Raw genomic sequence first — 51,458 nt, forward strand, 5'->3', positions numbered from 1 at the left:
CGTTGGGTCAATAATCACCCCCTTACCATTTTTCTCAACTTGAGGAGTTGCTAAAAATAGCTTTTCTTCTTGATTCTTGACGCCATGACCAGAAAAATACATTAAAACAACGTCATCTGGCCTCTTGTCCGCAAAGAGATTGTAGATCCCCCGTTCTAGCACCTGTCGTTCTGGATTTGCTAATACAGTGACTGAATCAAAGTTGCAGAGTTCTTCGTTTTCTAGAACTTCCTTAACACGCTGAATATCGTTTATGACACTAGGGAGTGCAGGAAAAGCATCATTCTCGTAGGTACCTACGCCAACAAGCAATGCATATTTAGCCATAGTTAGATCACCCGTTGATAAAGCGTTCTACTTCTGGCATCACCTGCTGTAGGTCCTCAGGCGTTCGAATTTTTATTTTTAGTTCTCTACCATTGCCTTTAGCTTCAACTTCTATTGAAGAACCAAAGAGGTTTTGACCTAAAACCCCCACCATTTTTTTCAAAGCATCTAAATTTAGGAGGGCTTTAAGTTTACCTAATACAAAACCGCCAATCCCTTTAGCACCAGGCAATGCTTCAGAGACAGGGAGTAGCATTACATCTTGTAGCTCTTCCAATTCGGCCAGTTGATTTCTTAGTGTGCGAACAGATACTTGAATTTCTTCATCAGAAAGCTCAGGATTTTCAAGAGTAACGATAACTTCAATAGATGAACCAGCCATAGAAATTCACTGACAATTGATTCTGTAGCCCCAAATGTATAGGAGAATACATGAAGATCGGGTATCTAAGTATCTTATCAGGTGAACAGTAGGATTAACGAACGTTTGTGTGATTTTTAGGCACCTTCAAATGTGTTTTTTTAGGGTATTTAACATCCCTTGGTTCCGGGATCAGGCATAAATTCACTTTTGTTTAGCTAAAGTACGGAAAGCCTATTCAAATTATGCGTAATTTACTGAGTTTGTAGTTTCCCAAAAGATTTTTTTAACTAATTGCTTATGTGATGACTCTTTGAAACTGAATTTAAGCTTTTTGGAAGATATCAAGATTCAACAGAATGAAAGGCTACATTGCTTGAGCACATTTTGATCACCTTTTAGAGTTCTGATCGATATTGTCATATGGCCGAATTGTCTATTAAACAAAAGTCTTTATTTATAGAGAAGATATTCCCGGTGAAGCTGCTGGATCAGCAGGTGTACTACGAGCAGAGAAAACCCGTTGGTACAGGGAAACAAACTTTACCCCCTAAAGCCAAAGTCCTTCTCCCAGCAGCACCCCACCGTGAATCGGTCCTCATCACCCTCATCGGCTCAAACATTACCATGGACCTGATCATCAAACACCTCCATAAGCTTGGTTTTGCTGATCCCAATGCCTGGAGCAAAGAGCAAACCGAACCGAAAAGCGGTCAGCCCATGCGAGTCCTGAAAAAATGGATGCGCGTATGAGTCAAACCTGTCTTCAAGTGTTTACTAGAAGCTTCGCTATAGTTAAAGTGCTTTCTGTATTTCAGAGCCTTAGGTTAAAAGGTAAATTCAATGGCTAAACCACCAATCCTAGATCCTGAGCGTTCATATACCTTTCGGTCATATTTTGAAATGACCTATGATCCAGAGGATATCCTGGCTGAGTTTGGCTATCGCCTACAAAGGGCACGAATTACTTTACCTCAGGGAAAACGCACCTTTCCTCAGCTTGCTGAATTAGAACAGCGCATTGAACGTACATTGCCAGTCGTGAGTTTGACTAGCGAAACTGCTCGTCGGGAGACCTTGGTAGCTCCTATCCTGATAGAAATAGCTGCTTTCTGCAATTGTCAGCTCAAAATTGAATATCCCCTCAATGTTAGTCAATGGCTTAAAGGTAATCTGGATTATCTCCTACGATCTGATCACGAGTTTTTAATTATTGAGGCAAAAAACGACGATCTGTCGCGAGGCTTTACACAGTTAGCCGTAGAACTCATTGCCCTGGCAAAACAACAAGAATCCTTAGACCCCTTATTTGGTGCCGTAACCATTGGTGAAGTGTGGCGATTTGGTCAGCTCGATCCGCAGAAACAACAAATCACTCAAGACTTAGAACTGTTTAAACTACCAGGAGATTTAGACAGTTTAGTCTCCGTACTCATTGGCATTATGGAAGAACAAACTGCTTTTGCAGTGTAGTCTCTAAACACTCAACAACTGACAAAGTTTATACAGCAGTGGTGTCAACAATAGCGCTGGTAAAAATGAGGCCACTCGGATAGTCGCCACTTTTAACAAATTCAAACCTAACCCTAGAATAATGACCCCACCCACACCGGTCACCAACAACACACTGGGGGAAGATGCCGGATCACCAATCCCACTGGCCAACAATCCAGCCAACAAAGACATACCACCCTGATAGACCACCACGGGCAGCACCGAAAACCCAACACCAGCACCATAACTACCGGTCAACGCGATCGACACCAGGCCATCCATAGTGCCCTTGATAATTAAAATTGTGCCATCACCGCTAAGACCGTTGTTGAGACTGCCCAAAATTGCCATGGGGCCAATGCAAAACAACAAACTCGCAGCAACAAACCCTTCAGTAAACTGACCGCCGCCGCCAAATCTGGCTTTTAAAGCATCCCCAATAGCGATGAGTCGTCGTTCTATCTGCCACCACTCGCCCAGCAGACCACCGACAACCAAGGCCACCAAACCAACAATCACACCAGCAATGTTGCCAGCATCTACCTCAGTCAATGGCTGAGCCATTTGCATTCCGATAAATAGAGTGATCAGCCCCACCGCCTGGGTAATCACATCCTGCATCGCCCGAGGTAATCGTCCCCTGACAATTAGCCCACTCGTGGTACCCAATAGCACCAGCACCACGTTAATCCAGGTCCCACTTGTCTTTGCCCACAGGCTCAGCATTATTTTCTTATCTTCTATAGCATCCTGAGGGCATCATCGTCCCCTTGGACACCCTACAATCTTAAGCCCACCTTTTGTCGTCAATACTCTACTTGCGCATCAGGATCAACCAGGCATTTCTTCATGTAGGGTCGTTCCATGGAACGACCCTACATCAGATATTGGATTGCACTTTAGGGCCACCAGATTCACAATAAATAATGAAATTGACCATTTTCTTGAATAATCTATGGTTTCCGTCAGTCTGCTCAAAGCCACCAGCTACGATGTCGACATCCTAGAGCAGCAGCTTCGTGACCTGCTGGCTCCTTTAGGTGGCATGGCAGCCTATGTCAAACCAGGTCAACGAGTTCTTTTAAAACCTAATTTACTCACAGGCGCACGTCCTACCAAGGAATGCACTACGCGGGCAGAGTTGGTTTATTGTGTGGCTAAACTGGTTCAAGAAGTTGGCGGCCAACCGTTTTTGGGTGATAGCCCAGCCTTTGGTAGCGCCTACGGTGTTGCTAAGGCCAATGGTCTACTGCAGTGGGCAAAGAAACTTGACTTACCCATTGTGGAACTCCACGGTAAACGCTATCAGTTTCAGCAAGAGGGTAATTTTGATAACCTGCTGCTCTCGAAAGAAGCAATGGAAGCCGATGTGGTGATCAATTTACCTAAGGTTAAATCCCACGTTCAGCTCACGCTAACATTGGGTGTCAAAAATCTCTTCGGCTGCGTGCCAGGAAAAATGAAAGCCTGGTGGCATATGGAATCAGGTAAGGACTGTCAGAAATTTGCTCAAATGTTGGTGGAAACTGCCCAAGCTATTGACCCAGACCTGACAATTTTAGATGGCATCATTGGTCATGAAGGTAACGGACCTAGCGGCGGTGAACCACGACGCCTTGGGGTATTAGGAGCATCACAGAATGTCTATGCTCTAGATCGGGCCATGGTAGATGTTCTTCAGATCAAGCCATCTCAAGTGCCAACCGTTGCAGCCTCTCAACGCCTTGGACTATGCCCCAATAACATTGATTTTGTTCTACAGTCACCGGCTGAGTTGTACATCGATAACTGGCAACTACCCGAGAAGCTAATGCCCATTGATTTCGGCATGCCACGGGTGATGAAATCTACCTTTAAGCACCTGTATATTCGATTTATCAAGGAACCGATCGCTGCCTATGCCCAGCGCTAGGTGGCATCAACCGCATGTTCCTATACACCCAAAGGTCGAGCTTGATAGATTAGCCCGACCTTTGGGTATAGAATTGATTCGCCACCGGGCGCTATCAGCAGGGATGTTGTATCCAGCCTTTACTAGAAACCAGCGGTAGTTCTCCTCATCGCTTTGGCCATGGACTTAAACGACGACATGCTGGGGCCTGGGCGACGACGACTTGCCTTAGCAACGGGGGTTGTGTAATCAAATGTGGGAGCTGGCTCTGGTTCAGGTGCTGGCGGTTGATTAGCTGAAGCTGCCAGTGCTGTACGAATTAGTTCTATAGGATCTGAAATAGAGGCAGTTGGAGTGGCCACTGGGGCAGCTGTTTCGGATGCTTTGTTATCAGTATTCTTGACCTTTTTAGCCGCAGGAGCTTTGGCTGTCGCTGCAGCGGGCTTTGGCGCTGGTGCAGCAGCAGGTGCTGGCGTAGCAGTGGGCTCAGAAATAGCCGCGATTTCTTCTTCGGGTAATTCTAAATAGTATCCAGACTTTTTACCTAAAAGTTTGTCCAGCACTCTAACTAAGCTCCTAATCAAACAGCAATGTTGTTGCTAATTTAAGGAAATATTTTTAGCTGCGTTGCCAAGAATTCCAAGAATTATTTAGCAACTTACAGATTAAGTTATTCCAAAAAACAGCAACGTTCAGCAATAAATACGCCGAATCCCATCGGCAATCATAACCTTGCAACGAAGTCGCTGCGAGGTAAAACCATTATCAAATCTGACGCCTGTGGGAAGCAAGGAAGCATCAGACCTGTTTACAATAGTTAATAACTTACTTATTTAAGCGATTATTTAAGCGATATCGTTTCCTCAATCTGGCCCAAGCATGGCCATTAAAAATGACTTCTCGGAACTTTTCCAAGAAGTCATTTGTGAAATGAACTGAGACTAGGGCAGCTTAATCGGCACCTTGGGTAAGTAGCTCACGCTTCTCCTTAGGTGCGATAACGACCTTACCTTTCTCATCCACATCGACGACGGCTGTATCTCCATCCTGTAGACGGCTGGATAGAATCTCCTCTGCTAAGGTGTCCTCTAGCAGACGCATGATGGCGCGACGCAACGGTCGAGCACCGTAGCTGGGGTTGTAGCCCTCTTCCACCAAACGCTCTTTGAACTTGTCCGTTACCTCTAGGGTGATTCCCTGTTCGGTTAACCGACCAAAGACTTCTTTGAGCAGAATATCGGAGATTTCTTTAACCTCAGGCTTAGTAAGCTGACGGAAGACGATGATTTCGTCCAAACGGTTCAAGAACTCAGGACGGAAGTACTGCTTCAGCTCTTCATTAACTAGAGAACGAATGCGGTTGTACTGAGACTCAGCTGCATCTTCCTCTAGCTCAAAGCCAAGGCCACCGCCACCTTTCTCAATAACCTTAGAACCGATGTTGGAGGTCAAAATCAACAAGGTGTTCTTGAAGTCAACTGTACGGCCTTTGGCATCGGTGAGACGGCCATCTTCCAAAATCTGCAACAGCATGTTGAAGACATCAGGGTGGGCCTTTTCAATCTCATCAAAGAGAACGACTGTATAAGGACGACGACGTACAGCCTCAGTCAGCTGACCGCCTTCGCTATAGCCGACATAGCCCGGAGGAGAACCAATCAGCTTAGAAACTGTGTGGCGTTCCATAAACTCGGACATGTCAAGGCGAATCATCGCTTCTTCCGAGCCGAAGAAGTAAGCGGCCAATGCCTTGGTTAACTCGGTCTTACCAACACCGGTAGGACCAGAGAAGACAAAGCTCGCAATGGGCCGGTTGGGATTCTTTAAACCCACACGGGCTCGACGAATTGCCCGAGAAATTGCTTTCACAGCTTCATCTTGGCCGATAACGCGCTGATGCAGCGTATCTTCCATGTGAAGCAGCTTCTCAGACTCAGTTTCGGTCAGTTTATTAACCGGTACGCCAGTCCAAGATGCCACGATGTGGGCAATGTCCTCTTCGGTAACCTCAGGAGAATCAGAACTACCAGCTTCATCAGTGCGCTTACTTTGAGCGATCGCACGAATTTCAGCCTTAATTTCCATTTCGCGATCGCGAAGCTCACCCGCTTTGTCAAAATCCTGAGAACGTACCGCATTGTCCTTATCTTTTAGAACACTGCGAAGCTCTCGGTCTAGCTCCTTAGCAGCCGGGGGAAGCTGGGAATTAATCAGTCGTACCCGAGAGCCTGCCTCGTCAATTAGGTCAATGGCTTTATCGGGAAGGAAACGGTCAGAGATATAACGATCCGCCAGCTTGGCCGCAGCTTCCAAGGACTCATCAAGAATCTTGAGCTTATGATGCTGTTCGTAGCGATCGCGTAGACCGTGCAGAATTTCGATGGTTTCCTCAACGCTAGGCTCACCCACCATCACAGGCTGAAAACGACGCTCTAGGGCAGCATCTCGCTCAATGTGCTTACGATACTCATCCAGGGTGGTGGCACCGATGCACTGTAACTCACCCCGAGCCAGGGCAGGTTTGAGGATGTTAGCAGCATCAATAGCGCCCTCAGCAGCACCCGCACCGATCAGGGTATGAACCTCATCGATTACTAGGATGACATTCGCAGCTGAGCGAATTTCATCCATGATTTTTTTCAGGCGCTCTTCAAATTCACCGCGATACTTGGTTCCTGCCACTAACAGACCAATATCCAGGGTGACAACCCGCTTTTCTTCAAGGATATCGGGGACATCACCGTTGGCAATGCGTTGGGCCAAGCCCTCGGCAATTGCAGTTTTACCCACACCTGGCTCACCAATGAGGACAGGGTTATTTTTGGTACGACGGCCTAGAATCTGAATAACACGTTCAATTTCTTTTTGACGGCCAACCACAGGGTCAAGCTTGCCCTCTGAGGCCATCTGAGTCAGGTTAGAGCCAAATTCATCCAGGGTGGGCGTCTTCGTTCGACCTTGACTACCACCAGTGGAGACCTCAGCGGTCTCACCTAACATACGAATCACTTGGGTACGAACCTTAGACAGGTCGACACCAAGGTTTTCTAGTACACGGGCAGCCACGCCTTCGCCTTCGCGAATTAGGCCAAGGAGCAGATGCTCAGTACCAATATAGTTATGGCCTAGCTGACGGGCCTCTTCCAGGGACAGCTCTAACACCCGCTTAGCACGTGGTGTGAAGGGAATTTCTACGGCGACGAACCCGGAACCGCGACCGATAATCTTTTCGACCTCGATCCGAGCATCTTTGAGATTTACCCCCATGGACTTCAGAACTTTGGCGGCCACACCGGTACCTTCACCGATGAGACCGAGGAGGATTTGCTCAGTTCCCACAAAGTTATGGCCCAGTCGGCGAGCCTCTTCCTGGGCGAGCATGATCACCTTAATGGCTTTTTCTGTAAAGCGTTCAAACATGGCGGCTTTTCATCACCTGGCTTGTGCGGAGTTGCCATGATTCTAGCACAGCCATTTTTGCTGAAACTGTGCCGGTATTCACGACTTGCAATGGATCTAGCGCTAAAAAAAGACTCACTTAAACAATTTTTGGGTAGATCTGGGAGTGAAGTCAGGCGGCATTGTCCTTGGTCGCGCTCGTTACATCGTGTACCACCGATTACTGACATCCTTAACCAAGATTTAAGCCTGACAGGGCCTTTGTTTAGGGGGCAAACGCCTTGAATTTAGAGATTTTACTCCACAGATTTTCCGTGGCATTACGCACATAAATATTTAATACGTATTAATTAGTGATTGTTACATGGGTGCCATTGGTATTGATGCTGACGAAATGTTTCTGTGCATTCAAGTTCTAAATGCTTTAGCTGTTGTAGAAACTCAGGGTTTTGCAAATGGCTGCGCCATAAAATGAGGGCATTTTCGCCGTCCTGGTAATATCGCTTACGTTGTCCGGCTGTGCGAAAGCCAAATTTTTGATACAGACTCAGGGCTTTTTGATTAGACGCTCGCACTTCTAACGTGGCATGGGTGAGTTCGCGTTGACGTGCCAGCTGTAGCAGCTGAATGAGCAAGAGCTGTCCTAAGTATTGGCGGTGATAATCGGGATGAATGGCTAATGTAGTGATATGGGCTTCATCTAGAATGGCCCATAGACAGCCTAGACCAATTACATCTTGATTGGCCAAAAGTACAAGTAGATCGCTATTGGGACTGTCAATTTCGCGTCGGTAGCCAGCTTCAGTCCACAGCCCCCCCAGACAAACCTGATCGAGCCGCAATACAGCAGGCAGCAACTCATCGGTCAAAACTTGGTAGGTCAGTGTTGTCATCACGCGTATGAAAAGGTCCAGGTAAATAGATACTTTCTCAGAAGAAGCCAGAGGGTGATCGGTGACGAATTGTACACTGGAAGCTTGCATTGGGTGATTTCACCCGCTGACAACCTCTGACAATAGCTATGGTTTCCACACTTCCTTCTGCAAATCAAACCACTCGTTCTAGCCTTGACTACCTGGAGACTAACGGGTCTGACTCACCCAATCAGCGGCTTTTACCCCTCAGTGTTCAGGTGAATGAACAGGATCATCTGCAAGTTGGCGGGTGTGATGTCGTCGATCTAGTTAAGGAGTTTGGCTCTCCGTTATACATTCTTGATGAAGTGACGCTGCGAACGGCATGTCAGCAGTATCGTCAGGCATTTGACCAATACTATCCGGGAGAGGCTCTAGTGATGTACGCCTCAAAGGCATGGAACTGTTTGGCGGTGTGTGCGATCGCAACCCAAGAGGGCCTAGCCGTGGATGTGGTATCAGGGGGGGAACTCCTAACGGCACTAACGGCTGGCGTTAATCCAGATAAGCTTTACTTTCACGGTAACAACAAATCCCACGGTGAGCTGCAACGAGGCATTGACGCAGGCTGCCGCATTGTTGTCGATAACTGGCATGAGCTTAAAACCCTCAGCGCGCTAGCCAGTCCGCAAACCCCCGCAACTATTCTGCTACGAATCACACCAGGCATTGAATGCCACACCCACGACTATATTCGCACCGGACACATCGATAGCAAGTTTGGCTTTGATCCCGATCAATTAGAAGAAGTCTTTACCTTCGTAGCTCAGCAGTCATCATTAGTTTGTGTTGGTCTGCATGCCCATATCGGCTCTCAAATTTTTGAGCTACAGCCCCATGAAGATTTATCTGCTGTCCTTGTAACTTGGATGGAAGCAGCAAAACGCCATGGTTTACCTATTAGCGAACTCGATGTGGGGGGTGGCCTTGGCATTCGCTACACCGAAACCGACGATCCACCCAGCATTACTGATTGGGCACAGGTCGTTTGCGAAAACATGGTCAAAGCTTGCCAAGAGGCCAATGTGGCTTTACCCAAATTAATCTGCGAGCCAGGACGTTCTCTCATTGGCACAGCTTGTATCACCGCTTATACCATCGGCGGCCAGAAGACTGTCCCCGGTATTCGTGCCTATGCTGCGGTAGATGGCGGTATGTCTGACAATCCTCGTCCGATTACTTATCAGTCGCTTTACCGAGTGTTAGCGGCTAACAAAATGTCAGCCCCCCTCAGTGAAACCGTTACCTTGGCAGGTAAACACTGCGAATCGGGAGATGTGCTGATTCACGATGCCCAGCTGCCTGTTTTAGTGGCGGGCGACATCGTCGCTATTCCCGCCACTGGAGCTTACAACTACAGCATGGCTTCCAACTACAATCGCGTTCCTCGACCGGCAGCCGTATTGGTGAAAAACGGTGAGGCCTCATTAATAGTAGAGCGAGAAACCGATGCAGACTTAATCCGCTACGACCGTCTCCCCAGCTATTTAAGGAGCTGAGCTTGGCTATCTGGCGGTCAATGGAGCTGTTGCCTAGAATAGAAGCCAAGATACATGCTGCGGGCCATCTTGGGTAGTCTTTACAGTAGCCGCCGCTTTAGCAATGAATCGTCCACAGTTATTAACGCTATCTGTGGCGTCTTATCCTGTAAATCCTGATTTTTGAACTGGGTGCATCCTGAGATCTGCCGTGGCATCTCGTAAATGCAATTAGAGGAAGCGTTGGTTACCTTGGCAGGCCAACAACCAGGGTCCTTCTCAAAGCGATATGCAGGATACGTAGCCCCCGCTACCGTGATTAGAAGAACGGTTTGAATGCTAAAGCCGAGCGTCTAACGCAATGTCTAACGCACTATTTAGATCCTTATATTGAAAACCCAGGTTGGGGCTGACATTTGCTAGGTCTGTTCATCCATATCATCGATATTGCCCTTGTTCTCGTTCTCATCTACCTAATGTTGGTGGTTATTGGCGAGCGCCGTAACCTATGGATGATTCGAGGACTTATTGTGCTGATGCTGGCAGCCGTTCTTAGCCATGCGCTAAAGCTATCGCTGCTTGGTTTTGTGCTGACTAATTTATCCTTTGGGGCCGCTGTGGCCATGGCCCTGATGCTACAAGCAGAAATTCGTCGATTTTTAGAACTTTTGGGACGGGGCGAACTTATTCAGCTGTTTTCTCCCACCAGTCGCCCCACATCCAGACCAGATGGTGTGATTGATGAACTGGTGGATGCCGTTCGGGAACTCTCTCAAAAACGTACGGGAGCGCTAATGATTTTAGAACTTGGCCCCCCCATTGATGAAAATGATTTCTCGGTTCCTGGAGTACGGCTGAACGCCGATCTATCCAAGGAACTGATTCAGACTATTTTCCAAACCAGTACCTTGCTCCATGACGGTGCCATTCTCATCCGTGCGTCTCGGATTGTAGCCGCCGGGGTCATTCTGCCCATTTCAGAAAGAATTGCCTCAAGACAGTTGGGGACTCGCCACAGGGCAGCCATGGGGATTACTGAACGCATTGAAAATTGCCTGTGTATAGTCGTTTCTGAAGAAACGGGTTCTATTTCCATTGCCCAACGGGGTCGCCTGAATCGCCCCCTGACTAGCAACCGATTGAGGGAGCTACTACAGGAACAATTCACACCGCTGGTGGAAAGCGACACTGTTGCCCCTGAATTGCTCAATCTCGGTCGTCGGTTGACCGGGCTATGGAAATGGGCTGGGCAATTACTGGATAGACGTTAGATATCTGGATGTCTAGAGTTTTCCAGGTTTATTTTAGATCTCTGCTCAGGCCGTTACAAATGGGGCAGATTAAGTAAAAAAGCTAACAAACACGCCTCATCTTAAAAATGGTTATGATGTAATAAGCACTAAGCATATATACGCAGTGAGTGAAGGGTACTTCCATGTCAGCCAGCCAATCTTCCCAGGAAAAAGAGCAAACTCCCTTGTCAGAACGGGAATTGCAGATTGTTGAGCTGGTTGCCGCTGGCTTAACTAATCAAGAAATCTCAACTGAGCTTGATATTAGTAAGCGCACCGTTGATAACCACATCAGTAATGTTCTAAATAAAACAGCCACCGGTAATCGGGTGGCATTGGTCCGTTGGGCTCTGAAATGGGGCAAGGTCTGTATCGATGACGTTAACTGTTGCAACCTGCCCACTACTAATGGTCATAATGATCAGCATCTCTCCAATGGCCAGCAGGAGCTAGTGTCTTAAACCAAAGTTGCCATCTGTGGTCTTTTCTGCACAAAAATCTAATTCTGGTTGTGGATAAAGTTTAAGCTGGCGATCATTTGATAGGGTGGGCAATGCCCACTGCAAATTTTTAACAGTTCACTAATGAGCAATATCCAGGCACTGCGAGGTACCCGTGACATTCTGCCCGATGAGGTAACGGTGTGGCAGCATGTGGAATCAGTAGCTCGTGATATTCTCAATCGCGCTGCCTATCGAGAAATTCGCCCACCCATGTTTGAGCAAACAGAGTTGTTTGCTCGGGGCATTGGTGAGGCCACCGATGTCGTTGGTAAGGAAATGTACTCCTTTGAAGATCGGGGGGGACGTTCCATTACACTGCGGCCAGAAATTACTGCTGGTCTTGTGCGGGCCTTTATTGGTAATAAGTTGTACGCGAGCGGCGGTGTACAGCGTCTATGGCATACGGGGCCAGCCTTTCGTTATGAGCGTCCTCAAAAAGGGCGGCAGCGACAGTTTCATCAGCTAGATGTAGAAATTTTGGGTAGTCGCGATCCACGGGCGGATGTGGAGGTAATTGCGATCGCAACCGACATCCTCCAAAGTCTGGGTTTAAAGTCTCTGACCTTGGATCTCAACTCAGTCGGTAGCGGAGCCGATCGCCAAGTCTATCGCGATGCTTTAGTGAACTACCTCACCCCTTACAGAGATGAACTTGACGGTGATTCCCAAGCTCGCCTAACGCGAAACCCCCTGCGTATTCTGGATAGTAAAGACAGTCGCACCCAGGAAATTGTCAACGATGCCCCCAGTTTGCTGGATCATCTGAGTGATGATTCCCAGCGTCACTTTAACCAGGTGCAACAGCAGCTCAGTGCCCTGGGCATTGACTTCACTATTAATCCTCGGTTAGTGCGAGGTCTCGACTACTATACCCACACTGCCTTTGAAATTATGTCAGCGGATCTTGGAGCCCAGGCTACAGTCTGCGGTGGTGGTCGCTATGATGGTTTAGTCCAACAATTGGGCGGCCCAGACGTTCCAGCCATTGGCTTTGCCATTGGTTTAGAACGACTCACCATTTTACTTCAGCAACTGCAAAGTACACCGGTCCCTGCCTTAGATTTCTACATCGTTTCCCGAGGTGAAAAAGCAGAGCCTGCGACTACAGTGCTTGCTCAGAAGCTTCGCCATGCAGGATTTTCGGTAGAAATCGACTTGAGTGCTAGTGCCTTTGGTAAACAGTTTAAGCGGGCTGATCGCAGCGGCGCTATTGGCTGTTTGATTCTGGGGGACGCCGAAGCTGAAGCGAACACTGTACAGCTAAAGTGGCTGAGTTCGGGAGACCAGTCAGAACTGTCTCAAACTGATTTAATTAGACAGGCTGACAGTCTAAAAAACAAACTTGCAACCTTGCGCCAGTAATAAAATTAGATCTATTAGCCCATGTATAGACGTTGCAGGCAACGTCTCTTCACCCATTTATGTCAAGACTAGAGGTCACCACCACCTATCTAGAAATGCTGTCCGTGAGTCAGATTAACCCTGCCTCGCCCACGCACATCACCCTGACAGAAGCTGTTGTCCCATGTCCAGAATTCCAACGATTCCTTTACACCGCAGTGGGAGGATCATGGTACTGGATGGACCGCCTGCGTTGGACCTACCAACAGTGGGCCGATTATCTCAACCAAGAGTCCGTTTGTGTCTGGGTTGGCTATGTCAACGGTGTACCAGCAGGCTACTTTGAGCTGTCAAAACAACCCGATCTCAGTGCCAAAATTGAGTATTTTGGTCTCTTGCCTCAATTTATTGGTCAAGGCCACGGGGGCTATCTTCTAACCCTGGCTCTCAAAACAGCCTGGGAACTCACCTCAACACGGGTCTGGGTGCATACCAACTCCATTGATGGTCCCCATGCCCTAAAAAATTATCAGGCGCGGGGGTTGGTCATTTATGACCAACAGCAACATATTTTTGACTTGCCCCAAAGCTCACCAGGGCCATGGCCTGGAGCCCGTAGCCCTCACCAAAAGCACTAGGCACAATTCCTTCAGAGACAATTACTCCAGAGACAATTACTAAGAAATATCCTCACTTCCGTCACAGGCTCCAATGGCGATGCTAGCGTAAACGGAATCAAAGGCTAATTTAGAGTGTCCATGGCCCAAGATCCATCTAACGATATATCCGATAACTCTCCTCAGACCCCATTAAACCAGCCTAAAAATCGTTCAGAGCTGGTAAATTTTATCGCAGCCGCTCGCAGTCGGGGAGCCTCCGATGAGTTTATTAGTAGCCTACTACGCAATTTTGGTTGGCCCCAAAGAGAGATTGAGCGTGCCTATTTTGTCGTCTATGAAGAATTCGTGGGCATGCCCATTCCTGCGCCCTCGGGTGGTCAAGGGGAAGCAGCGCGAGATGCCTTTATCTATCTGCTTTCGTTTGTCACGTTAGGAATTTGGACCCAAGCACTGGGAGAAATTGGGTTTATCTTGATCAATCACGTCATCCCAGATCCCTTAAGCCGTTCCTATGGCGACTCATCGTTTCAGGTGGCCTTTTGTCTAGCCCGTCTGTTGGTGGCCTATCCGGTATATCTGCTATTGATGCGCAGAATTCTCAAGGACCTGTCTGTATATCGCGAAAAAACCTACTCCGGTGTCCGCAAATGGCTCACCTATATTGCCCTACTCATCGTTGCATTGGTGGGCATCGGTACCTTAATGGCGTTTCTCACTTCGTTTTTGCGCGGCGAATTAACTCCACGGTTTTTGCTCAAAGTGCTGATTATTTTAGTCATTGACGGCAGCGTCTTAGCATATTACTACCAATGGGTTCAACGACGTCCAGCTCAGATTTAACTCAACGTCTACCGTCAGATGGGCTATGCCCACCTCGCTTTGCAAACTATGAACCATTCAGCATTTGATCGTACCTTTGCCACCCTCGCTACTGTGGCTGTCGCTGCTGGTGCAGCGGCTGGTTTTTGGGTGTTGGGCACACCAGGTCAGCAGCGTCTGATCATGAGTGACCGACAGCGATTGGAAGATTTGAATGCGATCGCAAATACCCTTTATTGGCAAAATCAAGACCAGGAAGAATACGTCCTACCCGACACCCTAAACCCGGATGATCAGCGTCAAGATCCCATTACTCAAGAGCCCTATGGCTATAGCAAAGTTGACGAGAGTCTATACCAGCTCTGCGCTAATTTTGCCACCGATAGCAGCACCCACAAGTTAGCCAATGCCAATAACGAAAACTGGCAACACCCTGAAGGATTTCACTGCTTCGAATTAGAAATTAGTCAACAGCCCCCCTCTCTCTATTAACCATTTCAAGATTAGAGAAATTAGACAATCTATGGCATGATCCAAAGCCATCACGACAGGTTCAGCCGATTTTCAGGAGATTTTCAGCTGTGTAGGCGTTAATAACAGCAGCCTAACCGCCTAAAATCAGACCTCTATCTCACCCCTTCGTTTTCTTCTAGGAGAATTACATGAGCTACCTTGAAACCACAGCTAAGTTCTATAGTGACGTGGCCGAAGACCCCATGGTAGGACTGTGCTGTGTTCAGAGCACCCCATTGCAGCTACCGGACTTAAATGTTCCTACCCTGATGCAGGAAATGAACTACGGTTGCGGTACAACCGTCCATCCGTCCGAATTATCCGGTGACCCTACCGTGCTCTATGTTGGCGTTGGTGGTGGCATTGAAGCCTTACAATTTGCCTACTTTTCACGGCGGCCCCAGGGGGTCATTGCTGTGGATCCTGTAGATGCGATGAGGGATGCAGCCCAGCGCAACCTAGCCATCGCTGCCGAAGAAAACGACTGGTTTGACCCCAGCTTTGTCGACATTCGTAAAGGTGATGCATTCGATTTGCCCATCCCCGACAATTCCGTCGATGTGATGGCACAGAACTGTCTGTTCAACATTTTTGAACCGGCGGATCTAGTGCGGGCTCTAAAAGAAGCCTATCGAGTGATTAAACCTGGCGGTCGTTTGGTCATGAGTGATCCCATTGCCACCCGCCCAATCCCCCCCCACTTGCAAGCAGACGAACGGTTGCGGGCTCTATGCCTGTCGGGAGCCCTCACCTATAACGAGTATATTCAGGCTTTAATTGACACGGGGTTTGGCCAGGTGGAAATCCGAGCCCGTCGCCCCTACCGTCTACTGGGTAAAGAAACCTACAACCTAGATCAACCCCTATTGCTAGAAAGCTTAGACTCAGTTGCGTTCAAGGTTCCCCTTCCTCCTGATGGAGCCTGTGTCTTTACTGGCAAAACAGCTGTCTATGCTGGCACAGAAGAGTACCTTGACGATCAGTCCGGACATATCATGCAGCCAGGCATTCCCCTGGCAGTATGCGATAAAACTGCAGCTAACCTGGCCAGCAAGTTCCCTAATGAGATTGTTTTAACCCCATCCACCTGGTTCTATGACGGAGGGGGGTGTTGCTAACCTAGACGGCGCGTTAGCCAGCAGCCACAGCCCACTGTGGCAAAGCCTAACCAAACAGACGGCTCTGGCACCGACTGCCTATTTGGACTAGTCGAGTTGGGGGGCAATGCATGATTAACAGTATCTCCTCGGTAAAGATTTGCCCCCACAACATATCCAAATTCATTGTTGTCAATCGCAAATCCATCCACTGCGACATCGTTAATAAGCGGAATTTCCGCAGGGTTATTACCTAAACGAGAAACGATATAGGTGATACCCATAAACTGGCCATCTTGAAAGTTGACTTTTGGAGAGTTGGCATCAATATCTAAAACATCATTGTCATCAGTAAATATGATGCCACCAAAATCAAAGATAATTGACGTAGGCCGAACCGTTTCGTAACTCTCTTTCAGTAAATTCGTGACATCAACGGATGTTAACCCTATATAGCGCTCTCCTGCGAGGGGGCCGGATGTAACATCTACAGTGAAGTCATAGGAAACAGTGTGAGCAAAAGCTACTTGTGCCTTAAAGAATGTCAATATGGCAGTTGTTGCCGCCATCAAACAAACGCGATTCATCATGACAAGATTACCTTAGCTCAGTCAATTTATGGTCTCTAAACATCTTTAAATCCTGTATGTATACCCTAAAGGAGAGTCATAACAAAAACGCCAGTAACAACAAGGAAATTTGATGAGTGTTTACTTAAACTTGTAGTCAACTATTCTGAAAAATTGCGGACTTGAAAAACAAGAGGTAGTCCAACAAAAGATATTAAGTACTATTTTTTTCAGCCTAATGTCGGATTACATAATAGTTGTGGCAGTCATGAAGCCCTGGGCGTACTATTGAACTGTTGGCAAACAAATCTGCCTTGTGTCTAGCAACAGCTATGTGCGCCAAGCTATAAGTTCTGAGCGGCACCGTAGATCTCAGGGCTATGTATTCCATCGATAAAACAATGACGAACAATGCAGCTAAAGCTTAAGGTTTGGCGACAGGCAGCTCCTGATCAATCAGGGCATCTAGAGGACTATCGCCTTTCAGGCGTATCTCCCGATATGTCCTTTCTAGAATTACTTGATTTACTCAATGAACAGCTCACAGCCTCGGGGCAAGAGCCGGTGGAGTTTGATCACGATTGTAGAGAGGGAATTTGTGGCTCTTGTGACCTGATGATCAATGGTCAGGCCCATGGACCAGAGCTGCGTACGGCTACTTGCCAACTGTATATGCGTAACTTCAAAGATGGGGATACCATCGTCATCGAGCCTTGGAGGGCTCAGGCATTCCCAGTTGTTAAAGACTTAGTGGTAGATCGCAGTGCGTTGGACCGGATCATGGCAGCCGGGGGCTTTGTATCTGTAAAAACCGGGTCTGCGCCTGAAGCTAATAGTCTTCCTGTTGCCCCTGGTAAAGCGCAAACTGCCTTTGATTATGCCACTTGTATTGGCTGTGGAGCCTGTGTAGCGGCTTGCCCCAATGCGTCTGCCGCCCTATTTACTGCGGCGAAGGTGGCTCATCTGTCTTTACTTCCCCAGGGACATCCCGAACGCCGTCAGCGTGTCATCAACATGACTGAACAAATGACAGCCGAAGGCTTTGGTGATTGCTCTAACCACGGAGAATGTCAGGCGGTCTGTCCTAAGGGAATTTCGATTGATGCGATCGCAACCATGCGCCGCGAATACCTCAAGACCATTTTTTAAGGCCTATCACCCAATCGTGGGTTGTCCAAATCGTAAAGCCATACCCCAAATCGTGTGGGGACGTTCCATGGAACGTCCCCACACGATTATTAGGCCTGGAGTTCGTCCAATCGGGCCAGGACTTCTTGGCTATGAATTGCCGGGCGCACACCGAGAAAACGCTCGCGCATGGTCCCATCTGGAGCAATTAGATAAGTATGGCGCATCGACATGGGTTTCATCCAAGACCCATAGGCACGGCTCACCGCACCATCAGTATCTGCCAGTAAGGGAAACTTTAAGCCTTCGGAATCACAAAATTCAGCATGGCTATCCACATCGTCAGCACTGACACCAATAACCTGGGTCTTGCGCTCAATAAACTCTGGTAAATCTCGCTGAAAGCGTTGTGCTTCCAACGTGCAACCAGGGGTAAAGTCCTTGGGGTAGAAATAAAGAACAACCCACTGTCCCAAGTAATCTGTTAGGGAAATTTCCCCATCGCCTACATTTGTGGGGAGCGTAAAGGCAGGAGCAGGCTCCCCCAACGGTACTTGTTCACCACCGAGAGCTTGGGCCGGTAATGATGGCCCTAAAATCAGCACCCCTACCAAGAGCACCGACAAAGCCAGACGGTAAATACAACGACGGACAAACGAAAGGGTCATAACAAACAACAGCAAAGCAAATACTTTACTTAAGTTAACATTTCTGGCCAAGCCCACAGGTTGTCTCAAACACTAAGGAAATTAGATGAGATACACAAAAAAATAAGGTTCGAAGTTAAACTTCGAACCTTATTTTTTCTTAAGTGGCGGGGGCCGGATTTGAACCAACGACCTTCGGGTTATGAGCCCGACGAGCTACCAGACTGCTCTACCCCGCGTCAGCGCTTTACTACTATAGCTATGGGTTGTGTAAAGTGCAATACTTTTTTGCCATTAATTTTTGATCCCCAGATTTTTTCATATCTAATTCTGCCAAAAGCCCATGACAGTAGGCTTTTCAAGAAACTAAACAAGGTCAATTTCACCAACCATATCGAGCCGCTTGTAGTCGCTCAAATTTAAATAGGTTTCGGCCATCGTGTCGGCAATATCTGGAGAAATCCATCCCAACTGTCGTAAAACATGGAGAGCCGCTGCATATTTAGCCCGCTTAGAGCCATCCACGACCTTCAGGGCTACCCCCAAGCCTTCCCCTACTCGACTCATACATTGAATCCCTTCTGCCCCAGACTTACTGAGAATTTCGCCATGGGTCAAGCACATTAATTCCGTATCAAATCCGCCGGGGCCTGATACCATCTCCGGATGGTGTGTCATGGCTCGCACAACTCGCTCCATCTCCAGGTTTTCTCCTGACGCCAATTTGGCATACAGCGTTGCCATTTGTCGCAGCTGCATGAAATAGGTGGGAGCACCACAGTCATCGTGGGCGCAAATAAACTCGTCAGATGGCATTCCCAATAAACTGGCAAAGCGATTGAGAATCAGCTGTTGCAAAGGATGATTGCGGTTCAGATAGGTATTGAGTTCCCATCCTTGCTGTTTACAGCATGCCAGCATGCCAGCATGCTTACCTGAACAGTTGTGTTCCAACGGGCTCTTCTTGCCATCGGGCACCGGACATCGTAAACACGTAGGTTCTAAATCAGCACGCCACAAAATGCCAAATACTTGCCGGGCCTGGTGGGTCAGGCCTTGGTGAGAACCACAGATAATGGCCAAATCTTTGTCAGTAAGCTTAAACGCATCCAAAGCCCCTGTAGATGCAATAGCCATCGCTTGGAAGGGCTTCAGGGCAGAACGTATAAAGCTGGCATTATCTGCATCACCAGCTCCTGATAGTAGTCTCCCGCGACTATCAGCCACTGCCGCGTGGACCTGATGAACAGACTCGACAATCCCTTCTCTCAACAGTTGGACTGCCAATGGAGTAGTGGAGATACGGCTTGGCCTAGGCATAAATTTTGATTGAAACAGCTAGAAAATGACGATATATAAGATATACAAAGATACCGGACCATCTGAACCGAGATCAGAATACACCGATAAAAACTGAATACCTGACTTATCTTGGCAAAACAGGAAAATAGTTAGAGGAGCGACCACCCCAGAATACTGGTTGCCAGGCAGCTGGCTATGATACCAAAGGTTTTTCTCAGGCGACTTAAGATTGGTTTCACCTGGTAATCCACGATCAGGCAATCGCGATTGAATACATCATCAGGCTTAGTCCATATCTGACCGTCATACCAACCCGACTCTTCGTAGGGCAGGTCCCTGATTTGCAAGCGATGACCCACATGGGACCAACCCACATAAAGCTGTAGCAACGTTAGCGTTGGTATCACCAAAGCTCCCAATGAGGCACTCACCAAAAACTGAGTCAAAAATTTGGTTGGAGCAAAACTGGCAGCGGCAATCGGTGCGGAGACTAACCAACTGAGCCCCCAAACCACTAGAACAGGGACGGTGTAACCACGCAAACTACGGGCACCCCAGCTATAAAACCAGGACTCCCGCATTTCCTCATATTCTCGAATAGGCAGCTGCTCAGCAGGAACAGGACAGCGTGGTGCAGAGCGTTTCATGGCCAATGGTTACGTTTTAATAACTTCATCATAGGATAAGCACTCGCTTTGGCCTATTGCCCCATGCCAGGGGAGGGCGTAGGAATAAACTCAATGCGCTTAACGTGGCCCCAGAATGCCTCAAGATCGTAATATTCGCGCTCACGTGGCTGAAAAATGTGGGCAATGACGTCACCGTAGTCATAAATCACCCATTTCCCTTCTTCAACGCCCTCTGTACGTAGAGGAGAGCGGCCATGGTCCGTTTCGATGGTGGACTCAATGGAGCGGGCAATCGCACGAACCTGGACATTGGTAAACCCAGTGGCAATTACAAAGTAATCAGCTAGATAGGACGCATCGCCCACCTGTAGGATAGAAATATCCTCTGCTTTCCGGTCATCGGCGGCATTGGCAATGGCTGTCGCCAGCTCTAATGCCTTTTCGTCTATTTGTTCCGTTGCGATCGCATCTACACTATTTCCTGATGTATCCAATCTAAGTGCCTCAGTCAAAGATAATAAGCTCCCTCATCAAATCAACAATATCTACACGGTAATGCAAATTATTTGAAGCAGAACACATTCAGCAATTCTGCAGTCAATAGTGTAACGAGGTGTAATACATTACCAGTGGGTGTACCTAATGGCCATTACCGATGTCAAACTTTGGCATCATAGGGGATAATCCATCTGATTTTAGGGGATAATCCATCTGATTTAGAAAGTGAACCTACATGAGGAAGCGCTGTTATGGCGACGCAAGCAGGGATAGGCGTATTAATTGGATTGGGGATCGGTTCGGGTGTAACCGCCTTCTTAATGCAACGCATTATTCGTCGCCAGGATAATGCCTTACAGCAATCCATTAATCGCTTGAACCGCATCCAGGAAGATCATGCCCAAGATTTAAATGCAGCCCTGGAAAAAATGGCCGCTGACTACGAACAGCAATTGGCCGCCAAAATTGAGCGTTACCAAGACACCCATGAAGAACAACTCACCGAGCTAGACGCCGAATACGAAGCGCGTATTGCAGCATTGACCGGCATTGGCTTTCAAGAAGAAACCAATGCAGTGCCAGAAACGACGGCAGATGCAGTCAACGAGGTTTCAGCGCCCCCAATTGAAGCCACTCAACCCATTCCAGAACAAACCTTTACACCCATTCCAGATCCCTGGGCAGAGAGCAACAATCCACCTGGAGCCACATCTGAACCCGCTACCCCCCCAGAGACAGTGGCCACAACCTCGGTTGAGACAACGACTGCACCTGGCCAGCCCAACGCCAGCCAGAATACCCAACTGACTCAAACCGCAGCTGAACTAGGTAAAACCGCCGCCCTCAATCGTAAGGAAGCTATTCGCGCTGTCCCCCAGCTTGGCAAGCTCACCAAAGATGTCGATGCTGATGTTCGTCTAGCAGCCATTACAGCCCTTCAAGAATCTGGTTCCATCAAGGCAATTCCCTTTCTGCGGCAGGCACTTAGAGATACTGACAGCCGTGTTGTAGCTGCTGCCAGTGCCGCCCTCAATCGCTTTAAAGGCAGCAAGAAACCTGCGCCAAAAGCTAAAAAAACTAACAAAACCAAACGTCGTCGATAAGATATCTGCAACTCAGCTTGAGCCAAACTACGCTTGCTGCCATCATAGGCAAAGGTTTTAACCCGCTTTGCTATACGAGGATGCCTGCATGACTAAAGCAATCATGGAAACCGCGAAGGGAACTATCAATATCGACTTTTTCGATAACGATGCTCCCAATACAGTTGCAAACTTTGTCAAACTTGCCAAAGACGGATTCTACGACGGGCTCAATTTCCACCGCGTCATCCCCAACTTTATGATTCAGGGCGGTTGTCCCAATGGTACTGGGACTGGTGGCCCTGGCTATAAAATCAAGTGTGAAATCAACCCTAACAAGCACGAGGCAGGCAGTCTATCCATGGCCCATGCCGGTCGTGATACAGGAGGTAGTCAGTTCTTCATATGCCATTCTCCTCAACCTCACCTGGATGGAGTTCACACAGTCTTTGGTAAAACCACAGATATGGATGTTGTTAATGCCATTAAGGGTGGCGATAAGATAGTGTCCGTGACCATTCAAGACTAAAACTATTGCTTTGGTGGCCCAGCCGCTAATGATTAATAGCTTTAAACTACAGCCCTGTCTCTTCATTGGTCATGAAAAGACAGGGCTAGTTTTTTAGAGGCCCATTCATGTCATACCAAATCCGAATTTATTCACCCTGATTAAAAATGGACAATCCTGTAGGGGCAATGCCTTAGGGATGCCCTTCGGTATCGGGCGTTACTAGTCAGAATTTCGTATAAGTCAATAGATAAGTCAATGCATTTAAAATAAACTCCATAAGTTTCCGTTCAACTAATTGAACGGTTCAATAGAACACATCTGAATAGAGTGTTCGGGAGTAAGATAGCTAACCAAGCCCCACAGAATTTACCAACAATAGAGAGAGTAATCTCACACTCCTGTTGTGCAGTATGCTATCTCTTCATTTTTGGCCGATATGTTATTTAGATCTCTGTTTTTAAATAATTTCATTCCCTCTCATTCTTCTCATTAAACGCAGTCTTTTTTCTTATATTTCTCATCTTTAGAGAGATATCTAAATACCGAGTGATTTGACCCTGTTTTTGTCTTGCATTATCAGGATTTCTACGATTAGTATAGCTGTAAGATTCGTAATCTTTAAAACAGCGTATTCCTATGGCTAACATCAAAAAATCACTCAGTATTGTATTGAGGATGGTAAAAACTATCGGAGTCGCTTTTGGTGATTGGAAAACGAGTTTTTCCTTATAGTTTTTTGATGAATAGTCATGGTTGAGATACCCTGTGATTCCCCGCCAGCTTCAGAAAAACTGAATATTGACCTACTTAAAATTTGGCTGATCCGCTATCTACCCAAGCTGGGATTAATCTCTTTGCAAGCACATAGCCAGGTGAAGGCACGTCTTGCTGTTGCCGTGTCAGCAGAAGCCCGTCAAGAAACCCGTAGAAAAGTTTTGGGAAACCTAACAGCCCACTGCACAATGTCAGGGTTAAGGGCGCAACATCTGATGATGGATAGCCATATGCCATTGCAAATTCTTGAAGCTCAAAAAATCACTCATCAGATAGTGGCTATCTATCAATACTTAATGGAAGCCTATGTGAGAGATTTTGTATTTGCCCCGGTCTTGCACCATTTGCACACTACTGATAGTAAACAGGTAGTTGCACTTCAGATACTGCCCAAGTTTCATCAATTGATGCAAGGATTAGCGCCGTTGCTCAAGGGGTTACAATCTCTGATTTCAACATCTACCAATCTTCGTGCCATTGGCTTTTTAAGTACACAGATTCATCTATCTCGACAACGGATCTTAAGTCGTTTAGATGTTTATGAGCGCATCTGGCTCTCTCCATATTTGCAACTGACTGAAGAATTGCTGTGTATGCCTTGGCAGCGCGTATGCATAGCAGCAGGTAACCATTCATCCAACAGCCCGGCAGCGGCACTTGTGACCAAAATGTTGCCCCTGACGGAACCTATTGCCAGTGCGGTTTATCATCGAGCATTACGCACTTTTCCAAATCATGTTAGTCGTCAGGGTTGCATCCAGTCAGATCCGGTGCAAACCTCCAGTGTTCGCGATCTGAGCATGTTTCAAACCTACATCTGGCTCTCTTTGCTGGAGGGCAATATATCGGTTATTAAAAATGAGCTTCTGCCTCTATGTCTTTTAGTCTTCCCATGTTCCAAAGTTAGCTGGCAATTTGTGCAGTATGGGATTCAGTGGCTTAGTGAAGAGATTTACTTGCACCTCACATCTCCAGAAACACTCATGTTTTCTAGCTACATTAAACCCATTCAACGACTGTTTAAGCAGGCTGACCCAGAGCAGATTGATCTGGTGAAAGTCAACAGCAAGTTAACGATAAAAACCATGGGGCATCAACTTAAGCCGGTAAGTCTTGGCTAAGTAGTATTGCTTTTACACTACTGCTCAGCAGTATCAAACAGGGCTAGCAGCTGGGCTTCATTGAGTTGCGGGGTATTATACTTTTCAGCTTTTTTGAGTTTACTGCCAGGGTTTTTGCCAACAATAATGTAATCAGTTTTTCCACTGGGCATTTTATTAAGCCGTCCGCCCGCATCAGTAATTAGCTTGGTCACTTGCTCATAGGTAAGAGCCTTGAGTGTGCCTGTAATTACAAAGCTTTTGCCCGTTATCCCCTTGGCTGTTGTAGTGTCCTGAGATGGTTCTGTGGTGAGGCTGGCAGCTTGTGCCGATGGCTGTTCATTAGACTGCGTGGGAGTTGGGGCTGTTGCTGCCGAAACGGGAGGTGGAGAAGACGGGGGGACCGCAACGGCAGACGATGGTGCGGGAGTGGTTTGTTGTTTTTTGAGAGACGCAATTACAGTTTGGCTAATCTCTAGGGCTTCTTTCATAGCCACTTGCTCTTTAGCAGTTACTTTCAGCTGATCTGCCTGGGTTGTCATGGTTTGCTGAGCGGCTTGTAATTGTTGAGTCAGTTGAGCATTCATTGCTGTCAACTCCTCCACCTGGCGACTTAATTGGGGCGTCTTCTGAGCTGTCTGTTGTGCCAGTTGCTGATGAGCTTGGGTTAGTTCTTCTAGCTGATTGCGTAGAGCTGTTTCACGATCATGGGAAAGCTGGGCATCTACTAGAGACTTCTGTGCCTGGGCTAATTCTGCTTCTAATACTGCAATCTGAGCCTGAGTTTGAGCTAATTGGGTCTGGCTGGTTGCCACGTCACGTTTTAACTGGTCACGTTCTTGCCCCAAGCTGGCTACCTTAGTTTGTTCACGCTGGGCGATCTGTTCTTGCTGCTGGATAGCCGTAGCCTGCTGTTCTCGTACCTGCTCTAGTTGCTGAGTCAGCTGAGCAATCGTTGTCTCAGTCTGAGCAGACTCTGTTTGAGCAGCGGCTCTAACTTGCTCTAGTTGTTGGGTGAGTTGATCGATGGTCGATTGAGCCTGGGTTGCTTCCATCTGAGACGTTGCCTGGGCTTGCTCTATCCGTTCTAACTGCTGGGTGAGGCGGTCGATGGTCGATTGAGCCTGGGTCGTTTCTGTGTGTGATGTTTCGCGCGCTTGCTCCAGTTGCTGGGTGAGTTCAGCAATGGTTGCTTGAGCTGCTTCGATTTGCGCCTGGGATGTTTCGCGTGTTTGTTCTAGTTGCTGCGTGAGCTGATTGATCGCTGTCTGAACTTGCTCATCTTCAGTTTGCACAGCCGCAAGGGACTGCTCTAGCTGTCGTTTATTTTGTTCTAGAGTTGTAACGGTGTGGGCTAGCTGACTGTTTTCAGTCTCTAAATTCTTAAGCTGTTGGTGCTGGGTTGATGTCTGAGCCTGGAATTGAGCTAGCTGTGAGGTTACCTGCTCTAGCTGTTGCGTCAGTTTAGTAATGGTTGTCTGAGCCTGAGTAACTTCTGTTTGAGATGTTGCTCTGGTGTGTTCTAGCTGTTCTAACTGCTGGGTGAGTTGGGTAATCGTTTCTTGGGACTGAGTTGTCTCTGCCTGAGCCGTTGCTTGGGTTTGTTTTAACTGCTGCGTGAGCTGGGTTATGGTTGTTTGAGCTTGGGTCGTTTCTGTCTGAGCGGTCTCGCTTGCCGCTTCTGCCTGTTGCAGTTGCTGGGTGAGCTGATGAATGGTTGCTGCCGCTTGTTGTTGCTCTGTCTGGGCAGTTGTTTGGGCTTGTTCTAACTGCTGAGTCAGCTGAGTGATGGTTGCTTGGGCATGAGTCGCTTCTGCTTGGGCTTGGGCTTGGGCTTGTTCTAATTGCTGCGTGAGCTGGGTAACGGTTGCTTGGGCTTGGGTGGCTTCTGTCTGGGCGTTAGCCAGGATTTGCTCTAGCTGCTGCTTATTTTGTTCTAAGGTCTTAACGGTTTGCTCTAGCTGACGTTTTTCAGTCTCTAAATCCTTCAGCTGCTGCTGCTGAGTTGAGGTTTGGGTCTGTAGTTGCCCCAGTTGGGTTTCAAAATCAGCTTGGCGAGTCTGAGTCTCTTGGCGTAGCTGGCGTAACTGCTGCTCTGATTGTTCTAGGCCATGCAGACGTTGCTGGGTGGCTTTTAATGAGCGTTCTAAGTTGCTGGCGCGATCGCATTCCGTTTTATAAGTTTGCTCCAGCGTCTGTTTCTCTGAAGTCAAACCCGCTACTTGACCTTCTAGCTGAGTCGTTGTGCTTTCTAGCTGAGTCGCTTTGCCTTCTAATTGAGCTGTTTTGCCTTCTAGCTGAGCCACTTTAGCTTCAGCGGCAGTGGCCATTTTAGAGATGCGATCGCGTTCTGCCTTCAGCTCACTCACCTGTTGCTCCAGGCCCATAACCGCATCCTTAGCCAGGGCCAGGGCCTCATTCAAGGTTTTATTTTGTGTCTGAGCCTGATTTACCTGTTGAGTTAACTTGGTTTTTGTCCCCTCCAACTTAGACAGCTCGGTCGCTTGCTGGGCCTTCTGTTTGCCCAGGCGACTCGCCATCACCGCACCCACCAATGCCGCTGTGCCTACAGCAGTACCCACCAGTTCTGAAACCAGGGTGTAGTCCATCAGTTCTGAAACCAGGGTGTAGTCCATGGCCTGCATTTCCCAACTCAATTAACATATCAACTCAACAGACTTTCTATAGTAAACAGCTATGGCAGCGACTATGGCTCTTGGCAGAAATATTTTAGGCATTCGTCAGGGAATGGGTCGTTCGCTGGCCTAGGCAGGGGAAGGTGCAGTGGGCAGTGGGCCATGGCCACTTGCCTTCTATACTTTTCCTGCGATTCTTCCAAAGGCTTTTCGTAAACCAGACACAATAGAACTAATCGCAGCATTAGCAACTATGACTTCTACGTCCTCGGCTGGGTCAAACCGCCTGCTTACCCTTTACAAGTCATCCATTGGCAAAAAGCTCATCACTGGCCTTAGTGGTTTAGCCTTGGTCACCTTTGTCATCATTCATATGACGGGCAATTTCGTGTTGCTAGTTAGCGCCGATGGCTATAACCGTTATGGTCACCTGATCGAGCAATTGGGGCCATTGACATGGCTGATTGAGCTGGGGTTGTTAGGGTTTGTGCTGATTCACGTTGTGATGGGCATACAGATTTTTTGGGGGCGGTTGCGGGCACGACCTCAGGGATATGCCATCTATACATCTGCCGGAACGCCTAGTTACCAATCTATGAGTTCTCGCTCCATGATCATTACCGGGCTGGTTCTGGGCAGTTTTTTAGTCTGGCATCTGCTCACCTTTAAGTTTGGTGTGCGCTACACCGTACCAGGCTCAGATATCCGCGACTTATCGCGGCTGGTTATCGAAAAATTTCAGCAGCCTTTCTACTTGATTAGCTACATCGGCGTCATGGTAATGCTTGCCAGCCACCTACGCCACGGCATCTGGAGTGCGTTTCAATCCTTAGGTGCCTTAAATGCCACCCTACGCCCCATCATGTATGGGACAAGTTTTATATTAGCCATCGGCATCGCGTTGGGCTTTATTGTCTTACCCTTAGCCATATATTTGGGGCTCATCACCTAAAAAAATGTTGAATTTTGAGGTATGAATTTGGAATTATCAGCTCCACAAATTCCTGACCGCAACAGATTCTCAAAGCTTCAATTTTTTTGTGTTCTTAAACATTAAAGGCCAGCAACTCAAAACCAATAACCAAGACCCAATAACCAAGAAGACCCAACTCCCCTTTGCCTCAACCGACTCCTTATCGTTACACTTATGCCTTTAAATCCTCGCATTCCTCACGGTTCCTTAAAAGACAAGTGGAACAACTTTAAAGACCACTGCCAGCTGGTCAATCCCAACAACAAACGTAAGCATACGATTATTATTGTCGGCACGGGTTTGGCAGGAGCATCCGCAGCGGCGACACTAGCTGAACTGGGTTACCACGTAAAAAGTTTCTGTATTCAAGATTCTCCTCGACGATCCCACAGTATTGCGGCCCAAGGTGGGATTAACGCCACTAAAAACTACCCCAATGATGGTGATAGTGTTTGGCGGTTGTTTTACGACACCATCAAGGGGGGAGACTATCGTTCCCGAGAGGCGAATGTGTATCGTCTTGCCCAGATTAGTAATCACATTATTGATCACTGTGTTGCCCAGGGCGTACCCTTTGCCCGAGAGTATGGTGGGTTATTAGCCAATCGGTCCTTTGGGGGGGCTCAAGTATCACGCACATTCTATGCCCGTGGGCAAACGGGTCAACAGCTCTTGCTAGGGGCCTACAGTGCCATGATGAAAATGGCCCACCAGATTGAAATTTTCACCCGGCGTGAACTGTTGGATTTGGTTGTTATTGACGGCCATGCCAGGGGAATTATTACCCGCAATTTAATTACTGGTGAATTAGAGCGGCACCAGGGTGATGCGGTACTCTTGTGTACCGGCGGCTATGGTAATGTGTTTTACCTATCTACCAATGGTCGCAACTCTAATGTGACAGCAGCATGGCGCTGTTATAAGCGTGGGGCTTATTTTGCCAACCCTTGCTATACCCAGATTCATCCCACCTGTATTCCGGTATCAGGAGACTATCAGTCAAAACTCACCCTGATGAGTGAGAGTTTGCGGAACGATGGCCGTGTTTGGGTGCCGATAAAACCAGGGGATAATCGTTCGCCCAATGAGATTCCTGAAGATGAGAGAGATTATTACCTGGAGAAACGCTACCCTAGCTTTGGCAATTTAGTGCCTCGGGATGTGGCCTCACGCAATGCTAAGCATATGACCGATGACGGTCGTGGTGTGGGTGCCACGGGGCTGTCAGTGTATCTAGATTTTCGGGATGCCATTGCGCGGCATGGTGAGGATGCGATCGCAAACCGCTATGGCAATCTTTTCCAGATGTATCAACGCATCACCGACGAGAACCCCTACCAACAGCCCATGCGCATTTACCCAGCGGTGCACTATACCATGGGCGGTCTGTGGGTGGACTATCATCTGATGAGTACGGTACCTGGTTTATTTGTTTTGGGCGAAGCCAACTTTTCAGACCATGGAGCCAATCGTCTTGGGGCCAGTGCCCTGATGCAAGGATTGGCCGATGGCTACTTTGTAATTCCGTACACCCTGGGGGATTATCTGGCTCGTACCCCTTTACCAGCAGTAGAGACTACCGATGATGCCTTTGCTGAAGCTGAGGCCTCGGTGCAAACAAAAATCCAAAAGCTCCTCAGTATCCAGGGTGATAAAACTGTGATGCAGTTCCATCGAGAACTGGGACAGCTGGTGTGGGACCATGTGGGCATGAGTCGCGATCGCAATAGTCTCAAAGCTGTAATTAGCCAAATCCAATCCCTACGGGCAGAATTCTGGCAAAATCTCCGGGTTCCTGGCAAAGCTAACACCCTCAACAAAAATCTAGAATATGCTGGTCGTCTAGCTGATTTTCTGGAACTGGGTGAACTTATGGCCCGTGATGCCCTCAATCGAGAAGAGTCCTGTGGCTGTCATTTCCGTGAAGAATATCAAACCAGTGATGGTGAAGCCAAACGAAATGATCAAGACTATGCTTATGTAGCAGCTTGGGCCTACAGTGGTGACGAACAACCCCCTGAACTACATAAAGAGACACTGGCTTTTGATAACGTTGAACTGACGCAACGCAGTTATAAATAGGCTCGTTTAATTCTGGTTTCCCATCAGCGACAACTCTGCTAGTAAACCTTGATCGACTCTACCAATAGCTGAAACGGCCCTGCTTCAAAGTGGGGATTGAGCTGTCGATCATATTCAAATTTGCTCAACATCATTTGCAGCGAATAGATGATGCCTCTATTAATTGGGGGCCGTTGTACTACCCTTGCCCGTTGTACTGCCTTCATGTCAGCAAACGGGATGCGCACAGTTACCCAGCCCCCATTAGCTGTATCAAAAGAATAGGCATAGGCCACGGTGTCCCAGCCCGCACCATCACGCAAAAAGAATTTATAGCGTTGCCCATCGCCCTTGACCCGTAGTTCAATGCCACTGTAGTTACTAAGATCTAGCGGTGGTTCAAAGTTGCGCGTGCGCACCGAGGCAAACCCCCCGGAGTTAGCGGTCGAAACATATCCGGTAAACGCTAAACCCTCAGGTTGTAGCTGGGTTCCACTCTGGCTGACGCCCCCCATGACCACATCGTCAAGAGCGCCCCATAGTTCACGCATTTGCTCTGTAGGCTGACGAAAGTCAAACACTACATTGGCTTGAAGTTGGGGCGGCGGCGGTGGTGGTGAACCAAAGAACATGTTTTGTAGTGAGCTAATGATGGGGATGGCCTCAAAGTAGTTGAGGGTGTCAAAAAAGCGCCCAAAATCCCACGATTGCCGGGTTTGCTCTGGCATGGCCTCAACCTCAGTTGACAGATACTTTTATTGTATATGTAGCTTCATGGGATTTGAGAGGGCAGATTCAGTGAACCGAGACCTGCTATACCTAGCTTAGGCATTGCTGATTCTCCTGAAAAAAGTCATGACTCATCAAAAAATTCCTTTTTCCCTAATACGCATCCCGCTGATACTCAGTGGATTGCTATATCTGGGTTTAGGTGTTGCTTTCTGCGTATTATCAAGGTTTGAAGCTGTCCTCAATGCAGCTGAATTACCTGCTGTATTTTTCTATGGCTTTGGATTATTTTCAATCTTGCTAGGCATTGCGGCCACTCTCTTTGCCTGTATTGTCCATAAACCGAACAAGGCAATTTACATCGTTGCCCTCGTCCTTACTGTTCTCTATATTCCATCGGCATACATTTTCTTTGGGATACCGATGCTTATATTCCTAATACGGAAAGATGTTCGAGATTACTATGGGATAAATATATAGGCGCGTTGGAAGTATGCAGAAATCAGCTTAAAGACATGGGTAATTGGCTTTGTATTTGCAACTTAAGTTCACCTATAAACCAGCTTGGGTTTGAGCAAATAGAGCCTTAAAGTCATTGTTGACTGGTGTTTGATTCGGTGACTCTGGTTTCGAAACTACATCAAAGGCCTTATTGCGGGCAGTGGTCTGTAGCAAGGCTTGAACCACGACCGCCGCAACATCAGCCCGAGGAATCGACGTTGTGATGCCTTCTGGTGGATTTTTTAGCAAGACATCATTTTTGCTGACAACGAGTTCTCGCTTGCCACCTGGCTGGTCCAGTAACCCACCGGCTCGAATAATTGTGTAGTCAATACCCGAGTCAATCAAATGTTGCTCGGCTTTACGCTTCCAGATCAAGATATTGCCATTACCGATCGTGTTGAGAAAATGATTCTCATCTGTTCCTCCCATGGAGCCAACTAGAACAATCTGTTGTATACCTGCCCTTTTGGCTGCCTCAATCTGATTGGTCTGACCCTGATAGTCAATTTGTTCAGGCATTTCTCCAGGGGCAAATGTAAACTCTGGACGTTGTCCAGGCTGAGGTGGGGCCTTCATCTGCGGTACTGCACTGGTGAGAATAACCAGGGAATCACAACCTTCCAAGGCTGGTACTAGATCATTTGGCTGAAGAATATTGCCAAAGAAGAAATTATCGGTTGAGTCAAAGAGGGCTTTAGCTTTTTGAGGAGAACGGGCAAAACCTCTGACACAAAACGATTCAGGTAATGTTTGTAGTTTTTTGACAACTAAGGAGCCGGTTTGCCCAGTTGCACCTGTGACTAGAACGTTAAGGGGATGGGACATGAAAGATAGATACCATGGGGCTGTGCAGTATTTAGTATAGGGATTTTTGAGAAGAGTTTTCAGGTCTACTTCATTCATTACAAAGTTCACCGAGTCTAATTTTTGGCACACGGCCTCAACTCTGGGGACGGGGATATGCAAAGGAAGCTACACTTTCTGTACTTCGCTACACATTTGATGTGCTTGGATTGAGAAAAGTAGAGGCAGATGTTGATGAACCTAACAAAGCTTCTATTCGAGTGCTTGAAGCGGTGGGGCTGTCCCAAACTCGGAGAGCAATCGTTAATGAGCGTCCATTGCTTTACTATGAAATTCAAACTTGAAGAAGAGAAACAGAAGAGAAACAAATGAATAACTGCTAGCGACCTGATAATCGTGCTGCCGTTTGCAAGGGGGAAAAGATATGGGGGTATCCCACGAGTATTCAAGCCAGTGCTAAGCTCAAGGTAGAGTTTCTCTGGGTTGAGTCCAATGGCAGACACTGAAGAGTTGGCTGGTGAAAGTGCCCAATCAATGAATGCTAAGCAGATAGAACTATATGAGCGCATTCAGGCGTTTTCATTAGATAAGCCAGATGCCCAGCTACCGTTTAGTAAACGGCTAGCCAGAGATAATGGCTGGACCCTGCAGTATGCCCAGCGAGCCATTGAAGAATATAAGAAATTTGCCTTTTTAGCATTAGCAGCAGGGCACCCAGTCACCCCTTCAGACCAGGTGGACCAAGTATGGCACCTACATTTGTCCTATACACACTCCTATTGGGAAGAATTCTGCTCTGGGGTTTTGCAAAAAACACTACACCACGATCCCACCCTGGGGGGAGACGATGAAAGCCAAAAGTTCAATAATTGGTATCGTCAAACTCTAGAGAGCTATGAACAACTTTTTGACGAACCACCACCAGTAGATTTTTGGCCAGCACCCGAAGAACGTTTTGGCCGTGACTTACATTTTTTACGAGTTAACACCCAACAGAATTGGATACTGCCAAAATTACAAGTTCAAAAGGCAGTAATCGCCAGTGTAGCAACGCTTTTAGCCTTGATATTCAGTAGTTATTATCTAAGCAGTGCTGAAGGCAATATTAATCCACTGGCGGTAGTTTTACTCACTGCTATGATTGTTGCTTCAGGGTTTGGCGCAACACGAATGATTATGGGACTCGTGGATTTTATCAAAGCCCCCTCTCGCCCTCGACTTAAAGGAGATTGGAGCAACTACAGTGTTGGTAGCGGCTGTGGTGGTTGTAGCGGCTGTGGCGGCGGCTGTGGTGGTGGTTAACTAAAATATCGCTTGGAAGACCCGATTACTCGTATCGCACCCCATTGTGTTCTAGCCATCCATCTGCATGCCAATCTTTGGGATCATCATGGGTCCAGTGCAGCACACCTCCCCGCTCATTCCATTCATATTCACCCCGAAATCGCACCTCATCACCGACGCGTAACGCATCGATACGAGAAGCGACATCCCTATCAATATTGTGACTGACCAGCAGCGATTGCCCTGAGGCTAGTCGCAAAATAAACTTTTGATGACGAGAGCCTTCCAAATCATCTGGCAGTAGCTTTTCGACACGTCCTACCCCTTCTACAATCAGGTCAGACTCACCATTGCGATAAGCTTCCATCAAAGCATCATCACCTTTAACATCAGTCCGTCGAAAGTCGTCTCTTGCAGCAGCATCAGCCATAGGTACAGACAAAGGAAACAATAAAGACACTTTTACCACTGGCACAAGCAGTATTAAAACAGACAAAGTGGTTACTATTAAAAACGTTGAAAACGCTTTTATAGCCTTGTTTATAGCTATCTCAGTGGGAAACCGTATACGGTAGTGTCGGTGTAATTTTACCCCATCCCATGGGGGCATTCACCACCTGCACCCATTCTCTCCTTTTGCGATGATGAATTTGTCGAACAAGAGAGATACGGCCCATGAAGACATCTGCACAGCAACCTATTATTGAAGGGATTCGCAACTGGTACCGCAACGCCATTCGTAACTCTAAATATCGTTGGCTTGTGGTTTTTGGTAGTCTTCTATATCTTGTCAGTCCCTTGGATATCTTGCCTGATGTTTTGCCGATTATTGGCTGGCTCGACGATGGCATTATCGCTACTCTTCTAGTTACTGAAGTGTCTCAACTCTTGTTCGAACAGGTAAACGCCTCTAAGAAAAAGAATCATCAAGAGGCTAATTATTCTCCTGATACCACTAGCACAACCGAGCAGGTGGTTGATGTAGAGGTGGTATCCGTTAGCTAGCTCAGTCTTTGAGTAAGTTTGTCGCGCTCATCACGTTTCATTATTCACTTTATTCAATAAGGCACAGAATCATGACCAATACCAACACCCAAGTAATCAACGAAAACTTCCAGTCCATCAAAGCAGAAGGCGGACGTCGTACTCAAAAGATTGGCGATATTCTTAAGTCCGCTTTCTCGGAGGCTATCAGTGAAGTAAAAGAAGGTGCCAGCACCGTTCACCCCCTTGCTAAAGATCTAGCCGATAACGCCGTTCAAGTAGTCAAAGAAAAAGGACAGGAAGCCTATGTAAATGCAAAACAGGCGGCACAGGAAACGGCTACTGATGAGAAAGACATTGTGACTCAGTTCAAGCTAAAACTACAGGCTATCGTGGAAGCGATTAAGGCCACACTATTAGGTAAGGTAAAGACGGCAGATGATGAGACTGCCGCTGAGACGGTCAAATTAATTGAACAGGAGACTGAGGTGCAAACCGTAGTTACGGTGGGTTCTACAGCTGCTTAATCTTGTCAGGTTTCTCTCCTTTTCCTAGAGTTTTGTTAGGTACGTAAACTAGACGCTAGTTTCCCTTAGGACTAGCGTTTTTTTTGTTTACTGTAGGGGCACCGTAGGCAATGCCCCTACAGGGATGAGCCTTTATGTTTTGGCTAATGCTTCTTTTTTGCGTTCCTTGATTTCTAAATGTACTAGGAGTGCATTGATATCTGCAGGATTAACACCACCGATCCGAGTGGCCTGACCTACGGTTAAGGGTTTAAAAGATGTTAGCTTCTCGCGAGCTTCCATCGATAACGTGTCAATGCTCATGTAGTTAATATCTTTTGGTAGCTTGCGGTTCTGTTGTTTGGCTACTTGCTCAATCTGACTTTGCTGACGCTGAATGTAGCCTGAATACTTAATATCGATTTCAGCACCTTCTTTTTCGGCCCGTGTTAGGTCTGAATTACCTAAATCGTATTGCTCCAGATGGGTGTAATGGAACCGGGGGCGACGGAGGAGATCGGCAAGTGCGATCGCATCCTTGATTTTCTGCCCCGTATCCGCCGCAATCTGCTTACCCACAGGTTCATGAGCCTTCACCCGTGTACTGTGCAGTCGCTTTTTTTCAGCCGCAATATTCTCCTGTTTGCGCCGATATAGTTCCCACCGTCGGTCATCCACCAAACCAATGTCACGCCCCAGAGGCGTTAACCGCTGATCCGCATTGTCTGAACGTAGGATCAACCGATATTCCGACCGTGATGTGAGCATCCGGTAGGGCTCTCGCAAATCCTTAGTACACAGGTCATCAATGAGCGTACCGATATAACTACCCTCACGGGGAAAGATAATCATCTCGTCACCACGGCCATAGCGAACAGAGTTAACACCAGCAACAAACCCTTGGGCCGCAGCTTCTTCATAGCCTGTTGTACCGTTGATTTGTCCCGCACAGAACAATCCCTCAATTTTTTTTGTCATCAGTGTGGGAAAACACTGGGTGGCAGGTAAATAGTCATACTCCACCGCATAGGCCGGACGTAGCATGGTGCAGTTTTCCAAACCAGGTAGGCTGCGTAACATCGCCCGTTGAATACTTTCGGGCAACCCCGTAGAAAATCCCTGCACATAAATCTCAGGAATTGTACGACCTTCTGGCTCTAAAAAGATTTGGTGACTTTCTTTATCAGCAAAGCGAACAATCTTATCTTCAATGCTTGGACAATAGCGAGGTCCCTTAGAATCTACCCAGCCACCATAGATAGGAGACATGTGGAGATTCTCTTGGATGATGCGATGCGTTTCTGCTGTCGTACGAGTTAGGTGACAATCCATCGGTTCACGCTCAACCCACACATCTGGGTCAAAGCTAAACCAGCGTACATCCGTGTCGCTTGGCTGCTTCTCTAAAACATCAAAATTGATCGTGCGTCGGTCAACACGGGCTGGGGTCCCTGTCTTGAGGCGACCTGTTTCAAACCCTAACTGGTTTAGAGTGTCAGTTAGACCAACAGCTGCAAACTCCCCCGCTCGACCCGCCGCCATTGATTTGTTGCCCACCCAGATAACACCCCCTAAGAAAGTACCTGTGGTGAGAATCACCGCTTTACAGCGAAAGGCAACACCAAAGTAGGTTTGAACACCAATCACCTCATCGTTGTCACCCAGTACTAAATCTGTTGCCATCCCCTCACGTAGTACCAGATTCTCCTGGTTTTCTACGATGGTTTTCATGGTGGCGGCATATTCGCGCTTGTCGGTCTGTGCCCGCAGAGCCCACACTGCCGGACCACGGGAATTATTCAATACCCGCTTTTGTAGATAGGTGCGGTCGGCCATTTTGCCAATTTCTCCACCCAGGGCATCCACCTCATGGGTTAGCTGTGACTTTGCTGGCCCACCGATTGCTGGGTTACAAGGCTGCCAGGCAATTCTGTCCAGGTTGAGGGTAAGCAGCAGCGTCCGAGCCCCTAACCGTGCTGAAGCCAGCGCGGCTTCACAGCCCGCATGGCCTGCACCGATCACGACTACATCAAATTCATCTAAAAACTCTACTGAGCTGCTCATAGGCCTATCCATCCAGCGTTTCCCGTTGCTGATTTTTGCAAGATACCGATCTGGATTGAGTGCAATCCAGCAAAACTTGTCAGCTTCAACCCGATCGGGGGATCAGCAGCGTCAAGCGTTATTTATTCTAAACCCTCAATCCTGCTACAGTTAGGTTTCAGGATTGAGTTGATTAGAGTTAATCAATTGACAATTTTTACTAACCCCCTTTGGTATAGATTAATGTGGGGTTTGGAATCGGGTGCTTCTACGCCCTCGGGCCTTGAGTTTTTATTTACTCAAGGCCTCTGTTTATTGCCCCCACAGGAAACTCAACCATGCAACCAGATGTTCTGGCATTTGATTTCGATGGAGTAATTTGCGACGGGTTGATCGAATATTTTCAGACGGCGTGGCGGGCTTATTGCAAACTGTTTAAACCAGACAGCTTAGAGCCCCCTAAAGGACTAGCTAAGCAGTTTTATCCGCTGCGTCCCGTGATTGAGACCGGCTGGGAAATGCCCATGCTGTTACGCGCTTTAGTCTCAGGTAAAACAGCTGAGGAAATTATTCCAGGCTGGCCAACCCTGGCGCTGCCGTTTTTAGAAGAAACCCAGCTTACCCAGGCTGAAGCTGCCAAAATTTTGGATGGTGAACGTGACCACTGGATTGCCACCGACTTAGACAACTGGCTAGCCCAGCATCGGTTCTATCCCAATATGTTAACCGTACTACAAGCCTCTCTGGAAAAACGCCCCACCTATATTGTCAGCACCAAAGAAGGCCGTTTTATCCAGCAGCTACTTAAACAAAGCGGTGTGGCCATGCCCGCTGAGAATATTCTGGGTAAAGAGGTTAAACGACCCAAATATGAAACGCTGCGATTGCTGACAGCAAGCCATATGGCTCAGACGGAAACTGATCAGGAAGTTCAAGGATATCATCCTGCTCCCCCTAGTATCTGGTTTATCGAAGACCGGATCAAGGCTCTCCAGTCTGTCAAGAAACAACCTGACCTAGACCACGTTGAACTGTTTCTAGCCGACTGGGGCTATAACTTAGGGCCTGAACGTCAAGCGGCTCAGGAAGACGATCGAATTCATCTGCTATCGTTAGATTCGATAGTACAAAGGTTCGATATCGTTTAGGCGGCTGGCAGCACCATGCTGGATCTATCAAAAATTGCACAGCAGATGCAGGGGATCAGTAATCACCTGGCCAAGGAGGCTGAGGCAGCGAAGACAAGGATTGCGATCGCAACCCAACTTCTCCACCAGGCCCAATTACAGCAACCCCATTTAATCCAGCAACTCCAAACCCATGGTCCGCAAATTGGTTTTGCCGCCGCCGCACCGGTTGAACCACTAGATACCCGAGTCAACATCAAACCTGCCCCCGAAGCCCACACTGTCCTTGCCACCGACGGTTCACAGATCAACCCCAGCCACCACGAAATTGCCTATTGCTATTTGCTTAACATCGGTCGTATTGTGCTGCACTACGGCCAAAGTCGCTTCCCAATGCTCGATAGCCAGCCAGAGGTGATTTATCGTCCCGAGGACCTTTACACATCGCGCCAGTGGGGCATTCGCACAGAAGAGTGGATGGGCTATCGCCGGACGGTATCAGAATCCGTGGTATTGGCAGAGTTAGGTCTGGATGTGCATGGAGGGCAAGGAGAGCCGAGGCAGCCGGAGACGCAAGCAACCTTAGAAGCCAGGCAATCCTCACCCCATGCATCCATCCCCACCCTGGCCATGACCGATGGGTCATTAATTTATTGGTTTCTCGATCAACTGCCCGCACCCGCCAGGGATCAAATTCTTGAGCCCATCCTGGTGGCCTGGGATACCCTCCGTGCAGCCCAGGTCCCCCTGGTGGGATATCTCAGCGCCTCACGGAGCAGCGAAGCCCTTAACTTTCTACGCCTGCAGAGCTGTCCCTATGGGCAACCAGATTGTCAAAAGCACTGCGAAGGGCAAACCGACGGTGCCCCCTGTCAGGTATTTTCACCACTGCGAGACGTCACCTTGTGGGCCACGCTGCTAGAACCGGGACAGCGCGGCCCCTTATTCAAAAGCTCGGCAGATATTCTGCAACTTTATGGTGACCATCAAGTGTATTTTTGCCATGTCCATGTAGGCGCTGAAATTGCCCGTGTCGAGTTTCCTGAATGGGTGGTTAATGACAATCAGCTATTTGAGAGCGCCCTGAGTCTGACCCTCACCCAAGTGCAGAAAGGCTTTGGCTACCCAGTTTCCCTGGCAGAAGCCCATAACCAGGCGGTGGTACGGGGGGGCGATCGCAACCGATTTTTTGCCCTACTTGAGCAGCAAATGATTCGCGCTGGTTTGCAAAATGTTGGCACCTCCTATAAAGAAGCTCGCAAACGCGGCAGCATTGCCTGATCGACATCAGGGTGCGACTGCGCTCATCCCTGAAGATTTGGGTTCAGCTGCGCCCAGCCATTGGACGTCTCTGTATCATCCGGAAAAAATTGCATGACAGCATTAAAATTTCCGCTCAAGCTATCGGGAATTCTCCCTAGAGGAATCGTTATTAATAGTACGTTGTTGCAAACGGACACTCCCAAAGTCTTTGGTCTGTCAAACAACCCATAACAAATGTGATAATAACTACTCAGTACCTCTGATGCATGTAGTCACTAGAGCTGCGGCTGTGAACTCGTCTCCCCAACCCCCGAGTCGCCATCTCTGGCAATGTACTCAAACGATTAACGCCCACAATAGCTGGATTCGTTCCATTGCCATTGATAGCCAAGCAAGATACATCGTCAGCGGTAGCGGTGACCGCTCCGTAAAACTGTGGCATTTCAACAGTGGGCAGCTACATCAAACCCTGCAAGGTCATCAGGGATGGGTTAGAGCCTTAGCCATTAGTCCGGATGATTCATTGATTGCCAGCGGTGGCAATGAAAACAAGGTGTGTTTGTGGCAACTGGAGCAGGGCCAACAATTAGCCATCCTCAAAGGCCACACCGATAGCATCCGCACCGTGACGTTTAGTCCTGATGGTCAGTGGATATATACGGGTAGCCAGGATAAAACGGTGCGGCGCTGGTCAGCTGTCGATGGCACGTTACAAGGCATCCTAATTACCCATCAGCACTGGATTCGTACCCTGGTGCTGAGCCCCGATGGTTGCACCCTGGTCACCAGCACTCAAGATCGGGAGATTAATATCTGCGATGCCAAAACTGGTCGCATTCTTCATCGTTTACAACGGCATACAGATGACATCGTATCCCTTGCCATCAGTCCCGATGGTGAGTTACTAGTGAGCGGCGGAGCTGACAATAAAGTCATGTTTTGGCGACTGGGGGACGGTCGGTTTCTAGCCGAACTTGATGCCCACAGCCAAGGGGTGAATAGCGTTACGTTTAGTGGCGATGGCAAACTTTTGGCGACCGCCAGTCGCGATCGCACCATCCGCATTTGGAATATGACCACCCGCAAATTGCTCGATATCCTTGAAGGCCACGAAAGCGGCGTCTGGTCAGCCGTATTTGCCCCCGATGGCCGCACCCTGATCAGCGGAGACTGGGCCGGTCAACTTCGATGCTGGCAGTTATCTAATGTAGGGGATTGAAGAACTTAAGACCAAGCTTTTCTACTCAAAAGCTAGTATTAAAATAGCTGTTTCACTCTTTTTAAGAACCGACTCTATGGAAACCCTAGCGCTCACCAACGACAACGTAGAAAAAGTACTTGACGAGCTCCGCCCTTACCTCATGGCTGACGGCGGCAACGTTGAACTAGTTGACATCGATGGCCCTGTAGTTAAACTACGCCTCCAAGGTGCTTGTGGCTCTTGCCCTAGCTCTGCCATGACCCTACGCATGGGTATCGAGCGTCGCCTACGCGAATTTATCCCTGAAATTGCTGAGATCGAACAAGTAGCTTAGAGCATCAAAGTCCCTCTCCCCAAGGGAGAGGGATTTAGGGTGAGGGATGTTATCCTGATTTACTGGGAAAACTCGGTGAACCACAGTGCTTGATCTAAAGCTGATTCGACAAAATCCTGACCAAGTGGCAGCGGCCTTAGCCAAACGCAGCGGCGACTATGCAAACTCTCTATCTGAACTCCAGGCATTAGATAGTGAGCAGCGAGGCTTGGAGGGAGTGCGATCTCAACTCCAGGCTCGCAGTAATGAAATCGGCAAAGCCGTTGGTATGAAGATCAAGGGCGGTGCCGACCCTAAAGGTGACGAGGTCAAGGCATTACGCGGCGAAGGCAACCAGGTCAAAAAAGAGCTTGCCGAGCTAGAGCCTCAGGAAAAGGAACTCAAGGCCAAGATTCAAGATATTTTGCTAACCTTACCTAATTTGCCCAACGACACAACGCCAGAGGGTAAGGATGAAGAGGAGAATGTGGAAGTTCGTCGCTGGGGCGATGACCTGATTCCCCAGGGCGATGAGTTGCTTGCGCACTATGAGCTAGGTGAAAAGCTTGGCATCATGAACTTTGAGCGTTCAGTCAAAATTGCCCAGAGTCGATTTGTGACCTTGATCGGTGCTGGTGCAGCTCTAGAGCGAGCCTTGATTCAGTTTATGCTCAACCGCCATACCAAGTCAGGCTACACCGAAATTTTGCCCCCCATCTTGGTCAACTCGGCCTCATTGACTGGCTCAGGGCAACTACCTAAGTTTGCTGAAGACAGCTTTAAATGTGCAGATGATGATCTTTGGCTCACACCAACAGCTGAGGTTCCCCTCACAAATTTGCACCGCAGTGAAATTCTCACAGAAGATCAGCTGCCCATTAACTACTGTGCCTATACCCCATGCTTTCGTCGAGAAGCAGGCAGCTATGGTCGCGATACCCGTGGTTTAATCCGCCTCCACCAATTCAATAAGGTGGAAATGTTTAAGTTTGTGCACCCAGACACCTCGTTTGATGAACTCGAAGCCTTGACGAAGGATGCTGAAGACATTTTGCAACAGCTGAAGCTACCTTATCGAGTACTCGCCCTTTGTACCGGTGACATCGGCTTTTCGGCCACCAAAACCTACGACTTAGAAGTATGGCTACCCTCAGCCAATCGCTACCGAGAAATCTCCAGCTGCTCCAACTGCGTTGATTTCCAGGCTCGCCGTGCTGACATTCGCTTTAAAACCCCAGGGCAGAAAGGTACTCAGTTTGTCCACACACTCAATGGTTCAGGGCTAGCTATTGGCCGTACCATGGCCGCTATCCTTGAAAACTACCAACAGCCTAATGGAGGCGTGAAAGTGCCTGAGGTCCTTCAACCCTACATGGGTCGCGAGTTTCTTTGAAGCATTTAACCCACAGCTATTTAAAGGGAACGGTAGAATGGGAATCATAACAAACGTTTTTCGTTAATTGACTCGCTTGCTTGTCTTATTGACGTTGTCTGTCAATGCTTTTGTGGGTTTTCTGATGCCCAAGAGTAAACCTACGTTCTGAACCAATCAAGCGACTTTTACTGACCTACTTACTGTCTTCTATGTCCGTTCTGGCCGTTATTTCTGTCATTGCCCTATTAATTTTCGTCCATGAGCTGGGCCACTTCCTAGCTGCTCGACTACAGGGCATTCACGTTAACCGGTTTTCCATCGGTTTTGGCCCCATCCTGTGGAAGTTTCAAGGCTCTCGAACAGAATACGCGCTGCGGGCACTTCCCCTCGGTGGGTTTGTGGGTTTTCCCATGGATGAGGATTCGGACACCAGTTTTGCCCCTGACGATCCGAACCTGCTGCAAAATCGTCCGGTGATGGATCGGGCCATTGTGATGAGCGCAGGCGTGATTGCTAACCTTCTGTTTGCTTACCTTGTCTTTGTCATCCAGTTCACCAGCGTTGGCGTCCCTCAAGACTTTATACCTGAGCCAGGTGTCCTGATTCCTCAGGTCATGTCCAATACATCCCCAGCCGCCCAAGCTGGCATCAAAGCGGGAGATATTATCCTCTCCGTTGAGAATCAACCCCTTAACCAAGGCGAAGAAAACGTACAGGTGTTGATTGATGCTATCCAAACTAGCCCTAATAAACCCGTTGATTTGCTCATCCAGCGGGGGAAACAGGAACTCAATCTAACGGTGACCCCTGACATGTCCCCCGAAGGGACGCCCATTATCGGTGTTCAGCTATATCCCAACGGTAGATTTAGCTATGAGCGTTCTGCTAATCCAATTGAGGTGCTTACGTTCGCCGCTGATGAATTTCAAAATGTATTTGTCCGCACAGCCGAGGGCTTCTTTGAATTAGCAACCAACTTTTCTGAAACATCCGACCAGGTATCCAGCCCTGTACGTATTGTTGAACAGGGTAGCACCATGGCCGATGCCAATATTATCAGCCTGTTTCCTTTTACGGCCCTGATTAGCGTCAACCTAGCCATCATTAATATTCTGCCCTTACCCGCCCTAGACGGTGGTCAGCTGGCTTTTCTGCTGGTAGAAGCTCTACTGGGAAAACCGTTACCAAGACGAATTCAAGAGAGCGTCATGCAAACGGGCCTGCTGCTGTTTCTTTGCTTAGGCAGCATGTTGATTGTTCGGGATATATCCCGCCTAGAAATTTTTCAGAATGTTTTTCAGTAGGTAATCCTCAGCCCCCAGCTCCTTCTCCTCCATGAAAAGGGGTACAAAAGGAGCGCTGGTTTTGCTCAGGTGAAAGCATCTAAACGCCATCAAAACCCCTCTCCCTAGAGAGAGGGGTTTGGGGTGAGGACAAATCCTTCAAAGCCACCTTCTAAGACATTGTCAGCCTCCTAAATCACCGTGACCGCTGCCCAGACCAAACGCCCTCGCCTCACTAAAAAACGACGAGCCTTATTCATCCTCGAGCAGCTCAAAGAGCTTTATCCCGAAGCTCCTTGCTCCCTCGATTACGACAATCCACTACAGCTACTAATCGCTACGATGCTGTCGGCTCAGTGTACTGATGCACGGGTCAATATTGTCACACCCCATCTATTTGAGCGCTTTCCAACGGTCACAGACTACGCAGAAGCAGACGTCAGCGAGATTGAGTCGTACATTAAATCAACCGGCTTCTATCGTAATAAGGCCAAAAATATCCGCGCCGCCTGTGAAAAGATTATTACCAATTTTGGTGGTGACGTGCCCCAAGCAATGGAAGCCCTCACCAGTCTTCCGGGAGTAGCCCGCAAAACAGCCAATGTGGTCCTAGCTCATGCTTTTGGAATCAATGCTGGAGTCACCGTAGACACCCACGTAAAACGCATTACCAATCGTCTTGGCCTGACTAAACACGACACTCCCATCAAAATTGAGCAAGATCTGATGAAGCTTTTGCCTCAACCAGACTGGGAAAACTGGTCTATTCGGCTGGTGTACCATGGCCGTGCTGTTTGTGATGCTCGCAATCCAGCCTGTGAGCGATGTCAATTGATTGAATGGTGCACCTCTGGCCCTAAACTAATTAAGGCTAGAGCTGTGGCTGCAAGCACCAAGAACTCTAAAAAGAAGAAATCCTAGCCCGATAACGTCCATATATTTTTCCTGAATAGATGGGAAATTTAATGCATGAAGACAACGATATTCAGGGTATGTACCTGACAGCTCAACGAGTTCACCCCCCCAAACCCTTGTAAAACCTATGAATAGTTTAGGTTGGTTCATACTCGGACTTGTTGGTATTGGCATTCTTATTGGAGCCGCTGGCATTCTTAATTGGCTGATTAAATTTGATATTGAAGACGATTTCGATCAACGAGAACGTTAATTTATTAACGTTAGCTTTGCCAAAGCAGAGGTTCTCCTTTATTATGGGAAGCTGTGGTAAATATCGGTAACACCTAGGAAATTATCAGCCCAATGGCTAAAAAAGGCATGATTGCGCGCCAGCGTAAGCGCGAAAAGGCAGTTGCAAAGTATGCAGCTAAGCGTCAGGAGCTTTTGGATACATTTAGGTCCGCTGGCTCTCAAACAGAAAAGTTAGAAATTCATCGAAAAATTCAGCAGCTGCCTCGCGATAGTTCCCCTACGCGTTTGCATAACCGCTGCTGGTTGACGGGTCGTCCTCACGGCTATTATCGTGACTTCGGTCTTTGCCGCAATGCTCTTAGAGATATGGCTCACCAGGGCTTACTACCTGGCGTAGTGAAGTCTAGCTGGTAGTTTTTAGTTTTGCCCAGGCTTTATCCCTGGCTAAGCTAACGAAGTAAATCCAGTTTAGTCAGCAAGCATCAGAAAGTTTTGGCTTTTAACCGGAGGGGTGTCATTATTACCTCTCCGGTTCTATTATTTATTTGTAGATGTCATGTAGATGTAAGACTTTAAGATAGCTAGTTTATCGCCTCCCAGTTCTTACCTGCATAGGAAAGTTTGCTCCAACCCCCAGGGGCACCCAGCCTATTCCAGTAGCGCTAAGCTCAACGGTCATTTTGCCCCCAGCGACCAGGTCACTGAATTATTAAGCTTTTTCATTCTCTGGTAGCCATTGCAATATAACCAGCAAACTGAGCCTCTAATTAGCAGAGCCTTTCAGTCGTTACTAAACCATCGCCGAGTTACCTGTCTGCTTGTCAATCGGCAAAACTATTTACTACATGTCTGTGGCGATCCCCTTGGGCTGCTGAAAACTCAGTCTGATGCCCAGACTGACCGTAGTGATTGTCAAGACATCCTGAAATGTTTGCCAATTTCATTGCGGCAGCCGGTCAGCATAGCTCTCCAGCAAGCACACATCAATGCTGGCCATATCCAACGAGCTAGCGGCCAGATCAGCACAGTCGATAATGAACAGCCCTATAGGGTGACCATAGAAGCTCACTTACACCTTGCCAGTGAGTCAACGGAAGAGTTTTTAACACTTTTGGTTGAACGAGAGACCTATGACTCTTCATTAGAGAAGCTTGGCCAATGCGCCAGTACTGATTTATCAGTGCACAATTTAACCCAATCCCATAACCCTAAAAACGAAACGACAGAACTGCTCGCAATTAATAAACGTCTGCGAGCAGAAGTATTGGAACGACAACAAACAGAGCAAAAGTTAGCCCAGAAAGCTGAAGCATTAATCCGATCTAATGCGGATCTAGAGGAGTTTGCCTATGTCGTTTCCCATGATTTGCAGGAGCCTCTGCGAGCCATGACAGCTTTCTCCCAGCTGTTGGCACAGCGTTATAAAGACAGCCTAGATGCATCAGCCCAACGATATATCACCCATATCGTTGACGGTGGCACTCGCATGAAAGCCATGATAGATGGCATTCTAGAACTCTCTCGCATTAACAGTAAACAATTAAATAACAACCCCACCAACCTAGAACAGGCCCTTGCCACGGCACTCGAAAACCTTAAGCTTATACGTTTGGAAAATCAAGTAACTATTACTCATGGGGACTTACCCACCCTTGATGTGGATACAAATCATGTTGTACAGCTACTGCAAAACTTAATCAGTAACGCCATTAAATTTCGAGGACCGGAACCGCCCCATATTCATATTAATGCTGAGCAGCAGGCCACTAAGTGGTTTTTTAGCGTACAAGACAATGGCATTGGTATTCCCCAAGACCAACAAAAACGTATTTTTAAGCTATTTCAGCGATTGCATAATCAACAAGAGCAAAAGGGTTATGGGATTGGCCTAGCTATCTGCAAAAAAATTGTCGAGCACTATCAAGGTAATATTTGGCTCAAATCGTCTCCAGGAGAAGGCTCAATATTTTATTTCACTCTAGTCCCAGATCAATATCAACATGAAGCTTAAAGTTTGCTTATGAGGAAACCCTCAAGTCCACTGTCCTGGTTAGAATCATAGCCTTCGGGTGCACAATGGGTGTTAGCATGCCTGACCACTAAGATGGACGTAACTATTCTTCTTGTAGAAGATTCCCCTACTGACGCAGCTATCTTATCAGCTGCTTTTGATGATGTCGGCTGCCAATGGTCTATTCAACTGGCTCAAACTGGAGACGAAGCTTTAACCCTACTAAAGCAATTCGATAACAGTCACGCTCATCCTCAACTGATTTTGCTGGATCTCAATTTACCTGGTAAAACAGGTCACGAAGTTCTAGGAGAAATTAAGGGGAACTCAGCTTGGCAAGCTATTCCCACCATTGTCTTGTCAAGTTCTGCCACTCGTGACGATATCGATAAAAGCTATCAGCTCCATGCTAATGCGTACATTACTAAACCCACAAACTTTAGGGAATATCAGTTGATTGCTCAGAAAATCCTGGGTTTTTGGCTTGAAACTGCCCAATTGCCCACCAGTCTGTAACTTAAAATACTAATTCAGCAATTTTTGACCCAATATCTAGAGTAGAGTTAGCTCGATATATGTTTTTCGATGCTCTAGCAATTCCGTAGCACCTGTGCTCTCTGTATAGGCAGTCATATCGTAAGAATAGGTATTTTTGCGATATACAAGTTATAACGACTTTTCTTACTATGTCTCTAGATCAATTAGGACGCTGCGTGTTGTTTTCTGTAGAGACTCGTATTTATTCTTTTGTTGTTGCATAATTACCAGTGCTGATTACCACCTAGCTAGTCTATTTATAGGAGCTGCTATGCCTATGAATAAAACACTAGCTATTTCATTTTTACATTTTCTCCTTAGATATAACCTATACGGGCGTACCCATGACAACAGGTATAGATGCACTATTGATTGAAGACAACATATCGGATGCTCAACTCTTCCAAGAACTGTTATCTTCCTCTGAACTGCTTGAAACAACATTGCATCATATTGAGCGCTTTAATGAAGCTATCAGGACTCTAGAGACTAATAACAATTTTGATGTGGTTTTATTAGACCTTTGTCTACCTGATGGTCAAGGTGTCGATCTAGTTAAGCAAATTAAAACACTTGTGCCCAAGGTGCCTGTGGTTGTTCTAACAGGTATTCAAGATCAAAACGTTGCCATAGCTGCCTTGCAGGAGGGTGCCCAAGACTACCTGGTAAAATCAGACACATTTTCACCCGAAAGATTGCAGAGGTTAGGCTATGTTGATGTTGGTAATCTCCTGGCTAAGACCATTCAATATGCAATTGAGCGTACAGAACTCACAAAAAAGCTAGAAATTAGTGAGGAACGCTATGCTCTGGCGGTGCAAGGGGCTAACGATGGCATTTGGGACTGGGATTTGAGAACCAATACTATTTGTTATTCCCTCCGTTGGAAAACCATGCTGGGGCTTAACCACAGCAATCTTAGTGATAGCCCTGAAGAGTGGTTGTCACGTATCCATGCTGATAGTCGGTCAGAGTTTGAACAAACACTACAAGAACACCTTGCTTCTCAGCGGTCTAACTTTCAATTTGAATATCGAATGCGTCATGCTGATGGCAGCTATCGCTGGATGTTAACGCGCGGTATGGCTTTATGGGATGAGGAAGGACAGCCCTACCGGATCGCCGGGTCCCAAACCGATACCACTGAGCGCAAACATCTGGAGCAATCGCTCTATCAAGAGAAAGAGCTGGCCCAGATTACTCTCCACTCCATTGGCGATGCTGTTATTACAACCGATGCCCATGGCTATATTAAGGATTTTAATCCGGTGGCTGAGAAACTGACGGGTTGGAAAGCCAATGACGCAAAAAAACGCTCCATTTCAGAAGTTTGCACCATTGTTGATAGTGCGACCCAGCAGCCCCTGCAAAATCCAGCCTTACAGGCCATCAAGGAAAAGAAAGCCATTAGCCTCAGCAATCATCCCACACTCATTTCTAAAACTGGTCAGGAATTTGCGATCGGAGATTCGGCAGCCCCCATTCGTGCCGATAACGGCGAGGTGCTGGGCACCGTTCTTGTCTTCCACGATGTCACTGAAGAACGGGGTAGGGCTAAACAACTGGCCTGGCAAGCATCCCACGATCCACTGACCGAACTATTCAATCGCAAAAAGTTTATGCACGCTCTAGATAATGCCATTGAGGAGCTGCACGGTGCAGAATCACAGCACATGCTGTGTTATATGGATTTAGATCATTTCAAGGCTGTGAATGATACCTGTGGCCATGCGGCTGGGGATCAGTTGTTGCAACAAGTGGCCGATCTGTGGCGGAGGCAAATTCGTCAAACTGATGTGTTGGCTCGACTTGGTGGTGATGAGTTCGGTCTGTTGCTATACAACTGTAAATTGGATCGTGCCACTGAAATTGCTAAGTCCTTTTGTCAGGGTATTCAAGGGTTTCGCTTTGTGTTCGATGGCAAGATGTTCAACATTGGTGTCAGCATTGGTATTGTGCCGATGGTATCCAATACTGTCAGCAGTAAACAGGTTATGCAGCTGGCGGATAAGGCCTGTTATGTCGCCAAAAATAAGGGGCGTAATCGCGTGCAAATCTACCACTCAGACGATGTCGGCATTAGCCGACAAACTGAAGATGTGCAATGGTTTTCACGGGTGACGGAGGCCCTTGATGGGGACCAGTTTCAGCTGTATTATCAAACGATTGAATCCGCTGTCCCCAACTCTAGCGATATTCGCTTGTGTGAAATTTTGCTACGCTTGCCCAATACTCGTACCGGTGAAATAGCACCACCGATGGCATTTTTACCGACAGCGGAACGCTATAACCTCATGCCCCGCATTGACCGTTGGGTCGTGGAAAGTTTCTTTAGTTATTTGACGTCCCATACCCCGATGCCTAAGACAATTTATAGTGTCAATCTATCGGGTGCTAGTATCAATGACGAAAATTTTATCGGTTTTTTGGAAAAGCAGCTACGAAAGTATCCCGTCAACCCCGCGATACTCTGTTTCGAAATAACGGAAACCCTAGCCATTGCTAATTTACAAAAAGCGGCGGATCTTATTTTGAAACTTAAAAAGATTGGCTGTCACTTTGCGCTAGATGACTTTGGTAGTGGTATGTCTTCTTTTAGCTATCTAAGGCATTTACCGGTAGACTACTTAAAAATTGATGGTAATTTTGTCAAGGAATCCCCAACAGATGATTTGCTCTGTGCCATGTTGGCAGCTATTAACAACATCGGTCACATCATGGGCTTAAAAACAATTGCTGAATATGTTGAAAGTCCAGCTGTGCTGAAAAAAGTTCAGGCACTGGGTGTAGATTATGTGCAGGGCTATGCTATTAGCCACCCCCAGCCACTGGTATAATGTCTTTTTAGAAAATTACTGACATCACAAAACTTGTTTATTTGAACGTGTACTTCGCCATATTTCTTTAGTATTGCTATAGCTAACGTACAGAAAGCTTAGGGAAAACGGTGACTCTGACGGAAAAAGGTGAGAATCGTAGCTATGTTTGCTAGGATTGCCCCTATGTTGTAGCTGTTTGCATAGATCACACCAGTGGCTACAGGTGATACGGGCAGGTCTCTGACAGGTGTTTAAGTATGCGTTATTGGGAGTTTTTAATTCAGCAGGAAGGTGATCAGACCTGGCTACCGCTGGAAACAAGGCAGGTAGAAATCTTGGAAGGTCGCTATCGCATGGCTGCCCATACGAGCTATGACAGTACTTCTGTCGAAGTTCGGGTTAGTCAACTGTTGCTAGATGAAATTCCTCCTCGCCGTCGTGTTCGTAAACGTAAAGCAAATACAAACGACTCGGGATTGCTGGCTATTTTCCCGTTTATCAAGCTGAGTCCTGGCCGCTGGGAAATTGAGTGTAACAGTCCCAATGTCATTGATGACTTTCTGGGGGAGGGGGGATGGCATTATTCGGTGCAATTACAGGTCACGCCGCGAGATGAGGATGATTGGGAACCTAACTGGTCGGAGGCTACAGTTGACCATCGGCGCTCGCTTGATGCAGAGGTCAGTGCGGAGCAACCAGCGGCTGGTATCTCTGATATTGCACTGGGTGATGCTCAATCACCTGACGTTCAGTTGCAGCTAAAGCAACAAGCCTATGTAACAGAGTTGGGACAAACATTAACCCTGACTGGCCATCTATCTCAAACGGCTGGGAGTCCTTTAGCCAATGGGCAGCTTTGGGTAGAGCTACGGGATCCACAAACGGCCAGTACGGTTACTGAAAAGGCGTTTGATTTACCCAAAGCATTGCCCTCTCCCTTTTCGGTCACGATCGCGTTGCCAGAGGAACTATCTACTCAGGTTATTCTGGGGGCGATTTCGCTCCTGAGCCCAGATGGCTCGGTGGAGAAAACTGCGTTGGTGTCGGCGTCCTTTACGGTCACCATCGGTTTAGCGCAGATGCTGGATGCGATCGCAAATCAGCCAGACCTCGATTTTGAAGAAGAAATCTCCATTTTTCCAGGCTCCACGGAAGCCTTTGTTCCCTCCCCAGAGAAATCAGAGGCACTCCTTACCAGCGATACCCCTATAGTTCCCAAGGAAATTATCCCTTCTGAAGGCTTGACCCTACCTCCCCAAATCAAGCCACCCAGTGATGTAGACCTGGATCCCGACCGGCAACCAGAACTGCCCACCTTTCAGGTAAACGCCGACAGCTCTCCAACCAAAGCTGAGACAGAAAGTCTATTGACTGATCAGGCAGATGAAGTCGCAGACACTATTGCAGAAAATCCGTCAGAGGACTCTCCTGCGACGGACCCAATCATCGATGCTGATCCTGAGGCGATGCGTTCTATAGAACTGGGAACAGCTATGGAGGATACAAAAGTCGAAGAACCTCCTATGGACGAGCCACTCCCCTTTGCCGAACCCCGAGTAGCCGAACC

General features: G+C 47.7%; 50 protein-coding genes, 1 tRNA gene and 2 pseudogenes. 35 read left to right on the forward strand and 18 right to left on the reverse strand.

What is annotated here, in order from left to right; genetic code table 11:
- Both DXZ20_RS14235 and DXZ20_RS14240 read right to left on the reverse strand, forming a co-directional pair.
- Positions 1–327 (reverse strand): caspase family protein (locus DXZ20_RS14235; RefSeq protein WP_250565757.1); only part of this gene is annotated, 327 nt, incomplete at its 3' end.
- Positions 328–334: 7 nt separating this feature from the next.
- Positions 335–709, reverse strand: coding sequence for a hypothetical protein (locus DXZ20_RS14240; protein WP_163698830.1), 375 nt, complete (start codon positions 707–709; stop codon positions 335–337).
- A gap of 402 nt (positions 710–1,111) precedes the next feature.
- Between DXZ20_RS14240 and DXZ20_RS14245 the strand changes: the two genes are divergently transcribed.
- Entirely contained in the window at positions 1,112–1,441 is a 330-nt protein-coding gene (locus tag DXZ20_RS14245; protein WP_163696629.1) for a hypothetical protein, read from the forward strand.
- Positions 1,442–1,531: 90 nt separating this feature from the next.
- Positions 1,532–2,161: a hypothetical protein gene (locus DXZ20_RS14250; RefSeq protein WP_163669767.1), complete on the forward strand. Its 630-nt coding sequence runs from the start codon at positions 1,532–1,534 to the stop codon at positions 2,159–2,161.
- 3 nt (positions 2,162–2,164) lie between these two features.
- Here DXZ20_RS14250 and DXZ20_RS14255 read toward each other — a convergent pair whose 3' ends face one another.
- On the reverse strand, positions 2,165–2,908 hold the full coding sequence (locus DXZ20_RS14255) for a DUF554 domain-containing protein (RefSeq protein ID WP_163669769.1): 744 nt from the start codon (positions 2,906–2,908) through the stop codon (positions 2,165–2,167).
- Between the two features lie 229 nt (positions 2,909–3,137).
- Here DXZ20_RS14255 and DXZ20_RS14260 point away from each other — a divergent pair, with 229 nt between their 5' ends.
- A complete protein-coding gene (locus tag DXZ20_RS14260; RefSeq protein ID WP_163698832.1) occupies positions 3,138–4,094 on the forward strand; it encodes an Npun_F2552 family protein in 957 nt (318 codons plus the stop codon).
- Positions 4,095–4,216: 122 nt separating this feature from the next.
- On the opposite strand, the gene DXZ20_RS14265 is transcribed toward DXZ20_RS14260, so the two are convergent.
- From DXZ20_RS14265 to rimI, 3 genes are all read right to left on the reverse strand, one after another.
- On the reverse strand, positions 4,217–4,636 hold the full coding sequence (locus tag DXZ20_RS14265; RefSeq protein WP_163669773.1) for a hypothetical protein: 420 nt from the start codon (positions 4,634–4,636) through the stop codon (positions 4,217–4,219).
- A gap of 388 nt (positions 4,637–5,024) precedes the next feature.
- Positions 5,025–7,493: an ATP-dependent Clp protease ATP-binding subunit gene (locus tag DXZ20_RS14270; RefSeq protein WP_163669775.1), complete on the reverse strand. Its 2,469-nt coding sequence runs from the start codon at positions 7,491–7,493 to the stop codon at positions 5,025–5,027.
- A 329-nt stretch (positions 7,494–7,822) separates the two neighbouring features.
- A complete protein-coding gene (gene rimI / locus DXZ20_RS14275; protein WP_250565158.1) occupies positions 7,823–8,365 on the reverse strand; it encodes a ribosomal protein S18-alanine N-acetyltransferase in 543 nt (180 codons plus the stop codon).
- A 128-nt stretch (positions 8,366–8,493) separates the two neighbouring features.
- On the opposite strand from rimI, the gene lysA reads away from it, so the two are divergent.
- The 8 genes from lysA to arsM all read left to right on the forward strand — a co-directional run bounded on the left by lysA (position 8,494) and on the right by arsM (position 16,070).
- Complete coding sequence (gene lysA / locus DXZ20_RS14280; RefSeq protein WP_163669792.1) at positions 8,494–9,885, forward strand: diaminopimelate decarboxylase; 1,392 nt, start codon at positions 8,494–8,496, stop codon at positions 9,883–9,885.
- Positions 9,886–10,280: 395 nt separating this feature from the next.
- Complete coding sequence (gene cdaA / locus DXZ20_RS14285; RefSeq protein ID WP_006518533.1) at positions 10,281–11,135, forward strand: diadenylate cyclase CdaA; 855 nt, start codon at positions 10,281–10,283, stop codon at positions 11,133–11,135.
- Between the two features lie 164 nt (positions 11,136–11,299).
- Positions 11,300–11,617, forward strand: a complete 318-nt coding sequence (gene pedR / locus DXZ20_RS14290) for a photosynthetic electron transport-dependent transcriptional regulator PedR (RefSeq protein WP_163669793.1) — start codon at positions 11,300–11,302, stop codon at positions 11,615–11,617.
- 123 nt (positions 11,618–11,740) lie between these two features.
- A complete protein-coding gene (gene hisS, locus DXZ20_RS14295) occupies positions 11,741–13,021 on the forward strand; it encodes a histidine--tRNA ligase (RefSeq protein WP_163669795.1) in 1,281 nt (426 codons plus the stop codon).
- Between the two features lie 59 nt (positions 13,022–13,080).
- Positions 13,081–13,638, forward strand: a complete 558-nt coding sequence (locus DXZ20_RS14300; RefSeq protein WP_163669797.1) for a GNAT family N-acetyltransferase — start codon at positions 13,081–13,083, stop codon at positions 13,636–13,638.
- A gap of 120 nt (positions 13,639–13,758) precedes the next feature.
- A complete protein-coding gene (locus tag DXZ20_RS14305) occupies positions 13,759–14,460 on the forward strand; it encodes a DUF5671 domain-containing protein (protein ID WP_250565758.1) in 702 nt (233 codons plus the stop codon).
- A gap of 48 nt (positions 14,461–14,508) precedes the next feature.
- Complete coding sequence (locus DXZ20_RS14310; protein WP_163698834.1) at positions 14,509–14,931, forward strand: hypothetical protein; 423 nt, start codon at positions 14,509–14,511, stop codon at positions 14,929–14,931.
- Positions 14,932–15,101: 170 nt separating this feature from the next.
- Positions 15,102–16,070: an arsenosugar biosynthesis arsenite methyltransferase ArsM gene (gene arsM, locus DXZ20_RS14315; protein WP_163669802.1), complete on the forward strand. Its 969-nt coding sequence runs from the start codon at positions 15,102–15,104 to the stop codon at positions 16,068–16,070.
- Here arsM and DXZ20_RS14320 read toward each other — a convergent pair.
- Positions 16,067–16,639, reverse strand: coding sequence for a PEP-CTERM sorting domain-containing protein (locus DXZ20_RS14320; protein ID WP_163669809.1), 573 nt, complete (start codon positions 16,637–16,639; stop codon positions 16,067–16,069). The two genes, arsM and DXZ20_RS14320, sit on opposite strands and share 4 nt — an antisense overlap.
- A 390-nt stretch (positions 16,640–17,029) precedes the next feature.
- Between DXZ20_RS14320 and DXZ20_RS14325 the strand changes: the two genes are divergently transcribed.
- Positions 17,030–17,767, forward strand: coding sequence for a succinate dehydrogenase/fumarate reductase iron-sulfur subunit (locus tag DXZ20_RS14325; protein WP_163669812.1), 738 nt, complete (start codon positions 17,030–17,032; stop codon positions 17,765–17,767).
- Between the two features lie 89 nt (positions 17,768–17,856).
- On the opposite strand, the gene DXZ20_RS14330 is transcribed toward DXZ20_RS14325, so the two are convergent.
- The 5 genes from DXZ20_RS14330 to rsfS all read right to left on the reverse strand — a co-directional run bounded on the left by DXZ20_RS14330 (position 17,857) and on the right by rsfS (position 20,836).
- Complete coding sequence (locus tag DXZ20_RS14330; RefSeq protein ID WP_163698835.1) at positions 17,857–18,414, reverse strand: peroxiredoxin; 558 nt, start codon at positions 18,412–18,414, stop codon at positions 17,857–17,859.
- Between the two features lie 144 nt (positions 18,415–18,558).
- Positions 18,559–18,632 (reverse strand) — tRNA-Met (locus DXZ20_RS14335).
- Positions 18,633–18,759: 127 nt separating this feature from the next.
- Positions 18,760–19,713, reverse strand: a complete 954-nt coding sequence (locus DXZ20_RS14340; RefSeq protein ID WP_163669816.1) for an asparaginase — start codon at positions 19,711–19,713, stop codon at positions 18,760–18,762.
- A 131-nt stretch (positions 19,714–19,844) separates the two neighbouring features.
- Positions 19,845–20,342, reverse strand: coding sequence for a CGLD27 family protein (locus tag DXZ20_RS14345; RefSeq protein WP_163669818.1), 498 nt, complete (start codon positions 20,340–20,342; stop codon positions 19,845–19,847).
- Positions 20,343–20,395: 53 nt separating this feature from the next.
- Positions 20,396–20,836 (reverse strand): ribosome silencing factor, encoded by a 441-nt coding sequence (gene rsfS / locus DXZ20_RS14350; protein WP_250565759.1) that lies wholly within the window; start codon positions 20,834–20,836, stop codon positions 20,396–20,398.
- A gap of 237 nt (positions 20,837–21,073) precedes the next feature.
- Between rsfS and DXZ20_RS14355 the strand changes: the two genes are divergently transcribed.
- From DXZ20_RS14355 to DXZ20_RS14365, 3 genes are all read left to right on the forward strand, one after another.
- Positions 21,074–21,925 carry a HEAT repeat domain-containing protein gene (locus DXZ20_RS14355; protein WP_163698837.1) on the forward strand — a complete coding sequence of 284 codons (852 nt, stop codon included), beginning with the start codon at positions 21,074–21,076 and terminating at the stop codon, positions 21,923–21,925.
- An 88-nt stretch (positions 21,926–22,013) separates the two neighbouring features.
- Positions 22,014–22,433 carry a peptidylprolyl isomerase gene (locus tag DXZ20_RS14360; protein ID WP_163669822.1) on the forward strand — a complete coding sequence of 140 codons (420 nt, stop codon included), beginning with the start codon at positions 22,014–22,016 and terminating at the stop codon, positions 22,431–22,433.
- Positions 22,434–23,164: 731 nt separating this feature from the next.
- Positions 23,165–24,310, forward strand: a complete 1,146-nt coding sequence (locus DXZ20_RS14365) for a hypothetical protein (RefSeq protein WP_163698839.1) — start codon at positions 23,165–23,167, stop codon at positions 24,308–24,310.
- 17 nt (positions 24,311–24,327) lie between these two features.
- Here the strand turns inward: DXZ20_RS14365 and DXZ20_RS14370 are convergent, their stop codons facing one another.
- The gene (locus DXZ20_RS14370; RefSeq protein WP_163698840.1) at positions 24,328–26,925 is read right to left on the reverse strand and encodes a BRCT domain-containing protein; all 2,598 of its coding nucleotides are present in this window, start codon (positions 26,923–26,925) and stop codon (positions 24,328–24,330) included.
- Positions 26,926–27,178: 253 nt separating this feature from the next.
- Between DXZ20_RS14370 and DXZ20_RS14375 the strand changes: the two genes are divergently transcribed.
- Together DXZ20_RS14375 and DXZ20_RS14380 are read left to right on the forward strand one after the other, a co-directional pair.
- The gene (locus tag DXZ20_RS14375; RefSeq protein WP_163669828.1) at positions 27,179–27,877 is read left to right on the forward strand and encodes a succinate dehydrogenase cytochrome b subunit; all 699 of its coding nucleotides are present in this window, start codon (positions 27,179–27,181) and stop codon (positions 27,875–27,877) included.
- A 195-nt stretch (positions 27,878–28,072) separates the two neighbouring features.
- Entirely contained in the window at positions 28,073–29,980 is a 1,908-nt protein-coding gene (locus DXZ20_RS14380; RefSeq protein WP_163698842.1) for a fumarate reductase/succinate dehydrogenase flavoprotein subunit, read from the forward strand.
- A 38-nt stretch (positions 29,981–30,018) separates the two neighbouring features.
- Here DXZ20_RS14380 and DXZ20_RS14385 read toward each other — a convergent pair whose 3' ends face one another.
- On the reverse strand, positions 30,019–30,687 hold the full coding sequence (locus DXZ20_RS14385; protein ID WP_163698845.1) for a CIA30 family protein: 669 nt from the start codon (positions 30,685–30,687) through the stop codon (positions 30,019–30,021).
- Between the two features lie 127 nt (positions 30,688–30,814).
- On the opposite strand from DXZ20_RS14385, the gene DXZ20_RS14390 reads away from it, so the two are divergent.
- Positions 30,815–31,168: a hypothetical protein gene (locus tag DXZ20_RS14390; RefSeq protein ID WP_163698847.1), complete on the forward strand. Its 354-nt coding sequence runs from the start codon at positions 30,815–30,817 to the stop codon at positions 31,166–31,168.
- Positions 31,169–31,240: 72 nt separating this feature from the next.
- On the opposite strand, the gene DXZ20_RS14395 is transcribed toward DXZ20_RS14390, so the two are convergent.
- Positions 31,241–32,017, reverse strand: a complete 777-nt coding sequence (locus tag DXZ20_RS14395; RefSeq protein ID WP_163698849.1) for an SDR family oxidoreductase — start codon at positions 32,015–32,017, stop codon at positions 31,241–31,243.
- Positions 32,018–32,073: 56 nt separating this feature from the next.
- On the opposite strand from DXZ20_RS14395, the pseudogene DXZ20_RS14400 reads away from it, so the two are divergent.
- Positions 32,074–32,340 (forward strand): annotated as a pseudogene (locus DXZ20_RS14400) (GNAT family N-acetyltransferase); the annotation flags it as partial.
- Between the two features lie 148 nt (positions 32,341–32,488).
- Positions 32,489–33,298 (forward strand): glycine-rich domain-containing protein, encoded by an 810-nt coding sequence (locus DXZ20_RS14405; protein ID WP_163698851.1) that lies wholly within the window; start codon positions 32,489–32,491, stop codon positions 33,296–33,298.
- A gap of 25 nt (positions 33,299–33,323) precedes the next feature.
- Here DXZ20_RS14405 and DXZ20_RS14410 read toward each other — a convergent pair whose 3' ends face one another.
- Complete coding sequence (locus tag DXZ20_RS14410; protein WP_163698853.1) at positions 33,324–33,710, reverse strand: DUF3465 domain-containing protein; 387 nt, start codon at positions 33,708–33,710, stop codon at positions 33,324–33,326.
- A gap of 121 nt (positions 33,711–33,831) precedes the next feature.
- Positions 33,832–33,957, reverse strand: coding sequence for a hypothetical protein (locus tag DXZ20_RS38225; protein ID WP_284681675.1), 126 nt, complete (start codon positions 33,955–33,957; stop codon positions 33,832–33,834).
- Here DXZ20_RS38225 and DXZ20_RS14415 point away from each other — a divergent pair.
- Complete coding sequence (locus DXZ20_RS14415; protein WP_163669841.1) at positions 33,956–34,285, forward strand: YkvA family protein; 330 nt, start codon at positions 33,956–33,958, stop codon at positions 34,283–34,285. The two genes, DXZ20_RS38225 and DXZ20_RS14415, sit on opposite strands and share 2 nt — an antisense overlap.
- A gap of 71 nt (positions 34,286–34,356) precedes the next feature.
- The gene (locus tag DXZ20_RS14420; RefSeq protein ID WP_163698855.1) at positions 34,357–34,791 is read left to right on the forward strand and encodes a hypothetical protein; all 435 of its coding nucleotides are present in this window, start codon (positions 34,357–34,359) and stop codon (positions 34,789–34,791) included.
- Between the two features lie 132 nt (positions 34,792–34,923).
- Here DXZ20_RS14420 and mnmG read toward each other — a convergent pair whose 3' ends face one another.
- Positions 34,924–36,834, reverse strand: coding sequence for a tRNA uridine-5-carboxymethylaminomethyl(34) synthesis enzyme MnmG (gene mnmG, locus DXZ20_RS14425; protein WP_163698857.1), 1,911 nt, complete (start codon positions 36,832–36,834; stop codon positions 34,924–34,926).
- 317 nt (positions 36,835–37,151) lie between these two features.
- Between mnmG and DXZ20_RS14430 the strand changes: the two genes are divergently transcribed.
- From DXZ20_RS14430 to DXZ20_RS37455, 13 genes and pseudogenes are all read left to right on the forward strand, one after another.
- The gene (locus DXZ20_RS14430) at positions 37,152–37,961 is read left to right on the forward strand and encodes an HAD family hydrolase (RefSeq protein ID WP_163698859.1); all 810 of its coding nucleotides are present in this window, start codon (positions 37,152–37,154) and stop codon (positions 37,959–37,961) included.
- 15 nt (positions 37,962–37,976) lie between these two features.
- Complete coding sequence (locus DXZ20_RS14435; protein ID WP_163698860.1) at positions 37,977–39,221, forward strand: DNA double-strand break repair nuclease NurA; 1,245 nt, start codon at positions 37,977–37,979, stop codon at positions 39,219–39,221.
- Between the two features lie 244 nt (positions 39,222–39,465).
- Positions 39,466–40,422: a WD40 repeat domain-containing protein gene (locus DXZ20_RS14440; protein ID WP_163669850.1), complete on the forward strand. Its 957-nt coding sequence runs from the start codon at positions 39,466–39,468 to the stop codon at positions 40,420–40,422.
- A gap of 76 nt (positions 40,423–40,498) precedes the next feature.
- On the forward strand, positions 40,499–40,738 hold the full coding sequence (locus DXZ20_RS14445) for a NifU family protein (RefSeq protein WP_006518566.1): 240 nt from the start codon (positions 40,499–40,501) through the stop codon (positions 40,736–40,738).
- An 85-nt stretch (positions 40,739–40,823) separates the two neighbouring features.
- Positions 40,824–42,110: a serine--tRNA ligase gene (gene serS / locus DXZ20_RS14450; RefSeq protein WP_163698862.1), complete on the forward strand. Its 1,287-nt coding sequence runs from the start codon at positions 40,824–40,826 to the stop codon at positions 42,108–42,110.
- Between the two features lie 191 nt (positions 42,111–42,301).
- Positions 42,302–43,396 carry an RIP metalloprotease RseP gene (gene rseP / locus DXZ20_RS14455; protein ID WP_163669862.1) on the forward strand — a complete coding sequence of 365 codons (1,095 nt, stop codon included), beginning with the start codon at positions 42,302–42,304 and terminating at the stop codon, positions 43,394–43,396.
- A 180-nt stretch (positions 43,397–43,576) separates the two neighbouring features.
- Positions 43,577–44,296: an endonuclease III gene (nth, locus tag DXZ20_RS14460; protein WP_163698864.1), complete on the forward strand. Its 720-nt coding sequence runs from the start codon at positions 43,577–43,579 to the stop codon at positions 44,294–44,296.
- 121 nt (positions 44,297–44,417) lie between these two features.
- A complete protein-coding gene (locus DXZ20_RS38230; RefSeq protein ID WP_284681676.1) occupies positions 44,418–44,543 on the forward strand; it encodes a hypothetical protein in 126 nt (41 codons plus the stop codon).
- A 92-nt stretch (positions 44,544–44,635) separates the two neighbouring features.
- On the forward strand, positions 44,636–44,938 hold the full coding sequence (gene rpsN / locus DXZ20_RS14465) for a 30S ribosomal protein S14 (RefSeq protein WP_163698867.1): 303 nt from the start codon (positions 44,636–44,638) through the stop codon (positions 44,936–44,938).
- A 322-nt stretch (positions 44,939–45,260) separates the two neighbouring features.
- Entirely contained in the window at positions 45,261–46,535 is a 1,275-nt protein-coding gene (locus tag DXZ20_RS14470; protein ID WP_163669875.1) for a sensor histidine kinase, read from the forward strand.
- 93 nt (positions 46,536–46,628) lie between these two features.
- The gene (locus DXZ20_RS14475; protein WP_163669877.1) at positions 46,629–47,051 is read left to right on the forward strand and encodes a response regulator; all 423 of its coding nucleotides are present in this window, start codon (positions 46,629–46,631) and stop codon (positions 47,049–47,051) included.
- A 365-nt stretch (positions 47,052–47,416) separates the two neighbouring features.
- Positions 47,417–49,909 (forward strand): EAL domain-containing protein, encoded by a 2,493-nt coding sequence (locus DXZ20_RS14480; protein WP_163669879.1) that lies wholly within the window; start codon positions 47,417–47,419, stop codon positions 49,907–49,909.
- A 239-nt stretch (positions 49,910–50,148) separates the two neighbouring features.
- A pseudogene (locus tag DXZ20_RS37455) lies at positions 50,149–51,458 on the forward strand (hypothetical protein); the annotation flags it as partial.

It is taken from the genome of Adonisia turfae CCMR0081 (assembly GCF_011009555.1).
Taxonomy (GTDB): Bacteria; Cyanobacteriota; Cyanobacteriia; order Phormidesmidales; family Phormidesmidaceae; genus Leptothoe; species Leptothoe turfae.

Coding starts and splice junctions, on each gene's coding strand:
- DXZ20_RS14240 (WP_163698830.1), bottom strand. CDS start 709: ATGGCTGGTTCATCTATTGAAGTTATCGTTACTCTTGAAAATCCTGAG.
- DXZ20_RS14245 (WP_163696629.1), top strand. CDS start 1,112: ATGGCCGAATTGTCTATTAAACAAAAGTCTTTATTTATAGAGAAGATA.
- DXZ20_RS14250 (WP_163669767.1), top strand. CDS start 1,532: ATGGCTAAACCACCAATCCTAGATCCTGAGCGTTCATATACCTTTCGG.
- DXZ20_RS14255 (WP_163669769.1), bottom strand. CDS start 2,908: ATGCTGAGCCTGTGGGCAAAGACAAGTGGGACCTGGATTAACGTGGTG.
- DXZ20_RS14260 (WP_163698832.1), top strand. CDS start 3,138: ATGGTTTCCGTCAGTCTGCTCAAAGCCACCAGCTACGATGTCGACATC.
- DXZ20_RS14270 (WP_163669775.1), bottom strand. CDS start 7,493: ATGTTTGAACGCTTTACAGAAAAAGCCATTAAGGTGATCATGCTCGCC.
- rimI (WP_250565158.1), bottom strand. CDS start 8,365: ATGACAACACTGACCTACCAAGTTTTGACCGATGAGTTGCTGCCTGCT.
- lysA (WP_163669792.1), top strand. CDS start 8,494: ATGGTTTCCACACTTCCTTCTGCAAATCAAACCACTCGTTCTAGCCTT.
- pedR (WP_163669793.1), top strand. CDS start 11,300: ATGTCAGCCAGCCAATCTTCCCAGGAAAAAGAGCAAACTCCCTTGTCA.
- hisS (WP_163669795.1), top strand. CDS start 11,741: ATGAGCAATATCCAGGCACTGCGAGGTACCCGTGACATTCTGCCCGAT.
- DXZ20_RS14300 (WP_163669797.1), top strand. CDS start 13,081: ATGTCAAGACTAGAGGTCACCACCACCTATCTAGAAATGCTGTCCGTG.
- DXZ20_RS14305 (WP_250565758.1), top strand. CDS start 13,759: ATGGCCCAAGATCCATCTAACGATATATCCGATAACTCTCCTCAGACC.
- DXZ20_RS14310 (WP_163698834.1), top strand. CDS start 14,509: ATGAACCATTCAGCATTTGATCGTACCTTTGCCACCCTCGCTACTGTG.
- arsM (WP_163669802.1), top strand. CDS start 15,102: ATGAGCTACCTTGAAACCACAGCTAAGTTCTATAGTGACGTGGCCGAA.
- DXZ20_RS14320 (WP_163669809.1), bottom strand. CDS start 16,639: ATGATGAATCGCGTTTGTTTGATGGCGGCAACAACTGCCATATTGACA.
- DXZ20_RS14325 (WP_163669812.1), top strand. CDS start 17,030: ATGCAGCTAAAGCTTAAGGTTTGGCGACAGGCAGCTCCTGATCAATCA.
- DXZ20_RS14330 (WP_163698835.1), bottom strand. CDS start 18,414: ATGACCCTTTCGTTTGTCCGTCGTTGTATTTACCGTCTGGCTTTGTCG.
- DXZ20_RS14340 (WP_163669816.1), bottom strand. CDS start 19,713: ATGCCTAGGCCAAGCCGTATCTCCACTACTCCATTGGCAGTCCAACTG.
- DXZ20_RS14345 (WP_163669818.1), bottom strand. CDS start 20,342: ATGAAACGCTCTGCACCACGCTGTCCTGTTCCTGCTGAGCAGCTGCCT.
- DXZ20_RS14355 (WP_163698837.1), top strand. CDS start 21,074: ATGGCGACGCAAGCAGGGATAGGCGTATTAATTGGATTGGGGATCGGT.
- DXZ20_RS14360 (WP_163669822.1), top strand. CDS start 22,014: ATGACTAAAGCAATCATGGAAACCGCGAAGGGAACTATCAATATCGAC.
- DXZ20_RS14365 (WP_163698839.1), top strand. CDS start 23,165: ATGGTTGAGATACCCTGTGATTCCCCGCCAGCTTCAGAAAAACTGAAT.
- DXZ20_RS14370 (WP_163698840.1), bottom strand. CDS start 26,925: ATGGACTACACCCTGGTTTCAGAACTGATGGACTACACCCTGGTTTCA.
- DXZ20_RS14375 (WP_163669828.1), top strand. CDS start 27,179: ATGACTTCTACGTCCTCGGCTGGGTCAAACCGCCTGCTTACCCTTTAC.
- DXZ20_RS14380 (WP_163698842.1), top strand. CDS start 28,073: ATGCCTTTAAATCCTCGCATTCCTCACGGTTCCTTAAAAGACAAGTGG.
- DXZ20_RS14385 (WP_163698845.1), bottom strand. CDS start 30,687: ATGCCAGAGCAAACCCGGCAATCGTGGGATTTTGGGCGCTTTTTTGAC.
- DXZ20_RS14390 (WP_163698847.1), top strand. CDS start 30,815: ATGACTCATCAAAAAATTCCTTTTTCCCTAATACGCATCCCGCTGATA.
- DXZ20_RS14395 (WP_163698849.1), bottom strand. CDS start 32,017: ATGTCCCATCCCCTTAACGTTCTAGTCACAGGTGCAACTGGGCAAACC.
- DXZ20_RS14405 (WP_163698851.1), top strand. CDS start 32,489: ATGGCAGACACTGAAGAGTTGGCTGGTGAAAGTGCCCAATCAATGAAT.
- DXZ20_RS14410 (WP_163698853.1), bottom strand. CDS start 33,710: ATGGCTGATGCTGCTGCAAGAGACGACTTTCGACGGACTGATGTTAAA.
- DXZ20_RS14415 (WP_163669841.1), top strand. CDS start 33,956: ATGAAGACATCTGCACAGCAACCTATTATTGAAGGGATTCGCAACTGG.
- DXZ20_RS38225 (WP_284681675.1), bottom strand. CDS start 33,957: ATGGGCCGTATCTCTCTTGTTCGACAAATTCATCATCGCAAAAGGAGA.
- DXZ20_RS14420 (WP_163698855.1), top strand. CDS start 34,357: ATGACCAATACCAACACCCAAGTAATCAACGAAAACTTCCAGTCCATC.
- mnmG (WP_163698857.1), bottom strand. CDS start 36,834: ATGAGCAGCTCAGTAGAGTTTTTAGATGAATTTGATGTAGTCGTGATC.
- DXZ20_RS14430 (WP_163698859.1), top strand. CDS start 37,152: ATGCAACCAGATGTTCTGGCATTTGATTTCGATGGAGTAATTTGCGAC.
- DXZ20_RS14435 (WP_163698860.1), top strand. CDS start 37,977: ATGCTGGATCTATCAAAAATTGCACAGCAGATGCAGGGGATCAGTAAT.
- DXZ20_RS14440 (WP_163669850.1), top strand. CDS start 39,466: ATGCATGTAGTCACTAGAGCTGCGGCTGTGAACTCGTCTCCCCAACCC.
- DXZ20_RS14445 (WP_006518566.1), top strand. CDS start 40,499: ATGGAAACCCTAGCGCTCACCAACGACAACGTAGAAAAAGTACTTGAC.
- rseP (WP_163669862.1), top strand. CDS start 42,302: ATGTCCGTTCTGGCCGTTATTTCTGTCATTGCCCTATTAATTTTCGTC.
- DXZ20_RS38230 (WP_284681676.1), top strand. CDS start 44,418: ATGAATAGTTTAGGTTGGTTCATACTCGGACTTGTTGGTATTGGCATT.
- rpsN (WP_163698867.1), top strand. CDS start 44,636: ATGGCTAAAAAAGGCATGATTGCGCGCCAGCGTAAGCGCGAAAAGGCA.
- DXZ20_RS14475 (WP_163669877.1), top strand. CDS start 46,629: ATGGACGTAACTATTCTTCTTGTAGAAGATTCCCCTACTGACGCAGCT.
- DXZ20_RS14480 (WP_163669879.1), top strand. CDS start 47,417: ATGACAACAGGTATAGATGCACTATTGATTGAAGACAACATATCGGAT.